Source organism: Vibrio intestinalis (assembly GCF_025195085.2).
Lineage (GTDB): Bacteria > Pseudomonadota > Gammaproteobacteria > Enterobacterales > Vibrionaceae > Vibrio > Vibrio intestinalis.
This window is the reverse complement of record NZ_JANAVY020000021.1, coordinates 1-57,671: the sequence shown is the minus strand read 5'-3', so window position 1 is coordinate 57,671 and position 57,671 is coordinate 1. Positions and strand designations below refer to the sequence as shown.

Below are 57,671 nucleotides of genomic sequence, written 5' to 3'. Positions count from 1 at the left end.
GTTTGGCAGCGCCGCAAGTGGGCAGCGATCAATCAGTCATTGTTATCGACATTTCGGAAAACCGAGATGAGCCATTGGTGCTGATTAACCCTGAAGTTGTTCGTGGCAGTGATAAAGCAATGGGACAAGAAGGGTGTTTATCTATTCCCGGTTACTATGCTGATGTTGAGCGCTTTACCTCGGTTACAGTTGAAGCTCTTGATAGAGACGGGAACAAAATTACCATCGAGAGTGATGAATTTTTAGCGATTGTAATGCAGCACGAAATCGATCATCTGCTTGGTAATTTATTTATCGACTATCTTTCACCACTAAAGCGTAAGATGGCGCTTAAGAAGGTCAAAAAAGCTAAGCGCAACTAACTAGCGCGACTAACATTCAGCAACAAAGGAGCCACTCGGCTCCTTTTGTATTTATGGTGAAGGCTATTGCTGTGCAAAGCGATAGGTGCGGAAACCACCAATTAGGTTGCGCGCCTTATAGCCACTATTAACCAGTTGTCGATAAGTAACGTTACCACGTAACCCAACTTGGCAATAAATCACGATTTCTTTGTCTTTAGGTAGCTCGTTCATTCGAGTACGTAACTCATCAACAGGAATATTGATATCACCGTGAATGAAATTGCCGTCACTTCGCTCGCTTGGGTTACGGACATCCAATAGAATTTGGTTATCAGTCAGATGTTCCATCTCATCAAAATGGATTGGCATTGCATCACCCTTAATGATGTTGTTAGCAACAAATGCGGCTTGGTTGATGACATCTTTGGCACTGCCAAACGGCGGAGCATAAGTCAGCTCCAAATGCTGCAACTGGTCAACGGTCATACTCGCACGCTGCGCGACGGCCATGACATCAATGCGTTTGTCTATGCCATCTTTGCCCACCGCTTGTGCGCCAAAGATTTTGCCTGAGATAGGGTCAAACAGCATTTTGAAAGAAACCGTTTCTGCGCCGGGATAATAGCTAGCATGGCTGGCGGTATGAACAAAAACTTTCTCGTATTGGATTCCATCACGCTTGAGCTGCTTTTCATTTTTACCCGTTGAAGCAACAGCAAGATCAAACACCTTACAAATGGCTGTGCCTTGCGTTCCTTGGTAAGTTTCATTGCGGCCAAGCATATTGTCTGCTGCCATGCGGCCTTGACGGTTGGCTGGGCCTGCTAATGGCACAAGGGTTTGCTCGCCGGAGACAAAGTCTTTTTCTTCAACAGCATCACCCACGGCATAGATTGAAGGATCACTGGTTTGCATGTGTTCATTAGTATAAATGCCACCGAGTGAGCCAATTTGAAGGCCAGCTTGTTGTGCCAAGGTGGTTTCAGGGCGAACACCAATCGCCATAATCAGAAGGTCGGTGTCTAGCTGTTGATCACTGCTTAGTGAAAGCGCTAGTTTGCCCACATCCAATTTATTCGCACCTTGCGAGGTGTTGTTTTCATGAGAGTGAGGAATATATTCAACCGCGGTTAATGCAGTGCCCAAGCGTAAATCAACGCCTTTCTCGCGAATTTCTGCGTGTACAAAGCCCGCCATTTCGCGGTCAACGGGCGTCATAACTTGATCAGCCATTTCAATCAATGTTGTTTCTACGCCTAGCTGGTGGAATGCCTCCATCATTTCAAGGCCAATAAATCCGCCGCCGACGACGGTCGCGTGTTTTACTTGATTACGCTCGATCGTCGAGATGATGCGATCCATATCAGGAATATTGCGCAGAGAATGAGTCAGTGGGTTATCAATCCCGGGAATAGGTGGAACAACGGGAGTCGCGCCTGGGCTAAGCAGTAAAAAGTCGTAGCTCTCTTGGTATTCCGTTCCATCAAGTTGGTTCTTAACGGTAACGGTTTTGTCTTGGCGGTTAATCGCAATAACTTCGCTCATCACCCGCACATCGACATTGAATCTGGCGAGAAAACTATCAGGGGTTTGCAGTAGTAATTTGCTGCGATCTTGAATGTCGCCACCGATATGGTAGGGCAAGCCACAATTAGCAAAGGAAACAAATTCACCTCTTTCAAACATGATGATTTGAGCATCTTCACTTAGGCGTCTTGCTCTTGCTGCTGCAGAAGCGCCACCAGCGACACCACCGATAATTACAATCTTAGTCATTGCTGTTCCTCAACCGAAATAGGACCAATATTTGAACACTGGGTATTACTATAAGTTTGTATTTTAGTATTGTCTAATGTTATTTCAGCTAAATATTTAATTACTAATTTAGTCTTGACTAATATTTAGGTGTGACGTTATTGTTTAAATAGCGTTCAACAAAATGGTAAGCACGAATGAACATTGAACAGTTTAAGAATGATGCGACGACAGCATCTGATTGGTTGAAGGTGATCGCTCATCCTGAGCGTTTAATGGTTCTGTGTCAGCTAACTCAAGGAGAGGTCGGTGTGGGCGAGTTGCAGGAAAACTCGACACTTACTCAATCTGCATTTTCCCAGCACCTTACGGTCTTGAGAAAGCATGGCATGATAAAACCGCGCAAAGTCTCGCAGCAAGTTTACTACTCCTTAGCGGATAAACGCGTCGAGCCGTTGATTGGCAGCTTAAATGCAATCTTTTGCAAGCAAGAGGAGCAAGTGTGATGAGCGAGTATTGGATGCCGTTAGCGGGTGGAATGTTGTTAGGTACCTCGGCGACCTTGCTGATGCTAGTGTCTGGCAAGGTCGCCGGTATTAGTGGAATATTGCGTGGTGCTTTGCTGCCAGTCAGAGGTGATGTGGCGTGGCGAGTTGTATTTCTCATCGCTATGGCAGTAGGCGGGGCAATCGCAAGTTGGGTTGTTGATTTTCACTTGCCCGATGAATTGTCGACCAATACGGGCGTGATTGTCATTGCCGGGCTATTGGTTGGCCTAGGTACATCGTTAGCTAATGGCTGCACAAGTGGACACGGTATTTGCGGTATTGGCCGATTGTCGCGCCGTTCTGTAGTCGCCACCGTTACATTTATGGCTGTCGCGATATTCACTGTTTGGCTAATTAAATAAGGTAAGGTGGCGTCAATGAAACAGACAAGTAAGGTTTTATGGTTCTATCTTGCTGCACTTTGCGCTGGCGGATTGTTTGGTGCGGGAATGGTGATCTCCGGTATGGCTAATCCTGAAAAAGTGATTGGCTTTTTAGACATTAGCGGTGATTGGGATGCAAGCTTAATGTTTGTTATGGGCGGAGCGCTTTTTGTATTTATGCCAAGCTACCATTGGCTAATTAAATCTAGGGCGCAAGCCGTTTCTGGCTGTGAGTTGAGTGTACCAACCCGAACTGACATCGACGCAAAACTACTCATAGGTGCCAGCCTATTTGGGGTAGGTTGGGGCATGTTAGGTGTTTGCCCCGGGCCGGCTGTAGCAAGTATCGCGCTAGGAAATAGCGATATATGGCTATTTATCGTGGCGATGTCGCTAGGCTTAACATTACCTCAATGGCCACTGTTTAAAGCGATTAAGGTAAAGTCAGCGTAGCGCTTATTGGGCAGTGGTCACTTAATTGATAGTTGAGCACATCGTCTGGGCGAAATGTCACTTGCTTTGGCACGCTTAGCTCAAGCGATTTGCTTACCACAATATGATCAATCAAAGACCTAAACTGATGCAGTTGGTTTGGGTCGTTTCGGCTTCTCACTTTACAGTTCGCTTTTGTATTTTGGGTTGCTAACCTTGCCGATGTGTTTTCCGCTAGAACTTCCCACATCCAATCGTTTGGATAGGCGAGGTTATGATTAAAGTCGCCGACAATCGCGTAGCTTTGATTACTTGCCTCTCGATCGCTTATCCAATCATTCATCGCCTTTGCTTGCTGGCGAAGGGTATTGCAGTTTCGATTGGTTCTAAATTTGCCGCTACACCCAGCTTTTAAGTGAACGTTCAGTAGATGAATAGGTTGCTCTGCTTCAATAATGATGTAAGACGCGAAACGAAGCTTTCTTTTTGAATTGCTTTGGGTAGAACTCAGTAGATTGATGTCCGTAGGATCAGACACAGGCAAAGATTTAGCGACGGCAAATCCGGTGTATTGATTGATATCTTCAAATTGAAGGTGGTCAAACTTCGCCAATGAGCGGTTTGACAAATAGATATGATATTGATCCCCCACGACTTTCGATATTGCCTCTTTACTTGATACCTCTTGGAAGGCAAGGATCATTGGAATCGGTGTCTCTAAATAGTGCGACATTTTGTAAAAATCATCACTATTGCGTAATGACGGTGCGAAACGTTCATTTCCATGTAAATCGAGCCATTCCATATTCCATGATGACAAATTGACCAATTGTTGCGCTTGTGTTGGTAGTGGACACAAAACCACTACATATAGGAAAATGAGACGTTTTATCACCGATTTCATACCTGTCACTCCTGTGAGACTACTCTATCCTTTATCTTACAAGCCTTCCCAAAAAATCAAGTTTAAAAGCCTAATTTTTTCAATTTTCATGGTTTTATTTGTATCTGAGATCCGTGCCGCCAAGATCGATTTGATCTTGTACTGTAGCTTAATTTTATTGATCGAAATCAATACTTTTGGGTGGTGGTTTGGAGTTTAATACGCCACAACATATAGTGTCAGCCAAACAATAATAAACCCTATATAGTGTATTTGTGGATAACTCTGTGAGTATTCTAGGGGTAAGGAGAAAAAGTGAAACCTATCGTAATCAAGCGTGACGGCTCTCGGGCTCCGTTCAGCAGGGATCGTATTCAAGCAGCAGTGGAAGCAGCATCAGAGCACGTAGATAAAGAAATCGCGATTTATGCCCTAAATGTGGCATTAGCGGTAGAGCTGAAGCTAAGTGATCACGATGAAGTTCACATCAATCAGATCCAAACCCTAGTAGAAGATGAGTTGATGCAAGGGCCATACAAAGAATTGGCTCGTAACTACATCGAATACCGTCATGACCGCGATATCGCGCGTGAGAAGCAAAGCACGCTGACACGTGAAATCGAAGGCCTTATCGAAGAGAGCAACGTTGACCTAATCAACGAAAATGCCAACAAAGACGGTAAAGTTATCCCGACTCAGCGTGACTTACTTGCGGGTATCGTGGCTAAACACTATGCGAAAACACACATCCTGCCACGTGATATCGTACAAGCTCATGAAGAGGGCGACCTACATTATCATGATCTAGATTACGCACCGTTCTTCCCAATGTTTAACTGTATGCTGATTGACTTAAAAGGCATGCTGACACACGGTTTTAAAATGGGTAACGCAGAAATTGATACACCAAAATCAATTTCTACTGCGACAGCGGTAACTGCGCAAATCATCGCTCAAGTGGCGAGCCACATTTACGGCGGTACAACGATTAACCGTATCGATGAGGTGTTAGCACCTTACGTATTAGCAAGCTTTGAGAAGCATCTTGAGATTGCTAAAGAGTGGGATATCCACAACCCTGAAGCGTTCGCAACAGCACGTACAGAGAAAGAGTGTTTTGATGCATTCCAATCCTTAGAGTACGAAGTAAATACGCTGCATACTGCAAACGGTCAAACGCCATTTGTTACTTTTGGTTTTGGTTTGGGTACCTCTTGGGCTTCACGCCTCATTCAGCAATCTATCTTGAAGAACCGTATTGCAGGTCTAGGTAAAAACCGTAAGACAGCGGTATTCCCTAAACTGGTATTTGCAATCCAAGATGGCTTGAACCACAAAGAGCAAGATCCAAACTACGACATCAAGAAGCTTGCACTAGAGTGTGCTTCTAAGCGTATGTACCCAGATATCCTTAACTACGACAAAGTGGTTGAAGTGACTGGCTCGTTTAAAACGCCAATGGGTTGTCGTAGCTTCTTAAATACTTACGAAGAGAACGGCGAACTTATTCACGAAGGCCGTAACAACCTTGGTGTAGTGAGTTTGAACCTTCCTCGTATCGCGATTCGTGCGAAAGGCGACGAGAAAGAGTTCTACAAACTGCTTGATGAAAAACTGCACATTGCCCGCCGTGCTCTTGAGACGCGTATTTCTCGTCTTGAAAACGTACGTGCTCGCGTTGCCCCAATCCTTTACATGGAAGGTGCATGTGGTGTTCGCCTGAAAGCAGACGATTCAATCGCTGAAATCTTTAAAAATGGCCGTGCGTCTATTTCACTGGGTTACATCGGTATCCATGAAACAATCAACGCATTGTTTAGCGGCGAAGAGCATGTTTACGACAGTGGCGAGCTGCGCGCGAAAGCGATCGCGATTGTTGAATACTTGAAGAAACAAGTAGAGCAGTGGACAGAAGAAACAGGCTACGGATTTAGCCTATACGGAACACCGAGTGAAAACTTGTGTAGCCGCTTCTGCCGCATCGATACTAAAGAGTTCGGTGTACTAGAAGGCGTTACAGACAAAGGTTACTACACCAACAGCTTCCACCTAGATGTTGAGAAAAAAGTTAACCCATACGATAAGATCGACTTCGAAATGCCTTACCCGCATGTATCGTCAGGTGGCTTTATCTGTTACGGCGAGTTCCCTAACATGCAGCGTAACATTGAAGCATTAGAGAACGTGTGGGATTACAGCTACACCCGCGTACCTTACTACGGTACTAACACCCCAATTGATGAGTGTTATGAGTGTGATTACACCGGTGAGTTTGAGTGTACAAGTAAAGGCTTTACCTGCCCAAGCTGTGGTAACCATGACTCAACCAAAGTTTCGGTAACCCGCCGTGTATGTGGCTACCTAGGCAGTCCTGATGCGCGTCCATTTAACTTCGGTAAACAAGAAGAAGTGAAACGCCGCGTTAAGCACCTTTAAGAGAATACACTCTTAATCGCGAACTCGATTTATCTTTAATATCATCACCAGCTCGGTTTCGGGCTGGTGTTTTGCACTCTAAGCTTATGAATTATCTTCAATACTATCCCGTTGATGTGGTTAACGGTCCAGGCACTCGCGTTACTTTGTTTGTCTCTGGTTGCGTGCATGCATGCCGTGGTTGCTACAACAAAACGACATGGAAACTTGATGCTGGGGATCTTTTTACCGAGCAAATGGAAGACCAATTGATTGCCGATTTAAATGACGACCGCATCAAGAAGAAAGGCTTGTCTCTGTCGGGGGGAGACCCACTGCACCCTGCAAACCTTGAAGGCATATTACGCATAGTAAAACGCGTAAAAGCAGAGTGTGAAGGTAAAGATATTTGGATGTGGACGGGCTATACATTAGCCGAGCTTACACCCGAGCAACGTGAAATTGTCGATTACATTGATGTGCTAGTTGACGGCAAGTTTGAGCAAGATAAGAAAGATCTTAATTTGGAGTGGCGGGGCAGCTCTAATCAGGTCATCTATCGCTTTAAGTAATCCCCATATCACATCAACGATTTGTCGCCTATATAGTGATAAATGTGAATATTTCGACACAAGCAGCCATACCTCTCACGAGATATGGCTGTGTTTATTGTCGAATAGCAAAACAAGCCTTCATTTAGCCTAAAAAACCAACCAAATTCTTATTTGGCAATAATTATTCAGTACGCATCGGTTTTTTATAGTCGAAATCCGCATAAACAAGTGGTACTTTGAATTTCAATCAATAGTGAATTTCAAAGGGCTGTGACTTTCATGTTTTCTCAATTACCAACACCGACGTTGGATCCTATCCTTTCTCTTTCTGTTGCATACCGAAATGATCCAAGGCCTGAAAAGGTTGACCTTGGTATTGGTGTGTATAAAAACAGCGCTGGTGAAACGCCTGTAATGCGTGCCGTATCTCAAGCGCAAGATGTCGTTGTCGCGACGCAAACAACCAAGTCGTATGTGGGTTTAGCGGGCTGTGAAGAGTTCAACCAATCCATGATTGATTTGCTGCTTTCAGGCACTTCAGCGATGGACCGAGTGGCAGCAATTCAAACGCCGGGCGCGAGTGGCGCACTGCGTATGTTGGGCGATCTAATGAAAATTGCGCAGCCAAACACCACGGTTTGGATCTCTAATCCGAGTTACGTAAATCACAAACCTGTAATGGAAGCAGCGGGCCTAAAAGTGAAGTACTACTCTTACTTTAGCGCTGATACCAAGCAAGTCGACCAAGAAAAGATGTTGTCTGATTTGTCGCACGCAGGCAAAGATGATGTGGTGTTGCTGCATGGCTGTTGTCATAACCCAACGGGCGCTGACATCAATTTTGACGCGTGGCAACAGATTACCTCGTTAGCACAAAAGAATGGTTTCACTCCGTTCGTTGATATCGCGTATCAAGGCTTTGGTGAAGGCCTAGAAGAGGATGCAAAAGGCTTGCGCTTTATGGCGAACAACGTTGAAGAGATACTGATCACCACATCGTGTTCAAAGAACTTTGGCTTATACCGCGAGCGTACCGGCGCAGCGATAGTTGTTGGTCAAAGCCAAGAGCATGTAAACAACGCGAAAGGCAAACTGCTTACGTTGGCACGCTCTACATATACTATGCCACCTGATCATGGCGCGGCTTTAGTCAAAACCATTTTGAAAGATCAACAGCTCACTCGTGTGTGGAAGCAAGAGTTAAGTGAAATGCAGCAGCGTTTGTTAAACCTGCGTAAGAGTTTGTGTGATGAGTTGAGAAATAGCCACAATACTTCACAATTCAACTTTATCGAAAGCCACAAAGGTATGTTCACGGTGCTAGGCTTTAGCCCAGAGCAGATGTCGAGACTTCGAGATGAATATGGTATCTACGGAGTCGGGGATGGCCGCATTAATATTGCGGGACTGACCGAAAAAGATATCCCTTATGTGGCCGATGCAATAGTCAAAGTGTCGTAGGCTCAGTAAGATAGAGGCTCAAAGGAGCCTCTTTTTATTGGGCAGAAACTGGATTAGGTGATTGAATGAATAAACCGTGGAAACTTGTCCTTCCGTTGCTAATTACTGGTGGCTTGACTGCCTGTGCTAATACTAACCCCTCTGCCGAACCAGCCTCTAGTGTTGCTCAAACGCCAGTAGAAGTTGCTAAACCCGTACCACCTGTCGCGCCAACGATAGAAGTTCAAGCGAAACATACCTCTGATGGTCGTTTAATTTTGGGCGAGCAAGAGTGGGTGTATATCCCAGGACTTCAAGAAAGCTTTAAAGCACGTATTGATACTGGCGCCACAACATCATCAATCAGTGCGACGGATATTGTTCCCTTTGAGCGCGATGGCAAAGATTGGGTTAAGTTCAAAATTGAACATGACAACATCAAGAGCAAAGAGATGGCTTTACCTGTGGATCGTTGGGTAAGGATTCGTCAATCAAGCGCTGAGGGCACGCAAAGACGCGCGGTAGTGCAGGCTTGGATTCAAATTGGCGACGTAAAAGAAAAGACGGCATTTACCCTGGCTGATCGCACCCATCTAACCTTTCCTGTGTTGCTCGGACGCAGCTTCTTTGACAATGTTGCATTAGTCGATGTATCGAGGAAGTATGTTCAAGATAAGCGAGAATAGTGGTTGCGCCTCATCGTTGTGATGGTTAAATCCAAGTATTCATAAACAAAAAGACCGCTTTTTACAGCGGTCTTTTAAGTTTTCGTCTATTCGATATTCAGATAACTATTTCACTTCCAATAGCTCAACATCGAAGATAAGCGTTGCCGCTGGTGGGATAGGGCCTGTACCGTTTTTGCCATACGCTAGAGGGCTTGGAATAAACAAGCGGAACTTGTCGCCTTCAGACATGTAAGTCAGGCCTTCTTGCCAGCCTTTAATTACTTGGCCTACGCCAAACTCTATTGGCTCGCCACGTTCTACTGAGCTATCAAATACAGTTCCGTCGATAAGCGTGCCGTGGTAGTGCACTTTTACTTTGCTACTAGCCGTTGGTTGAACAGTGCCTTCGCCTTTTGACAATACTTGGTATTGCAAGCCACTTTCAGTAGTAACGACACCTTCTTTTTGGCCATTTTCAGCTAAGAAAGCCTGACCAAGTTGAAAGTTTTCATCTGACGCTTTGTGTGTTGTCCAAGTTCGGTAGATGAAAAAGCCCGCCAAAACGAAGATAACAATAGGGAAAATAATCTTAGACATGAACTCTATCCGTTGAATTATTGTTGATTAATAAGGAAGTTGATTGTGTTGGCAATGCCATCAACATCTTGGTGACCTGATGTGATCACTTGATATTTGCCATTAACGATGAAGGTTGGCACTGCGTTAATTTCAGCTTTAGTCGAGATTTCATCCGCTAGGTGAATGGCCTTGAAAAGCTGAGTTTGCTGCTCTTCATCCAAATCATAAGGACTGATTAGGCCGCGGCTTTCGAACGCTTTATCAATCGCTTGTTTGCGCTCTGTATTGGTTGCGCCTTCGCCCATTTGAACCGCAGCAAACAGATCAGCCATCATTTCGTGATCTGGTTGTTTTGCTAATTGCATTTCCGCACTGTAGTAAATCATGGCACTGATTTGTGCTGACTCGTTGAAAGTCACATGCAGTTTGCCAATTTTCTGGCCCGTTAGCTGTTCAATTTTCTCTAGCTCACCTTCCATTTGACGACAGTGGCCGCAAGTGAGTGAGAACACTTCTGTTACTTGGGGTAAGCGGTAAGTGGATAGGTTAGCAGGTAGAGCTTGGTATTGCTTACCTTCAACCGGAGTCGAGTTGTCAGAACAACCAACAAGAACAATGCTCGCACCAAGCGCAAGAAGGGTTAGAAGCTTTTTCATAGTTTGTATTCTCTAATCACACATGTGAATCAAAAGTGACGGTGATTTTACCGTTAACTCAGGGGTTTATATAGAGAGATTAGCAAAATCTAACAACTTAGGGTCATAGAAATGTCGAGATCACATCTAGAATCGGTTTTTCGCAGATAAACCTAAAGAATTTATTCAAAAGCACGATATAGAAATTGCACGCTATACGACCCTACGGTGAAACCATGAGAATAATTGCACTTTCATTACTATTAACCCTAACTGGCTGTGGAACCGTTCCAACGGATATCCTCACCAGTGATATGCTCGATGTCGCTCCAATGAGTGACTACGACGTAAAACATCCAGATTGGGGTAAAGCGACGATCGTACAAAGCTCAGGGGTCGAAGGCCCGTATGGTGAAAAAATGCCAGATGACCGAAACTCACTGGAGAGTTTTCTGGCAAAGCACAACTTGAACTACCAAGTATTGCCGGGTAACCATATGATGGTAAAACTGACCGACACCATTAAATTCCGAACTGGCTCGTCTCAAGTGTCGAATGAATCCGCGTATTGGTTGGATATGATTGGTCGCTACATTGCCACTCAGCCAGAAATTGACGTAGTGATTGATGGCCATGCAGACAACACGGGCTCAAGCGGTTTTAATGACAACCTGTCTGAAAAGCGTGCCGACGCGGTGAAACGACAGTTAATGAACAATCGCGTTAGCCAGCAATCGATTTTTACTCGTGGGTATGGTGAATACGCACCCGCATGTTCAAATGCTACTCGAGATGGCAAAGCGTGTAATCGTCGTGTAGAAGTGCTGTTTATTGTCTCGACAGACTAATTAGATTTTTAAAAAAGCGAGAACCATCAACAGAGGTGGTTCTCGCTTTTTGCCGTCTATAACTTGCAATAAGGCATGTGATGGTGCGCTCTATTCCGCCGTGTCAGTAGATTGCTCGCACAGTTTCTCTGATTCCGCTGTTGCTTGTTGTTTGGATGGGTGTTCAGCGATTGTCTCATCGGTGTCTGTTTGATCGCCATCGCGTTGGTAGCGTTTTACCAAAAATGGAGTCAGCATGATGCTAGAAGGGAAGAAGTGTTTCATGGCGATAACCTTATTTACAACAAGTGGATATCAGGTCATAAGACCTTGGCTACAGGTATTTAGCCTAAGCTGTCGACGGTAATAAGGTTTGTTTTAAATCAGAAAATCTACCGATATTGAAACTGACTTGATATAAATGACTGGTTTTGTGATGGGTATATAGATAAAAGCCCTGAAATATTCAGGGCTTTTGAAAGGATTAAGCAGTGGTTTCTACTTTAGCTGTTTTTTTTTCTTGCTGCATTTTTGCTAGGAAGTAGACGTTAACACATGCGATGAAACCGTTAGTTAAAACAACTGGCCATGCATCAATCATCAAACCGTAAGCGGTGAACAGTGCACAACCGATAAAGTTAAGAACACGTAGTTTCACGATGTCTTTCATAGTTAGCGAGATAGCTACCATGATAGATGCTGCGTAACCTAGAATTTCAATCACATTCATTTCCATTATTTGACCCTCTAAAATTTATGCCGCTTGATTGCGGTACCAATCTTCTCTTCGTGAGATAGTTGAGGAAGCTCCGTGCCTCGAGTGGTCTTAATTATCTGCTGCAAAATATAGCAGTGTCGATTATGTGATTAAAGCCCCAAATTTGGGTAAAGTGAAGGTTAGCGATTACGCAAACGATTTGCGCAACAAATTATTATGCATTCAATTAACCAGGAAAATAAAAAAAGCCCACATTCATTCATGCAGGCTTACACATAGTAACAATCAAACAGTATCAGTTACCGGTTGATTACTTCTTTTTACCTTGAAGAACTTGCTTATCTTCTTCAGTCAGTTCGCGAATGCGGCGGCTGATGTCACGGCGTTCTTTAGAGATTTCCGCGCTCTTGATGATGTGGTCATCAACACGATCTTCGTAGTCAGCTTTCATGTTCTTGATGATACCAACGATTTCGTCAGTGCTCATGTCTGTTTCGATGTAGTCTAGTAGGTTTTCTAGTAGGTCTACACGTTTACGGTTATCACGAACTTTCTTCTCGTTATCAATAAGTTCACGTTTTAACTTATTCTTACGACGTGCCTGAGCTACGATTTCAAATACACCACTCATAGGTTCCTTTCCTAGTTTTAACGTTAACTGTCAGTGATTAAATCACAACAGCGCACACGTTTACAGTATTTAGATCAATCATTACGGTAACTTGACGCTTTTATCATCAGATCGTCTGCTAGGTGATTGAGCCTGAAGTAGGAACGATATATGATTTTGCTATCCAAAAGAGTAGCGAAGTGGAAATTATGCGCCTTTCAGACATCATCATTCCCAAATCGGAAGATAAAGTCAGCAATCCGCGAACTGAAAAACTTGTTAATGCTTATAAATTTGAGCGCACGCAACAAGAAATCACCGAAGTAGAGTTAAATCGAACTAAAATTGTCATGATCGATGAGAATGGCAACATGAAGCGTGTTCCGATACTTTCTGAGCATTAATCATAGTGCTTCGCTCTGCTGCTCAATCTAAAATGAAAACATAAGGATATTGCGATGAATATTGAGCTTAACCCCGTTGAAGCGCGAGTGATAGGTTGTCTAATCGAAAAAGAAGTGACAACGCCGGATTATTATCCACTGACACTCAATAGCTTGACCTCCGCCTGTAATCAGAAAAGCAATCGCGAACCTGTCTTATCGTTAGATGAAAGTGAAATTCAACAAGCGGTTGATTCACTTATCGCTCGTCGTCTTGTCAGCGATGAAAGTGGCTTTAATAGCCGCGCTAACAAATTCCAACACCGTTTCTGTAACACTGAGTTTGGTGATCTAAAATTGACCGAGCAGGAAAAGGGCATTGTTTGTTGCCTATTGCTGCGCGGTACACAAACTCCGGGTGAACTGCGTACTCGCACCAACCGTTTAGCTGCTTTTACCGATGTAAAAGAAGTGGAAGCTGTCCTTGAAAATATGGCTGCTCGTTCGGAAGGCGCGTTGGTCGTGAAATTGCCCCGTGAAGCGGGCAAGCGTGAATCGCGCTATCAACACCTATTCAGTGGCGAAGTGGATTTAGAGACGTTACAGTCAGCATCGGATGCTGCGCCTGTGGCAAACTCTTCTCGCATTGAACAGTTAGAAGAAGAACTTTCGGCATTAAAAGCTGAGGTTGCTGAGCTACGCGCTATCGTCGACCAGTTAAATGGCTAACTCGGATAGCCAATGGAGCGTGTACTATGTGCGTACGCGCTCTAATGCTCTTTACTGCGGCATTACAACGGATGTAAATCGTCGCTTTGAGCAACATTGCAACGGAACAGGCGCGAAAGCGTTAAAGGGGAAAGGGCCACTCAGCTTGGTTTGGTCTCATCCTGCGGGCGACTCGCGCAGTAGCGCGTCAAAAATCGAATATCAGCTAAAAAAAATATCGAAACAACAAAAAGAAGCGCTGATCATTGGTAAGATGAGCCTCGAAGCAGTGCTTGGGAAGTCACAACAACAATAAAACCGCAACGGAATTGCCAAAAATGTATTACCCTTTGGTGAAGGGTGGCGCAAATTAACTGCCAAACCAACAAGATATGGTGAGAAAGGCAGTTGCGCATGACTCAACGAATATAAAGGCGAACAAAGCTTCGTTACGCTAGGTAAAAAGAGAACGGTTATGTATAAAACGGCTTTTGTAACCTTATTGTCGTCGGTTGTATGCGCGTCGGCATCGGCTCAAACGACGCAAGTGCTAAATGGTTACTGGCAATACGATGAATACTTACAAGCAAACGTAGTTCAAAGGCAACTGACAGAGAAGTTGGCGGAATCCGTTCGGCAAGCTCCGGTACCACTAAAAGCAATTCAGCAAAGACCGATTAATATTTCTGTGGTCTATCCGGGTCAGCAAGTGTCAGATTATTGGGTAAGGAATATTAAAGCATTCGAAACCCGAATGGAGAAACTTGGTATTCAATACAGCTTGAACCAAGTGTTTACCCGCCCGAATGTGGATGCCCGTCAGCAGAGTTTATCTCTACTGGAAGCGGTACAAAATCGCGCTGATTACCTTATCTTTACCCTCGATACTACTCGTCACCGCAAATTTGTCGAGCATGTTCTGAGCTCGTCAGACACCAAATTGATTCTACAAAACATTACCACGCCGGTACGTGCTTGGAATGAGCAACAGCCCTTTATGTATGTTGGGTTTGATCACATGACTGGCGCGCGTGAACTGGCGAAATACTATCAAGAGTCGTTAGACAAAAAAGGCGACTACTCGGTACTCTTCTTCTCAGAAGGATACGTCAGCGACGCCCGAGGTGACACCTTCATCGAGGAAATGCATCAAAATAGCAACTTCAAACTCTCTTCGTCCTATTACACCAAGGCGACCCGTGAATCGGGCTATCAGTCGGCGCTGAATGCGGTGAAGCAAAACCCGAACATTTCATTTATCTATGCATGTTCAACCGATGTTGCTTTGGGCGCTGCGGATGCACTTGAAAGCATTGGCCGTGGCGACATTATGATTAATGGCTGGGGCGGCGGCACAGCCGAACTTACCGCGATTGAGCAGGGCAAGTTAGATGTCACTGTGATGCGTATGAACGATGATACGGGCATCGCGATGGCAGAAGCGATTAAGCGAGATATACAAGGTGAGTCTGTCCCTCAAGTGTACTCAGGCGATCTCGAATTAGTTTCAGGCCAAGATTCACAGCAAAAAGTGGAGCAACTTAAGCAGCGCGCATTTAGGTATTCAGATAATTGATGAAGCTATGGAGAAGGTCTAGCGGGAACTATCGATTAGCTAGACTGTTTACGCATTCGATATTTTTGACCATCAGTGTACTGACGGTGGTCGTGCTGCTGCAAAATTATCAAGTCAATCGCCAAGTAGTGACGCAGGAGGTTGCACGCTCTAAGCTGCAAACCTCAAGTTTGGTACAAGAAATTTTCAATTTCCGTTTAGAGTCGATTGAGATTCTGCAAGATAGCTATAGCCGTAGCATAATGCTCGCGCAAGCGATTCGAGAGCGTAAAACGCGAGAAGTTGATCATTTCTTTATGTCTGTGGATCAAATTGACCCAGAGATTTCGCCAGATTTTCGTTTTATCAGCCGTAGTGGTAATTTACTTTGGAGCGATGGCAATAACCAGTTTTACGGCATCAAAGATGACCAGCTAATGCACATCTCTACCGATATGGTTACGGGTAATGATTGGTATTTGTCTCAAACACCTTCGAGTATGGGCACGCGCTATCTGTTGATTCGCCGCACATCGCTTGTGGCAATGAATAACGGTGAAGTATTAGGGGATGTGTTTGCCGGCTTGGTGCTGAACGATAATTTTGCGCTTACGCGCGCATTGCTGCAAGGCAGTAACGTGGATGATATTGCGTTATCGGTCGGCTCTGAGGTGATCGCGACCAGCATTAAGGATCAAAAGCGGCATATCGAGTGGTTAGAGCAATACTCTCCGCAGCTGAATGCCAATAAATATATGGTGTCTCGCACCGATTTAACCATAAACGGCGTGGCGACATTTCTTTCGGTTTATACCATTCAAAACAACGCTCATATCGCGCTAATGATGCAAGGCCATTATGCGTGGGTTGCTGTGGCAGTAATTTCGATTTTGATCATCGCATTTTATAGTCGTTATTGGCTAGGTCAGCGTGTATCGAAAGAGCTACAAAAGCTAATGCTCTACACTGAGCAAAGCGTCGAGGCACAGCGTGTTGAACCTTTTGAAGGTTCAAGCATTGCAGAGTTCAACAAAATAGGTCAATCCTTTCAACGTTCATTTAAGCGTTTGAGTGAGCAAGAGAAGCAATTTGCTGATCTGTTTAACTTTTCTCTTTCTCCGATTACCTTGTGGGACACTTCAGGTAATTTATTGCGTATGAACCCGGCAGCGGAGCGCAGTTTCCGCAGTGATGACCCGCATCAAGATAATTATCAGTTCTTGCTTGATAAGCTTATGCCGCAGATCCGAATGTGTGCCCATGGTGCGGCACTGACGGGCATTAACCTGACGATCGGCGATAAAACTTATCGCTGGAACTTGTCACCTATCGTGATTGATAACATTACCCGCTACGTTATCGCCCAAGGGCAAGATGTCACAAGTTTTGTGGAAGCAGAGCAACAAAGCCAAATGGCGCGTGTTGAAGCGGAAGAATCGGCGCGCGCGCGTGCTGACTTCTTAGCTAAAATGAGCCATGAATTACGCACTCCGCTAAATGGCATATTAGGTGTGTCTCAATTGCTTAAAGGCAAGCTAAGCGACATTAATGATATTGAGCATGTCGAAGTGTTAGTTAACAGTGGCGAACACTTACTGGCGGTATTAAATGATATTCTCGACTTCTCGAAGATAGAGCAGGGCAAGTTCCACATTCAGCACTCCGAGTTTAGGCTGCAAGAGCTGCTGAGCGCAGTAGAGAAAATCTATCGTCCCCTGTGTCACGACAAGAATATTGAACTGGAAGTCTACAGTAATATTCCATCTAACCTTGTCGCGGCCAGTGACCAAGTCCGCTTAAACCAAGTGCTGTTTAATTTGGTCAGTAACGCGGTTAAGTTTACCCATCAAGGCCACGTGCGCGTTGAGCTAATACTTAATCGAGAGCAAGAAGTACCGCAGTTGGAAATTTCTATCGAAGACACGGGCATTGGTATCGACAAACAACGCTTGGCACATATCTTTGACCCGTTTGTTCAAGCAGAAGCGACGACCACACGTGAGTACGGTGGCAGCGGCTTAGGGCTTGCGATCGTTTATAACTTAGTTGAGCTACTTGATGGTTCTATCCAGGTTATGAGTGAGATTGGTAAGGGCTCGCGCTTTATCGTTATTTTGCCGTTAGAAGTCGTGGAAAACGCCACGGAATTGACCTCAGGCGAGTTACTAGAAAATCCTGAAACCATGTTTGAGCGAGATCTTAAGGTATTGTTGGTTGAAGATAACCACACTAACGCCTTTATCGCCCGAGCATTCTGCGAGAAATATGGTATGAAGGTAACATGGGTAACGGACGGATATAACGCCATTGAGCATCTTAAAGAAAACCCGAATGTCGATTTGATTCTAATGGATAACCAGTTGCCAAACTTGGGCGGTATTGAGACCACCAAAATCATTCGACACGATCTGGCGATGAATGTGCCCATTTATGCTTGTACTGCTGATGGTATGCAAGACACCAAGCGTTCGTTTTTAACTGTCGGCGCGGATTACGTTATCATCAAGCCGATCAAGGAACTCGCACTGAATCAAGCATTTATACACTATAAGCAAAACTTCTATTTGCCCGCTAAAGCGGAGTAGCAAGGAAGGCCTTTTCCAATAGGGCTTGTTTTAATTCGGTATTCATTTCAACTTCATGGCTGAACTTAATACCGAATTTATGCCCTGTACGCTGCTTTTCGATGCTGACTATCGTGAGCTGCATTTCTTTAGAGAAAAACGCATTAAACTCAGAGTCGATTTCAATCACGCTATCGCTTTCGAGCGCATTTTCACCGCCGATGAATATCGCACAACCATTAATCGAAAAGTCGAGCATGGTGGCATTGTACGACACCGTATTGGAGAGCACAGTAATAGGCATATCCACTGGGTAGCGTTCATGGTTTCGAATCGGTTTAGACGCGAAGTGCGAAGGTATGCGAAGCAGCATTAGGTTGGTTGGGTGATTGACTATCGAAAGCACTGAAGTTTTAAATGCGATGATATGCCCAAGTTTAGATTGGGTAATCGCTCTTACTACAATCGTCACATTCGAAACCTGACGCATCACCAAGGCTTCTTGAACCTTTTTAGGTAGATCGATCAGCAGAAAGCGGTCAACCTTACATCCCACATATTCTGAGTTAAATGCATAGGTGTCTTTCGGACCAAATTGAAGCGAAACTGACAATTTGAGTCCGGCGGAGAGCAATGGCAAAAGGTGCTCGACGTGTGAATTGGGCATAATCAAAATTAACTAATAATACAGAACGATAACTATACGATTAAACTCAATAAATTGAATGGTTTGCAATCAATGAAATCGATAATTGAGAGCTCAATTACAACAAATGTAGATGAGATCGCCCTCGGGGAGAAAGGATATGGATGTGCGATTACCGACTAGTCGATAGCTAGCGGGCATGTAAAGCGAAAGCTCCGCTCTGAATAGGGAGATTAACCACTGCGTTTACCGTTATCGTAATTATTTGTTGTTATACCGAGTACGGTAGATTTTAGTCGTCACTTAGTTGAACAGCTTATTGATAAATAGTGCTTCTTCGTCGGTAATACTGACGCTAACTTGATCATCAAGCTGAGTGTTGATCTCACCGCGCAGGTCCATTAATTGCTGTGGTGTTAGTTTGTGAAGCTGCGCTTTTAGTAGTTCAAACTGTTTAGTATTTTGCATTGTATGCTGACCCCTATGGTCACCGATGTGTTGTTTCATTTTTCACCCCCGAGAAATTCAGAATAAAACAAGCTGGTTGTTTTTTGTCCGAACTATGTCAGGTGGAATTTATAAAACAGTAAATAGATAACGGGTGAAGCAGATTTCGGCTTCACCCGTTTGATTTGAACAGCAATGAGAAGGCGAGAACGCTACTTGGTTACTCGCACTGCGAACTTACTCGCCAGAGAGTGAAACTCCGGCAGCATACGGTAGATCAAATAGAGCTGCTGAAGCACCATGCGGGCGGAGCTATCATCCTCTTCACGCCACTCTGATAAACGCTTTTCAAGTGCTGGGTTATCGATGTCGCTGGTGTCACATTCGTCACACTGCTGGTTAAGCTGAGCAAACAGCACATCGAGATGGCGATGAATCACGCGGTGCGCATCTAATACTAATTGGTGGATATCTTCATCGGCGATGCGTGTTCGGTGTGCACCTAGCGCAGAAACATAACTAAGCAGCGCGTGGTTTAACGTCAACAAACGGAAGCTTTCATCAACCGCAGCAAGGTAGCGCCCTGGCTCCACCAACATAGCGCTAATGGCTGAGGCAAGGTTGGCATCTTGGTTATGCGCAGCGCGGCGAGTAATGCGATAGGTCAGGTTATCTTTTTTACCAATTCGATATTGGCCAATGATTTGCCCTAAGTAATCACGGTTCGCGCCAATTGCATCGGCCATGACTTTGTGCAAACGGCGTGATTGCCAGTCTGGCAATATGATGGTTACTGCTGCAACCGCCAAGGCGCAACCAATCAGGGTATCGGCCAAACGAGGTAAGACAACTGCATAGCCTTCACCTAACTGGTTAAAGCAGAACAGCACCAATAGAGTGATAAAGCCTGTCGCATAGCCATAGTTTGCCAATCGAAATGCGAAAAAGGCCACGCCGGAAATAACAATAAAGACTAGTTGGCTTTCTTGTGACGGGAACACAGTCAACAGAGGAACACCAATCAGTAATCCGGCTAACGTACCCAGCACACGCGCGACGAGCTTTTGCCTTGTTGCGCTGTAGTTAGGCTGGCAGACGAATAGGGTAGTCAGCAATATCCAGTATCCGCGCTCAATATCAAACGCTTGAATGATGCCGTAGCCAAGGGTAAGCGCAATCGACATACGCAGCGCATGACGAAATAGCATCGAATCTTTATTTAGATTAGCGCTGATGCGTTGCCACATGGTTTTGATTGTGTGGGCTTCGGTGTCATCAAGAACGCCTTCTTCTAAACGATTGGCGTCTGGATTGTTAACGTTGCTGAGCTGTTTATCTACCGTCGCAAGGTTATTGAATAAGTAGCCCAATTGGCTAAGCAAAGAGCGCCATTGTGGATTTTGCTGTTGCTGCAAGTAAGTGAGTGAGTTTTGTAGTTCATCAAGCGCTAAAACTGACTCTGAGCCATATTGATACTCCTTACCTAGGCGCAGCGCAGTCGCTATCTCTCGGCATGCTTGTGCCTGCATTTGTAAAACGTGTTTAAAGCGGAACAAAATGTCGGAGCGGTCAAAATGCCCAGCAAGTTCTTGATAGCGATAGTGGCTTGAGCTTACGCGTTCGTGAATGTCTTGCGCCAAAAAGTAGATATTTAAAAAGCGGTCGCTGGCACCATCAATATGGCCACGTTTAGAGCGGTTCAACAATGTTGACTTACACAGGTTCAGCGCACTGACCGTCGCGGCGTTTAATGTAGCTTCTTTGATTCGGTGCGGCTGTGGCGTAAGGTTAGACACTGGATGGAACAGCTCACTTTTGGCATCCAGATAGTTGGCGAGCTGCAAAAACACATGGGACAAACTTTGTTGAACGGGCTGCATTGGCCATAGAGCATGCCAGATCATCGACATGAAATAGTACCAAGCGGCACCTGTCATCAGCATTAACGGCTGAAACCATACATTGGTACTTTGGTGCGCGCCAAGCATAGCGTAGATAGCGATCAGCAATGAGCCAAAAGCTATGCTGGCATAACGTGGCCCGATAGCACCCAGCATGATAAAGCCAAATGTAGAGATAAACAGGCCAAGGGCAAACAATGGCGGATGGTCAAACAACAGCTCGATGGAGAATGAAGCAATACCGAAACAGATGAAAGTTAGAGTTAACGCTTTAAGTCGTCCGGTGAAGCTGTCGTCACTTTCTGCTAGTGCCGCAGCAATAACCCCAAGAATCAAAGGAATGATCAAAGAGTTGAGTTGGTAGTACCAAGTGGGTATCACCACACCAAGCAGCGTCACTAAAATTAGGATGCTGTAATTAAAGGTCTTATTGGCCCAATAGAGGCGTAATTGACTGACAAATTGCACGAGACTTCAACTTTTGCTTTTAAGAATGACTTTTTGTTTATAAGGATATAATACTAGCAGAATACCCATGGTAAACTGCTGATGCAGATAAAGAAACTCGTTTATTTGCTTAAGTTACAAGCACCATTAGCTTGACAGACCTTATTATGACATTAATTTTTCAAATCAAATTCTGATTACGCTATGATGGCAACATCAATACCCATAGGCTATGTATAATGCAGCTAAACGCTAACAAGACTGCAAAGTTTTTTATTCAAAACGAATACCACCAAGTATCCCTCGAAGAGCATCATGTTGTGTTAAGTTCCGAAATGAGTGAGGAACGCATTCCATTTAATGTATGGGATGGCCGTGTAGAGGTAAAACGTGGCTTGTTTTGGGGCGCACTTCAGTTCTATGCACATCAAGCTGATGGTACGCAGCAAGCTTGGCTAGTACAGGGCCTACCATGGGAAAAATGTCGCAAGTTTGCCCGCCAAGCTATTGCGCAATATCAGCAATGGCATAGCCATCAATGTAAGCAGCTAAATCAGTATCTACCTAAATGGGAAGAGAGTGTTGACGCTTTTGCCCGTGCGCAATCTTTTGTTACCCACAGCCAAGTAGAACACTGGCTCGCTCAGCTCAATCAAGATTTTTCCGATATGGCGATGACCCTTGAAGATGCCGAGCTTCGCATGCCTAGTCGTATGGAGAAGTTACTACCTTGGATAGAAGCGCCAGATGAAGCGCTTGCCGAGCGAAATCAGCAGTGGATGGAGAATGAGTTAGAAAACTGGAAAGTACTCTTTTCTCAAATTGAATCTTCACCATTGAATCTAAGCCAACAAAAAGCGGTGCTGCTCAATGATAACAATAACCTAGTGTTGGCAGGTGCTGGCTCAGGTAAAACTAGCGTATTGACCGCTCGTGTTGCTTACCTTTTAGAAGGGCATTTGGCTCCTGCTTCGCAAATCCTCATGTTAGCGTTTGGCCGTGAAGCGGCAAAAGAGATGCAGCAGCGCCTTGCGAGTAAAGTTGGGCCAAGTACTAACGACGTGACCGTTAATACATTCCACCAGCTTGGTTTGCACATCTTACGTCAAGTTGAGCAAGATCCCGTGGTGATCTCTCAAATCGCTTTGGATGATAACCTGCGACATGCTTGGTGTATTGATTGGTTGAAAAAGCACTGGATGACACCAACGAACTTCAAACGCTGGCAAAAGCACTTATCTCAGTGGCCAATCGCATATTTAGCGGGTGATGATGAACTGGGTAGCCAAGTAGAAAACCCTAAACTCATTGCATGGCTTGATACTCAATTGCAGCAACTAGCGGCGATGGGATGTACGAAAAAACAGCTGCAAGAGAAGTTAGTCGAGAGCAGTGACTACACTCGTTTTAATAGCGAACTCGCTTTGGTGTGGCCTTGCTATCAAGCGTGGCAACAAATGCTAAAAGAGCAAGGCGAGATTGATTTTAACATCATGATCAGCCGAGCTACCCAATATGTACAAAAAGGTAAGTTTAACTCGCCTTGGAGGTACATCATGATTGATGAATACCAAGATATTTCTCCGCAGCGCTTAGCTTTGGTCGAAGCGCTCTGTAAGCAAAATGAACAGCAAGATTGTGTGTTGTTCGCAGTTGGGGATGATTGGCAGTCAATTTATCAGTTTGCCGGTGCGGATGTAGACCTAACAACAGGCTTTGCTGAGCGATTCCCGCATTCTACCTTGCACTATTTAGATACTACGTATCGTTTTAACAACCAACTTGGCAATGTCGCGAACCAATTTGTACAGCAAAACCCTCGTCAAATTGAAAAGGCGCTCAATAGCCATAAAGAACAGAAAGCCAAAGCGGTTGTGCTGACTGCAATGGCTAATGTCGAAAAGATCTTGGATCAACTGGATCGTAAGAGTAAAAAAGCGCAATCAGTATTGCTGCTTGGGCGTAACCACTACCATAAGCCAGAGCTATATGCAGAGTGGAAGAAGCAATTTAATCAACTCGATATAGAGTTTATGACTTGTCACTCGAGTAAAGGAAAAGAAGCGGATTTTGTGATTGTATTGAATGTGGATGAAGGTCAATTCCCAGCGCGGGTAAAAATGCCACACATTGATACCGCATTAACCCGTTCAGATGACGACTACCCATATGCAGAAGAGCGCCGTCTGTTTTACGTTGCGCTGACCCGTGCGAAGAAGAAAGTATGGGTTACTTATACTGGTAGTGGCTCAAGTTTTATCAAGGAGCTACTGCAAGGGGACTACCCAGTAGTAGAAGCCAAGTAGCCTTCAATTCAATATATCGAGAACCCAATAAAAAACCGAAGCATTTAGCTTCGGTTTTTTCTATCACCAATGCGATGAACATTGTAGGACAAGCTTAAGTTCGCTCGGCCAAGTATGCATCGTAGTCAGGGATTTCAATATCCACTTCTTGTTCAATGAGATCAGAAGAGAATAAGAACTTTGCTGTCGCTCGGTTAGTGGCAACAGGGATGTTCCATACACTCGCAATACGCAGCAATGCTTTTACGTCTGGGTCATGAGGTACTGCATTGAGCGGGTCCCAGAAGAAAACTAACACGTCGATTTTTCCTTCAGAAATCAACGCTCCCAATTGCTGGTCACCGCCCATTGGGCCGCTGATCATAGATTTTATTGCTAAGCCCGTTTCTTTACTGAGCATTGTACCTGTCGTGCCTGTAGCATAAAGGAAGTGACGTTGTAGTTTTTCTTTGTTTTCCTTCACCCAGCGAAGTAGCTCTGGCTTACAGTTATCATGAGCAACGAGAGCAACATGTTTATGGGCTGGCATAGTGCGCGTGGTTTTTTGCATTAATACGTCCTAGTTTGTATAGAAAGTTGGGCGATACTCTGAAGGTGAAAGCGAGTCAGCCACAACGGTAGGGTTGAGGTTATTGGGTGTCAAAGCTTCAATAATCGGCGCTTCGATCTTTTTAAAAGGTGTGCCGTTAAGGTAATCATTGGCCTGTCTCATTGACAATCGGCCTTGTAGAACCATTTTATCTGTTGGCGCGAATTCCACACGTTTACGCAATAGGCCACGATAAACGCCGTGACTTAAATAAGTCGAAACCAAGCCAATTTGGTCAGATTTGTTCGCTGCTCGAAGCTCACTGATCGCCGCTTCAGTGGCTACTGCGCTACCAACGATATAATCCACATCGTAGTTATCGATGGTTTGCTGAACTAAATTACGTTGCAGCTCTTTGTCGTTATCAGCCCAGAAGGTATCAAGAATATTGATATCACTGTCTTTAAGCGCGGCAATTAGGCCAACCATGACGGGTTTCGTTCCACCGCTCGATTTAGGCCCAGGTAGAATCACGATATTTGTTTTGCCCGATCCTTTCGGGTGCTTATCTTTAAGGTATTTGCCCGTGTAGTACCCCATCCAATACCAATCTACGCCCACTTCACCTTTAAGCACTTGGCGATTTGTGTCGTCGACCAATAGCTTGTTGACCGTAGCAAATACTGGTGTATTACCTACATACTGCTTAAGTGAGCTGAAATAGAGCTCAGGCGCAACGGTGCCCAAAATAATCGCATCAGCGCCCCAGCGGGTACATAAGGATAATTGTTGCTGCTGTTTATCGTGATGCGGGTAGCCGCCTGCTTCCAGTACGCGTAGATCTACGCCAAGCTTGCGCGCTTCGTCAACCATGCCATAGTTAACTGAAAGCCAATATGAATCTTTAAGGTGCGGATATATTGCGCACACTTTGTGCGGTTCTTGCGCAAAGAGATTGGCAGAGCAGCTAAGTCCGGCGAAAAGTAGGGTAAAAGCGCGCAATGTTTTGCGGGTAACAGATGATGGCATGTGGTTTTCGTTGGATAAAATAGTCTAAACATTGCAGAATATAGCGCATATTCTGAGAGTTAAGAAGTGATGAATTTGGATGTTACTCGCTAAAGCCAGTATTGGGCGTAAGCTGTTATTTGCGTTTCTCGCAATGGCATTGTTGGTGTTGTTGTCATCGGTGATCGGTGTTTTTGGTTTTTCATCGGTAGCGAAAACAGAGCGTAACGTCGTTAACTCGGCAATTCCTTCGATGATTGAAGCCCGTCAAGTGGCCGAACTCAGCTCTCGTATCATCGCTTCGGTACAAACGCTATCAAACGCGAAAAATGAAGCGCAGCGTAAAGAATCCGGCCAAGTGCTATTCTCTCAGTTGGAAGCATTACTTACTCACATTAAACAGTTGGGGTCAGACTCGTTTGACTCGCAACTGCTCTCTACACTTGAAAACGACGTGCAAAAAGTCATCGACACTCTAAGCCAACTAGGTGTCGTGGTTGAAAAGAAACTCTTCTTGGATCAAGACGTAGCATTACGCACCAAAGAAATGCGTACATTAGCTAAAGAGCTAGAGCAACTCACTCGAACTCAAGTGGCCAACACCAGCACTATCGCGGTTGCCAACGTTACTCATATTTATGATCTCTTAGCTAAAGAGCAAACCGGTAAAGCGTACCAAGCGTTGGACGCTCTAGTAGAAGTCGACCTCGATTTGGCAGAGCGCTTACATGAGCTGCATTTGATGGCGTTTCAAATGCTCAACCACATTGAAGAGGTGAGAACGATCTCTGACCTTGAGCGCTTATACACCATTCGTAATCAGTTTAAAGATAACCTCTCTATTATGCAGCGCAGGGTAAAAGCAGTAGAAGACCCAACGCGCTCTGTGCAAATGTCTGACTTGCTCGACAAGCTAGAGAAACGCGAAGTTGTATTTGATGTTCTGTTACAACGTCACGATAATGAGCGAATCTCCCAACAGTTAATGCAAGATACATTGACTCAGTTTTCGACCTTGAATGCCACAGTAAACAGGCTGGTGGACGATTCTAACTCGACAACTACCGCCGCGGTCGAAGAGCTTAAAACAACGCTAGATTATGCCCAGCTATCTCTAACTATCATCACGGTGCTAGGTATGGTGATCGTAGTAGTGATCGTTTGGAAGGTGGTTTATGTATCGGTACTCAAGCGTCTAGCTGAGTATTCATCTGCACTGCTATCCATCGCGCAAGGCCAATTGAAAGTTGATATTACTGTGAAAGGCAATGATGAACTCGCGCATATGGGGCAAGCGATCATTACCGCGCGAAACACCGCGCAGGCGCTGAAAGTCGTAGCTGAGAGTGAGATCAAAGCTAAACGCGAGCTCGAAGAACACAAAGGCCAACTTGAACAGCTCATCACAGAGCGTACGCAGCAACTTCAGCAAGCCAACACACGCTTGAACCAAGAAGTGCTCAACCACGCTAATGCGCGTCAAGAAGCCGAACAAGCCAGCCGCGCTAAATCTGCCTTCTTGGCGACGATGAGCCATGAAATTCGCACGCCGATGAATGGCGTGCTAGGTACTGCGCGCCTACTAAAAGATGAGGGGTTGAGTAATAAGCAATCCTATTATGTCGACATTATAAATCGCAGTGGTAAAAACTTAATGGCCATTCTTAATGACGTGCTTGATTACTCGAAAATTGAAGCCGGGCATTTAGAGGTTCGCCCAATCGATTTTAACTTGCACCATATGGTGGATGATGTTCATCAGTTGATGATGGGGCGCGCACAAGAAAAGCAACTCGATCTAAGTTGTGTGATTGAAAGTGATGTCACGACCTTCTGGTATGGCGATGTGACACGTATTAGCCAAGTGCTAACCAACTTGGTTGGTAATGCGATTAAATTTACCGAGCAAGGCCATGTCGATATATATGTCTCGTTAGACGATGAACCCAATCATGTGATGTTCGAAGTATCAGACAGTGGAATAGGTATCTCAGAGCAAGAGACAACAACACTGTTTGATGCCTTTACGCAAGCATCAGGGGGCTTGAGTAGTAAAGGCGGTACTGGGCTTGGCCTTGCCATCAGTAAACGTATTGTTGAAGCCATGGGTGGCTCGCTTGAGGTTGAATCCAATGTGGGGCAAGGTAGCCGATTCTGGTTCAGTGTTCCGCTTGCTATTGGTCAAGAAGTCGAGAAGAAAGAGCCAGCAAGCACTTGTGTGACGGCAGCTAAAGTGCTGCTAGTGGAAGATAACCCAGTCAACCAAGTGGTGGCGGAAGGTTTCTTACACAAACTTGGCCATCAAGTGGTGATTGCCGAAGATGGCGCTCAAGCAAAAGCTTTGTTTGACGACCAAAGCTTCGATATTGCGTTGCTCGATATTAATTTGCCAGATTGCGATGGCATGGAGCTACTTGGTGAGTTACGTCAGCGCGAGCAGGTTAAGCAAGAAGGGACCATTCCGTTTATTGCCATTTCAGCACACGTCTATAATGAAGAAGTTGAGTGTTACTTGGCGGCAGGCTTTGATGGCTATTTGCCTAAGCCACTCGATAAAGACGCCCTTTGCCAGCTTATTCAAAGTCACTTAGAGGGTAAAACTTTACTCACTGAGGCTATGCCTTGTGAACCAGAGCCGGAAACCGCGATGACAGAACAACTACTAAATGAACGCATCATCCAAGACGATTTAGCCGTTCTGGGTAAAGCGAAAATGCAACAAATTATCACGTTATTTGTCGATGGCAGCGATGAAATGCTCCACCAGTTATCACAAGCTGAAGAGAGTGGTAATTCAACGCAAATAAAGCAGATTGCTCATAAACTGAAAGGCTCGGCTGGCAGCTTAGGTTTAAGCGCCCTACATGACATTTGTATGCAAATTGAGAAGGGTACAACGCCACTAGAAGCCTACCAGCAAAGAAAAGATGCGCTAGTGGATGTGGTGCAGCAATCCAAATTGGCGTTATTAGCCGCAGTGAGTTAATCAATACTCCTTAGAACAAAGCAAAAGAGCCAGCATAGTTGCTGGCTCTTTGTTTATCTTCTAGTGAGATTCGTTTTGTTTAAACAATCGCTTGTTGAAGAATTTGGCGAGATTGTTCTAGGTTGATGGCTTGTTTTTCACCTAGCGCCACCATGCCATGTTTCTCTAGTTGATTGATTACCGCATCAACTGCGCCTTGCTTGTCATTTTCATAGCCATTGAAAGTCGTATCGACGCCTAAGCTGTGATAGAAAGCTTCGATTTGTTCGATGGTTTTCAGCGCTAAATCGTCACTAGCAGGCAAATCAAACACGTTTCTGCCTAACTGTTCTAATTTGGCTTTCTTACTCTCCAGCTGATTACGCAATAAATGCGGCTGTACAATGGCAAGCGAACGTGCGTGGTCGACATGCCATAGAGCGGTGAACTCATGGCCAATCATGTGCGTTGCCCAGTCATGAGGAACGCCAGAGCCAATAAGGCCATTTAACGCTTGGTTTGCTGTCCACATAAGGTTTGCACGCCATTGATCACTATCGCGCTCGGCAAACTCTGCACCTAAGTGTTTTAGGTTACGCAGTAAGGCTTCGGCATAGCCATCTTGAACCATCGCGCCATGGTCAAAGGTTAAGTACTGTTCACACACGTGTACCCAAGCATCTACTAAACCATTTAGCAATTGACGCTCTGGTAGTGTTTTCATTACATCTGGGTCCATCACCGCGAACACAGGTTGAACATGTGAAGACATAAACGGAAGTTTGTCATGAGTCTCTGCTTTGGTGATTACAGCGCCAGAGTTTGATTCAGAACCCGTAGCTGGAAGCGTTAAGATTGCGCCAAGTGGGGTTGCACTTGTCACGGCATGTTTGCCAATCATGATATCCCAGCCATCGCCGTCATATTGCGCAGCCGCCGCGACATATTTACTGCCATCAATGACTGAGCCACCACCAACAGCGAGAATAAAGTCGATATCGTGCTCTTTGACCATAGCAACAGCCTTATCGAGCGTTTCTTTAGTAGGGTTCGGCTCAACACCAGAAAACTCAAACCATTGATGGTTTGATAGCGCCTGTGTTACTTGGTCATATACGCCGTTTTTCTTAATCGAGCCACCACCGTAGATGACTAACACTTTGGATGAGCTATCGATAGCCGAAGAAATCGAGTTAATTTGGCCTTGACCAAAATAGATGTGTGTAGGGTTGGAGTAGGAGAATTGCATGACCATTACCTCTTAGAGTGTAATTTCGACTTTCAACTGGGGTAGATTTCGTAGTAAATGACGAATCCACCTAGATTATAGAGTCGTGTTGTTGGTTTTGTTATGAGTAGTCTAGACATTTAGGCTTTTACGATATTGCAAATGAATTGATCAGCAAGCTAATTTGATTCGCCAGAATACAGTGGCCTAAACATAAAGCTAAGATTGGGTCTGCATTGCATGAATACAAGTGATAAGTCAAAACTAAATAGGGAAAAAACAGTTTACAAAATTGCTGTTTTTAAATGAGTTATTTTTGTCCATACTGAACTCTCCCTATAGGAGATCTAGTCAATCTTCTGCGACACCCTCTAACCGATGTTAGAGGGTGTTTTTGTTAGAACTGGTAACTCTCCGGTACAACGACTATGCCGTTTTCAGAAATATGAAAACGCTTAGCGTCTTCGATTCGATTTAATCCAATTTGAGTTCTTGGTGGGATACGAACATGTTTATCGACAATACAGTTGATCAGTTGGCACCCTTCACCCACCTCGACATCATCAAATAGAATACTGTCTACCACAGTGGCACCATCATTAATTCGCACATTGGCTGACACTACAGAGTGTTGCACCGAGCCTCCAGAGTTGATCACACCATTGGCGATAATCGAGTTGATAAAGATTCCTTCGTTACCCGTTTCAGACGACACTGTGCGTGCAGGAGGGTACTGGCGCTCATAAGTTCTAATGGCCCAATCTTTTTGATATAAGTTCATTGGTGGGATAGGTTCGAGTAAATCCATGTTTGCTGCGTAAAAAGAGTCGATGGTGCCGACGTCACGCCAATAACAGTCAACCGCCACACGGCCTAAATCATTGCAAAATTGATGAGCGAAAACTTGTTGAGAGTCGATAAGTTTAGGGATGATATCTTTGCCGAAGTCGTGGCTAGAGGCATCAATTGTCGCATCCGTTTCTAATACTTCACGCAACACCTCAACATCAAATACATAGATACCCATTGAAACCATACTGCGGTTAGAATTGCTAGCTAGCGTTGGCGGGTTGTCTGGCTTTTCGATGAAATCAGTCACCACACAACTCTCTGTCGTGTTAATCACGCCAAACTGTTTGGCATCTTCTTTGTCTACATCCATACAGGCTATTGTGAGCTTAGCGTTATTACGCTTGTGCTCTTCAATCATGGCCGCGTAGTCCATTCGGTAGATATGGTCGCCAGAAAGTACAACCACGTATTTGGCTTCACTTCGGTCAAGCAGCCACAAGTTGTGGTAAATGGCGTCAGCTGTACCTTCATACCATTTCCCGCCGCCACGCATTTGAGGAGGAACAACGGTAACGAACTCACCTAGCTCGGGGTTAAAAATGGACCAACCGTCACGTAAGTGTTTTTGAAGCGAATGAGATTTATATTGGGTAAGAACCAAAATTCGACGTAAACCCGAGTGCAAACAGTTGGTTAGCGTGAAATCAATAATGCGATATTTGCCTCCAAATGGCACGGCAGGTTTGGCACGATCATCGGTGAGAGGGCTGAGCCTTGAGCCTACGCCTCCGGCGAGTACAACGGTTAGCACGTCTTGCATGGTATCTCCCTATATGACGGATTGTTCTAACCAGAGTAGTACAAGAAATAGACCAGATTGGAAGTGACTGGTTTTTATGAATATTTGGAGTGGCGAATAGCAAGCGTTGTCTCAAACTTGTGCAATAAAAATGTCTGTTGCACCAAAATGATGTGGAAGGTCAGTTCCATTTTTGTGCAAAAAAACAACGAAAATTAAAAGAAACGCTGTTCTTTATAATTTTGGTTTGATATATTGAATGGCATACCAAATAAATAGGGTTTAAAAATGAAGAAATTAGCATTAGTTGTTTTAGGTCTGTCATTTTCTTTTTCAGCAATGGCTAACGTTGATGTAGTCATCGAGAAGAAGCGCGTATTCTGTCACTCTCAAAGTGCAATGAACACGTTCATGAAGCGTAAAGACCGTACTAAACTGGCTAACCTACCTGATGGTTGTAAAGTGACTGATCGCAAACGTCGCGGTGAGCTAGTGAAAAAATTCCCTAAACTTGGCTACGTTGAAGTTGAGTTGAAAACAGGCAATAACGTTTACGTTGACCGTCAAGCTATTCGCATTGATAACTAATCGAAGCGTTTGAAGAATCAAAAAAGCACCTCATTTGAGGTGCTTTTTTATTATTGGTTACTTCTAAACAGTGATGAGCTTAGCTGCAAGCGTTTATTTTGCTGCACGCTGCTTTAGGAAGGCGTAGCTTAGACCCGTTACCGCAGTACCCGCTGCAATGGCTACCAAGTACATGAATACCGGCGTGATTGCATTTGGAATCAACAATACGAATAAACCGCCATGTGGCGCCATCAACTTAGCGCCTACAAGCATTGAAAGTGCGCCAGTTAAAGCACCGCCAGCCATACATGCAGGGATAACGCGCATAGGATCTTTTGCTGCGAATGGAATCGCACCTTCAGAGATAAAGCATAGACCTAGTACAAATGATGCTTTACCCGCTTCTTGCTCACCTTTTTCAAATTTGTCTTTAGCAAGGAAAGTGGCTAAACCCATACCTAGTGCAGGTACCATACCCGCAGCCATAATTGCAGCCATTGGCGCATAAGTTTGAGAAGCTAATAGACCAACACCGAATGTGTAAGCAGCTTTGTTGATAGGGCCACCTAAATCGAAGCACATCATTGCGCCAAGTACTACACCCAGTAATACCGCGTTCGCCGAGCCCATGTTATTCAGGAACTCAGTCATTGACGCCATAATGCCAGCAACAGGGCCACCGACAATGTAGATCATTACCAAGCCCGTGAATAAACTCGCGATAAACGGAATGATCAAAATCGGCTTAAGGGCTTCCATCGATTGTGGCAATTGCACTTTATCCGCGATGAACTTAGCGCTGTAACCCGCGATGAAACCAGCGGCAATACCACCTAAAAAGCCTGCGCCAGTAGAGCTAGCTAACATACCGCCAATTAAACCAGGTGCAAGACCTGGGCGGTCAGCGATAGAGAAAGCAATGAAACCCGCAAGAACCGGAATCATCAAAGCAAAAGCAGAGCCACCGCCGATAGTCATTAATGCAGCGGCTAAGGTGCCTTCTTGTTCGAACGCTTTAATACCGAATACAAAAGACAGCGCGATGATCAAACCACCGGCAACCACCACTGGTAGCATGTGAGAAACACCTGTCATGAGGTGCTTATACACGCCTTTTTTCTCTTCTGTTGCCGGTTGAGAGTCGGAAGAGCCTGCGCTAAATACGCTTGCTTGTTCAAAGGCGAGCGAAATCTCTTGCTGAGTTTTCTTTAGGGCTAATCCTGTACTGGTTTTGTATAAGCGTTTGCCATTAAAGCGCTCCAAAGGTACTTCAATATCAGCAGCGATGATGACAAGATCTGCTTGCTCAATATCTTGAGCGGTAAGCTGATTTTTTGCGCCAACTGAGCCGCGTGTTTCAACCTTGATTTGGTGGCCCATTGACGCTGCGTGTTCTTCTAATGCTTCTGCCGCCATGAAAGTGTGCGCAACACCAGTCGGGCAAGCGGTAATTGCAACAATGCGTTTTGCGCCTGACGTAGAGTTGACCGCAATTTCAGCAGGTGCAGAGCTTTGCGTCAGTGTTTCAGCTTCATTGTTGGCTTTTTCAATCACACTGTCCGCATCAGCAAGAACTTGGCTGATTTGAGCGCGGTAAACTTTTTTACCCAGGAAGCGCGTATCATCAACATCTGTACTAGCAGCGATAATTACTACATCAGATTGTTCAATTTGTTCAGAGTTAAGTGGCGTATGAGGGATGACACTCGATTGCGCTTCTACAAAAGCGGTATAGCCATTTTTGATGGCTGATTTTTCAAGTAATCCAGCAGCAATGGTGCTGTTGGCAACACCACTTGGACAAGCGGTAATAATCGCGATTTTCATAATGACGACCTTTTATTATTCGTTTAACGACGAAATTGGATTGGTATGTACTTGTTGTTGTAATGATTTCACTTGCTCTAAACTTTCGATTCCAACGCCGACTTGACTGACGGCTAGGGCAGAAAGCGCAGTAGCAAAGCTGATGAGCTGTTCTTTAGGCATTTGCTTCATGTGGCCATAACAAAGGCCAGCAACCAAGGTATCGCCAGCACCAACTGTGCTTACGACTGACATTTTTGGTGGTTGGGCGTGCAGCCATTCACCTTGATTAAGCCAAAGCACACCTTCAGCGCCCATAGAGACAACGATGTTCTCGATACCCGTTTCGACTAATGACTCCGCAGCAGATTGGCATGCTTGTTGAGACTCTAATGGCTGATTAACCAACTGAGCGAGTTCTTCGTCGTTGGGCTTAATTAACCAAGGTTTCGCTTTGATTCCGGTTTGAAGTGCTGCGCGGCTAGAGTCAAATAGGACTTTCTTGCCACGTTGTTGTAGCCGTGATACCCATGTTGCTGCGAGCTCAGGAGTGACTCCGTTTGGCAAGCTGCCAGCAAACACGAAGTATTCATGCTGGTCGCAAAGTACATCCAGCGTGGATTCAAACTTCTCGATATCGGATTGAGTAACGGTTACACCAGGGAAGTTGATATCGTTCACTGCGCCGCTTTTTTCCACTAACTTAACGTTAATGCGCGTTGAACCGACCACTCTGACAAATTGATCGTTCGCACCCATTTGGTTAAAGAGTTGGCAGAACATCTCTTGGTTGTCCTGACCTAGGAAACCAGTAACAGTGACCTCTGCGCCCAAATCGGACAATACCTTCGCTACGTTCACGCCTTTGCCTGCCGCATGAAGATCACTTTGCTCAACAAGGCTTACGCTGCCGAGGTTTAGTTGGTCAAGATGGCCAGTTAGATCCAGAGCAGGGTTTAATGTAATGGTGACAACTTTGTTGGTCATAGTTATTTCCTTACCCTTCACCAAGGCCAGATTGAATCGCTTGGCCAATCGCCTCTAATGCCGCCTGTGCATCGTGGCCATCGGCTGAAAATTCAAGTTTGTGGCCATGTTTTACGCCAAGTGCGATGACTTTCATTAAGCTCTTCGCATTTACTTGTTGGCTGTCAGTGTCAAGGTTTCGTACTGCAATGGCTGCATCAAACTTCTTCGCGCAAGCGACTAACATGGCACCTGGACGAGCGTGTAAACCATGCGCGTTCTTGATGGTAAAGGTTTGGCTGTTGCTGCTATCCGTTGGTTGACTTTCATCGGGGGTTGAATCGCCAAACATCGATAGTAATTGCAATACATTAAGGGTGTTCAATTTGCCAATTTCTCCATTACCGAGCATTTCTGTAATGGTTTTTAGCTGAGAGTGGTGAGCGCTATTACAAGCAGCAAAGCCAATCAGTGTGCGTACATCTTGTTGTTCATAGCGACATTGGTTGGCCGTAGTGACAAATGACATACCACTTTGTGAAACGCCTTTACTTGAACAAGCAAGCCATACGCCTTCGCCCAGATGAGTAGGGGATTGCGATACGAAATCAGCAACTAGTTCGCTGCTTGCACAACCGCTGTTTTTTAGAAGGCCAGCGGCCACGGCTGTCATTTGCACCATATCACTGGCAGGGAAGTCTAACTGAATTTGTGAGGCATCAAAGTTAATGCTGAGCTGAGTATTGCCTTCAAGTAGAGCGATGATTTCTTGTTCGTTCTTGGCATTTTTCAGAGCTTGTTCAACCCCATCAGCGGAAAGTACTTTGGTCAGTTGTTTTAGTATGCCCAAGTGCTCATCACTTTTCGCCGCGATACCAATAGCGAGGTAGACACGATTACCTTCACCCCAGTCAATACCGTTAGGGAAGTGGGCGATGGCAACGCCAGTCTTTTCAACTAAGTGGCGAGTGTCGGTCGTACCGTGAGGAATTGCGATACCGTTGCCAAGATATGTGGAGTTTTGCGCCTCACGGTTTTTCATACCTTGCACGTAATCTGCTTTTACTAAGCCGCGCTGAGTAAGTTGTTGTGCGAGAAAATCAATCGCTGACAACTTATCTGTGTGAGTTTGAGCAAGTGAAATATCTGTCGTGGTTAATGTAAGCATATTAGCCTCGAATTATTTGATTATTACGTTTAGCTGAATCGATTCAGCTAAAGTTTAAAAAAATTCAGCAAACCGATGCAGTGGTCTAAATTAGACAAAACTGTGATGTTGCTGATGTTTGCTGAATCCTTTCAGCTTTAATGCTGAATCGGTTCAGTCTATAATGCAAACATTCCAATGATCATAGTTCATAAACTTTGATCGAATGCACAGAAAGCACGAGCAGATATGACACTAGATGAAATAGCAAAATTGGCTGGAGTATCGAAAACAACCGCCAGTTATGTAATCAATGGCAAAGCGCAAAAGTACCGCATTAGTGAAAAAACGCAGAAGAAAGTGATGGTGGTAGTAGAGCAACACAATTACCGCCCAGATTTAGCCGCCAGCTCTCTACGCGTGGGGTCTAGCCGTTCATTTGGCTTGGTCATTCCAGATTTAGAAAACACCAGTTATGCGCGTTTGGCTAAATTGCTAGAGCAAAATTCCCGCAAAGCGGGCTATCAGATACTGATTGCTTGCTCAGATGATAATCCAGAAACCGAACAAGCTGTTGTTTCAGCTTTGGTTAGCCGCAAGATAGATGCGCTATTTGTCGCCAGTTGTCTCACCGATGCCAACGAGTTCTATTTTACCCTTCAGCAGAAGGGCACGCCTGTCGTAGCGATAGACCGTGCATTAGACGACGAGCTATTTTGCTGTGTAATCAGTGAGGACTTTAGTGGTGCTTACGAGTTAGCGGATTCTGTTTGTGGTGACAGTGTCACTAGGGTTGGGGTGATTGGAGCTTTGCCAGAGCTAAACGTATCAAAAGAGCGAGAGCTGGGCGTGAAGTCGGTGGCGACGCAGAAGCAAATAGAGATGATCGCAAGATATGGTGAGCATTTTAATCGAGAAGAAGGCCGTCGTCTGTTTAGCCAATGGGTTAATGAGGGCGACTTGCCGCAAGCCATCATTACGACGTCGTATACCTTGCTTGAAGGCGTACTGGATGTACTGTTAGAGCAGCCACATTTAATGGCAAAAATTAAATTAGCCACTTTTGGTGACAACCGACTGCTGGATTTTTTACCAATTAAGATCAATTCGATGCAGCAGCAGTTTGAGCTGATTGCAGACAGTGCATTAGCGCTGGCACTGAATGGCGCGGCGAAACGATATGAAGCAGGCATCGAGCTTGTGCCGCGTAAGATTGTGGTTCGTTAATTGGCACGTTAACTTGTGCTGGAATAGAAATGAAACAGCGCTGACAGTGAGTTGTCAGCGCTGTTTGAACTTAACGAATTGTTAGTGTTTAAACATTTGCACTTGTTTATGCAATCGCTTAGCGATTCCGCGTAAATCCTCAGATAGCGCGCGAGAGCTGTCAGCTTGATCAGATAGGCGGTTAGACACATCATTCGCTTGCTGGATGTTCATGCTCACTTCTTCCGTTACTGTGCGTTGTTCACTGGCCGCATTAGAAATCTGTGATGCCATATCTGAAATTTGCTGAATCGAAACGGCAATTTGTTCCAGAGCCGCGGTTGCATCGTTCGCGTCATCGACACTTGAAGCCGCTAATTGTTGGCTTTGCTGCATAGACTCAACTGCTTCTACGCTGTTTTTCTGCAAGCTTTCAATCATTTGGCGAATTTCTTCCGTAGAGCTGTGGGTGCGCTGTGAAAGTACGCGAACTTCATCTGCAACTACGGCAAAACCACGGCCTTGTTCGCCTGCGCGAGCTGCTTCAATAGCCGCATTAAGCGCTAGTAGGTTGGTTTGCTCAGCAATGTCGCTGATGGTAGAAAGAATGGTGTTGATATCAAGCGCGTTGCGCTCTAACTCGCCAATCACTTTGGCTGCGTTTTCTACTTGAACGGCAAGGTTAGTGATTGATTCTTGGTTGCGTACAATCACCTGTTTGCCTTTGTCACAATGATCGGTCGATTCAACTGCAGATTCTGCTGTCGCTTTCGCATTGTTCGCTACTTCTTCAGCAGTGGCCGACATTTCATGTACCGCCGTGGCAATTTGCGATACTTCATTGAGTTGAACTTGCAGCTCATCACTGATTTTTCGAGCCACTTTAGTGCTGACTTTCGATTGCTCATCAAGGCTATGGGACGAGTGAGAAATATCGCCAACCATCTCTTGCAGTTTCGCGATGAAGGCATTGACGTGAGTTGCCAAAATACCAATCTCGTCTTGAGATTTCACCTCGATTCGCTTGGTGAGGTCGCCATTTCCTGCCGATAGATCGGCAATCGAGTCAGATAAAGTGCCGAGTGGACTCAAGGCCTTTTTGATAATGAACAACGAGATTAAGGCAATCATTACCACTTGCAGTACACTCATGATGGTAGAGTCTTTGACAAGTTGACGGTGAGCTTGAAACGCATGTTCTTTATCAATCACAAGCGCTAAGTACCAATCAGTGTTCGGCACTGAGCGCGTAGTAATAAGTGAAGTAACGCCAGAAATTGAGGTCTCTTCTAACTCGGCCTTGTTGGATAGGCGCTCGATTAGAGTCATATTCAGGTCATTTGAAATCGCGCTAAGGTTCTTAAGCGTTAGGGACGAATCTTTATGAGCGACGATCTTACCTTTGCTGTTTACAAGGAAAGAGAATACTCCTTGTTCATCGAGGCTAACCACATCTGATACTAAAGCATCAATCACCACATCTGCGCCGAGTACGCCAGATTGTCCTTGAGTGTTAAATGGCTGAGCGATGGTAACCACCAGTTTACCAGTGCCCGCATCGAAGTAGGGCTCAGTAATGGCGACTCGGTTAGTTGTTTCCGCTTGTTGATACCAACTGCGAGTGCGTGGGTCAAAACCCTCAGGTACAGGAAGATCGACGCCTTGGACGAATCGGCCATCTGACAAACCAGCATATACAATTTGAAACTCACCTGCAGATGAGCTTTGCGCAAGGTAAGTGCGCGGATTATTGGAGTGGGTGAATGAGTTCGTCGCCGCAGACAGAATCGACACTTTTGATTCAATCCACTTATCCATTGCGGCAATATGCCCATCGACCAACGTCGTTCCATATTGAGTAATAGATCGCTTGGTTTCGCTAAGCATTTGGCGACCAGTAATGAATGTTTGGGCAGCCGTCATGACGAGGATTGCCAAAACAAAAGCCAAAGTAAGTTTATTTTTAATTGATAACACTGACATATACAACTGTTCCCCTATGTCTATTTGAGCGCGCGGAGAATAGCAGTGGTTTAGTGTTTTGACTTGTTACATTTTGCAATAATTAGATCTAGATTCATAATTTTTTTACTTTATAAAATAAAGCATATCTAATTATAACTATAGCGAATTAGGCGAGGTAAAAACTGCCAAAAAAGTTATTGGCAGTTTATCATGCTACAGGGGTTAGTACTGAAAACGTACCGACATAGAAATCTGTGGGCCGTATAAACCGTAGTTGCGAGTTTCTGCAGAAAGAGAAAGTTGTTCAGTAGAGTGGAAACGAAGACCCGCATGGAAAATTGAACGTTCATCAAGGCGACCAACTCGAGTCGTCGCCTCAATTTGATCCGCCAACCATAAGCGCAAACCGATGTTAATTTCAGCGGCGTTTTGACGATCGCGGTTCATTTCATCAGGAAAGGTTGTGCTGTGAAACAGAGCTTGACCAAATACATCCGCAAACTGGTTAAGAGGTCCGTTAAAGCCAACACCTGCTGCTAGGTCAACATCGCCAGAAAATTGGCTGTCAGCACGTGCGACAAAGTGAACGTTCTCCATTAGTAAGCCACTAAATTCAACGCCAGTAAACGTAGGGTCAACTGCCGTGCGGAACTCTAAGTAGTTGTAATTAAAATTATTACCAAACGCTTGAGGTACTAAAGCAAGTGTACTCAGTGCGCCTGCTAGGATTCGCTTTTTCAAAATGGATCTCCGGCCAACATCTATAACTAAAATGGCCTGCAATAAGCAAGCCATAATAGTTTACTGTTAAACCCAAGAGATTTACAGCACTTGAAGGTTATCCACATCAATTTCGGGGGTAGAGCCGCCTTCGTATTCACCGTATAGACGTAAACGCGTTGTCGCATTAATCGCTTGGTTTAGGCGGATGTCATCGTCAAGCTCAACTCGGATTTCTGCGTTACCATCGCTAAACACATAAGCTTCTTGGTTAATTTGCTTAACAAGGAAGCCTTCAACTACCACATTTTTCTCAGTAAACATGCTGGTGTCTTGTAGTAACGTTGCCACAGAAGTGATGTCTACAGGGCCTTGGTATTGAATTGGCTGTTGTTTATCACCGTGGCCGTTTGCCATTGCAATAGCAGGCGCTAGAGTAAGTACAGTTGCAAGCATCAATTTGTTCATAATGATTCCTTTATCATTGTTCTGGTTGATGATGCTATTAAACAACACTGCTTGTGAACCCTTGCTGAGCAAAGCGTTCATATTTGGTTCATTATCAACACTATTATCAGGGGCGTGCATGGCGTTAGATAACTAAACACGCTATCATCGCTTGAATATCAAGGATTCTCAGAAAGTTAGTCGAAATTATGCAATCCGCATTTAAAGCATTAATGGTTCAAGGCACGACTTCAGATGCCGGAAAAAGTGTTCTCGTGGCAGGTTTATGCCGTGTGCTTGCGCGTAAGGGTGTTTGTGTAGCGCCTTTTAAACCGCAAAACATGGCTCTTAACAGCTCTGTGACTCGTGATGGTGGCGAAATAGGGCGAGCGCAAGCTGTACAAGCGGCCGCGTGCAATATTGAGCCGTCAGTCCACATGAACCCAGTGCTGCTTAAGCCTAACTCGGATACTGGCGCACAGGTTATTTTGCAAGGCCGTGCGGTGACCAACATGGAAGCCACCAGCTATCATGACTACAAGCTTGTTGCCATGAACACGGTAATGGACTCGTTTTCAAAACTACAAAATGAATACGACTCAGTAATGATTGAAGGGGCAGGTAGCCCTGCGGAAATCAACCTACGTAAAAACGATATCGCCAATATGGGTTTTGCTGAAAAAGCAGACGTGCCGGTGATCATTGTGGCTGATATTGATCGTGGTGGTGTATTTGCTCACCTGTATGGCACATTAGCTTTGTTATCTGAATCTGAACAAAACCGTATTGCGGGCTTTGTAATTAATCGATTCAGAGGTGATATTGCCTTGCTGCAATCGGGGTTAGATTGGCTTGAAGAGAAAACAGGTAAGTCGGTTATTGGTGTATTGCCGTACTTGCATGGCTTCGATCTTGAAGCGGAAGATGCGATTAACAGTGAGCAAACTCAGCAAGGCGATGCCAAACTGGTAGTGGCCGTGCCTGTTCTAACGCGAATTAGCAACCACACCGATTTTGATGCACTACGCCAAAACCCTGATATTGATTTGCGCTACGTCGGCAAAGGCGAATCACTACAAGGCGCCGATGTGATTCTATTACCGGGGTCAAAATCTGTACGTGCTGATCTTGATTATTTACGCAGTCAAGGTTGGGATAAAGACATTGCTCGTCACCTTCGCTTTGGTGGTAAGTTAATGGGGATTTGTGGCGGTTATCAAATGTTAGGTAAGCGTATTGATGATCCTTTAGGTGTCGAGGGTAAACCAGGCAGCAGTGAAGGTTTGGGTTATCTTGACGTGACTACGCAGCTGACTGAGCACAAAGCACTGAACAATGTAAAAGGCACACTTAACCTTAATGGCTATTCATGCGCTGTTACTGGTTATGAAATTCACGTTGGTGTTAGTGACGTGCATCATTCGCAGCCTATCGAACTAGACACTGGTGCGCTTGACGGTGCTATTAGTGAGTGTGGGCAAATTTTCGGTACTTACTTACACGGCATTTTTGATACGCCTAAAGCACTAAGTTCACTGTGTGAATGGATGGGGCAACAGGGTATTGCCATGGTTGATCATCACGCTAATCAAGAAAAAGCAATCAATCGAATAGCTGATGCGATAGAACAGCATTTAAAACTCGACCTGCTTTGGCCTGAACTTAAGTAATACAAAGCGCAAGACAAAATAAAGATAATCAAACAGTGCTAATAATAGAGTACTTAATATGAAAATGACTCGCCTTATCTGTGCGGCTGCTTGCTTGTTGATAGCCTCACCTTCATATGCGCAGCAGACTGTTCGCGTTTATGCTGCGTCATCATTAACCAATGTGGTTAATGATCTTATTGATCATTACGAGCAGGGTGACACTAAAGTGATTCCCGTTTTTGGAGGGTCATCTTCATTGGCTCGCCAAATCGAACGTGGCGCGCCCGCCGATATCTACCTATCAGCCAATACCCGCTGGGTTGAACACCTAATCAAGCAGGGAGTTGCCCAACCATCTGATAGCCAGATAATTGCGCGAAATGAGTTAGTGTTAGCCAGTAACGTCCATAATCCAATTTCTATTGATGTTAAAAATTCACAAGCTTGGCTGAATGCCCTTAAAGATCATCGTTTAGCCTTAGGCCAAACTAATGCTGTTCCGGCAGGAATATACGCTAAGCAAGCGTTGCAATCTTTGGGTGTATGGCAAGCGGTAGAGCCGCATACCGCGCCGACGAATAATGTCCGTGTAGCACTTACCCTTTTAGAAAGGCAAGAAGTACCATTAGCCATTGTTTACGCGACCGATGCGAAGCAGTCCGACGATGTAAAGGTGGTACATACCTTTGCACAACAAAGCCATCAAGCCATTGAATACCCATTGGTGACTATTAAATACAGTAAAGCAGCTGACAAGTTTGTCGCCTATCTTTTAAGTGATGATGCTCAGCAAGTCTTTGCTGAATATGGATTTAAATAGGGACGGTTCATTGCTTTCTGAATACGAAATTCAAGCGCTATTGCTTAGTTTAAAAGTCTCTTTCTACGCCATTATTTGGCTGCTACCAATTGGGATTGCACTGGCATGGTTACTGGCTAGGAAGAACTTCCCCGGTAAATCGTTTCTCGATAGCGTGATTCATTTGCCTTTGGTTCTACCGCCAGTGGTGATTGGTTATTTGCTACTGATCATGATGGGTAGACAAGGATTTTTAGGCGCATGGCTTTATGAGCATTTTGACATTGTGTTTGCCTTTAATTGGAAGGGCGCCGTATTGGCCTGTATTGTCGTCGCGCTGCCATTGATGGTTAGGGCTATTCGTTTAAGCCTTGAGAATGTTGATCAAAAACTTGAGCAAGCCGCTGCGACACTTGGCGCTTCTCCGCTGCGCATTTTCATCACTATTACTTTGCCACTAACGATCCCTGGGATCATTAGTGGCATTATGCTCGCATTTGCGCGCAGCCTTGGTGAGTTTGGCGCAACAATTAGTTTTGTTTCTAACATTCCGGGTGAAACCCAAACCATACCGTTAGCCATGTACAGTTTTATTGAAACTCCGGGTTCAGAACTCGAAGCGGCGAGGCTTTGTGTTGTTTCAATCGTCATCGCTCTGAGCTCCTTGCTGGCATCTGAATGGATGGCGCGCCGCGTGACTCGTCGATTAGGGGCACGTCAATGAGTCAAATCCACATTCAGTATCAACAAACTCTAGGCGATAGCTCATTTAACATTGATGTGAGTGTTCCAGCTACGGGAATTACCGCAATCTTTGGCCGTTCCGGTGCAGGAAAAACCTCATTAATCAACGTAGTCGCTGGTTTAACGACACCGAAAAGCGGTTTAGTGAGTATTAATGAGCACGTTCTATATTGTTCAAACCAAGAAATCAATCTACCGACGCGCCAGCGTAAGGTGGGGTATGTATTTCAAGAAGCTCGATTGTTTCCTCACTATAAAGTGAAGGGCAACTTGTTGTATGGCGTGGTAGAGCAAGATGACCACTATTTTAAGCAAGTCACTGAATTACTTGCCCTAGAACCTTTGTTAGAACGTTACCCTACTGAGCTATCCGGCGGTGAAAAGCAAAGAGTGGCGATTGGCCGCGCTTTACTCTCTAAACCCGATGTACTCTTGATGGATGAACCTCTTGCATCACTTGATCTACCGCGCAAGCGTGAAGTGCTACCGTTTTTAGAGCATTTAGCGAATACAGTAAATATTCCTATTTTGTACGTGACCCACAGCTTGAATGAAATTGTTCGATTGGCGCAGCACCTTGTAGTGATTGAACAAGGCGAAGTGAAAGTGAGTGGCTCGATTGAAGAGGTATGGGCCTCAAACGCAATGCGTCCTTGGCAGTCATTCTCAGATCAAAGCTCTTTGTTTGAGGCAACCTTAGTTGAACAAATTGAAGAATACGCGTTATCAGGCTTATCTCTCGCAAAAGGAGTGATGCTTTGGGTACAAAAAGTGGAAGCGCCAGTTGGTAGCAAAGTTCGTCTTCAAGTGCGCTCGAATGATGTCTCTTTAACGCTTGAAAAGCCTAAGCGCACCTCTATCCGTAACGTGTTACCCGCAACTATCGTTGAGATGGAGACATTTCACTTTGGTCACAATAGGCAAAGTGTGTCGGTCAAACTTCTGTTAGCTGATGATTGCTACCTGTGGGCGACCATTACCGCGTGGGCGAGAGATGACCTCGAACTGCAAACTGGTATGAATATATACGCGCAAATCAAAGGCGTGAGTGTGACGCAGCGAGATATTGCTTTATCTCATTAATGTCATTGCTTTCAATACAAAAAATGCCGCTAGAAAGCGGCATTTTTCATTCAGTAAGCGTAGATTACTTTGTGAATACTTCAGTAAAATCACGCTTAAGAATTGGGTCGCGGCGAGCTTTTTTAAGCTGCTTAACCATGTCTTTCACACAGTTGTGTAGTACTTGGTCTAGTAGTTCTGCACGGTACTGCTCTTTTTGCTCGTCAGTCATATCTTGTGGGAGGTTTAATGTAGGGAATTCTTCCATTACATTAATGCCAGCGAAAGATTGGCTTACTGAAACAAGCGCGTGGAATTGCTCAAAGCTATCAAGAACGTTTTGCGCACTTTTAGGAAGCTCATCCCATGCTTCGCGAACTGCTTCTTCTGACACTTCATGGATTGACGTTACCATTTCGTACATTGCTTCAGGCACGCCATCAAATTCGATAACTTGGCGAAGTTCTGCAGAAACTGTTGCTAAATCAATTGGTTGTTTTTCTGTTTGAGTTTGGTCAGACATTGTCTCGATCTCTTTACTTGTTGTAAGCGCGATATCCTAATTTTTCTACGTAAAATGTCAACCTCAGTGGAGGAATTGCATAACCTAGAGTATGCTTATTAAACGGCTGATTTATAAGCGTATAAAGGACTAATTTTGCAAACTACGGGCACTCCAATGAAAATAATGCTGGTTGACGATGTACAGATGGAACGCATGCAGTTAGCTGTAAGGCTTAAGCAGCTCGGCCATAACGTTGAGATGGCGGCTTCAGGGCATGAAGCGCTTGAACGTTATAACGAGTTTGCTCCCGATCTGGTATTACTCGATATCACCATGCCAGATATGAATGGCTTTGAGGTTTCCAAAGAAATTCGCCGTCAATTTCCTGAGTGGATTCCCATCATTTTCTTGAGCTCTCACGATGCTCCCACAATGATAGCAGAAGCGATAGAGGCGGGTGGTGACGACTACCTCATTAAACCGGTGGATAAAATCGTCTTGCAAGCCAAATTGGTCGCGATGCAGCGTATCGCTTTTATGCGTCGTCAGCTTAATCAGAAAACCGCGGATCTAGCTCGGGTTAACCAAGAGCTTGAAAAGCTCGCGAGCGAGGATGGCTTAACCAAAGTGCGTAACCGTCGAGACACGGATAAGAAACTCCAAGAGATGATTTCCGTTCATGGTAGACATGAAATGCCTTTGAGCGTGATACTTATGGATGTAGACTACTTCAAATTGTTCAACGACAACTACGGCCATACTGAAGGTGATAAGTGCCTGATAGAAGTGGCTGGCGCGCTCAAAGAATTGTTTAGCCGTAATGGCGAGGTTGTAGGGCGTTACGGCGGCGAAGAGTTTGTGGTTTTGCTTGGTCATACTGATGAGGAACAAGCGAAGGAACACGCTGCACGTATCCAAACAACCATTGCTCAACTGGCTATCCGACATGAGCATAGCCAAGTTGCGGGTTGTGTGACGGTGTCACAAGGTGTAATTTGTTTGTATCCTTCTGGTCATGAAACACCTGAGTCCATGTACCAAAAAGCGGATACCGCGTTATACCAAGCTAAAAACCAAGGAAGAAATCGTTTTTTAATTTATCAGCCATCTATGGATTAAATGACTGATGCTGCATTAAGCAATGCTAATCCATGAATAGACAGACCAATCTGATCGCCGTGTTTGCTGCCTTACTCCCTTTGTCAGCAAACGCGCAAGGTTACAAAGAAGTACAAACCTATTTAGAACAAGCTTTCTCGGCTGCAATCGTAATGACCAATAGTGACGTTGTCACTCTTGGTGTGCATGATTTTGACCCTAATGAGTGGTTTAACCTTTCAAATGAAAACATTGGCTCACAAGAGTCGATTGAACTTCGCCAACAGTTCGCTGTTTCTGCCTTGCCGTATACCATCGATCTTAGTGATGAAGACGCAGTCCATAAATCGCAAATCTTCATGCGTTTATCAGCATTAATCTCGCGCCAAGATGTGGAAATATACGATGGCATTGAAGACGACTACCAACGCGAAACTGTCGCCGGTGGTTATCTTGCCTATCGATATCAATATAAAGCGAATGACAATTGGACCATTACGCCCGGATTGGGCCTACATCTGCAATATTTTCGCAACGACCACGATTATCGTAGCGATGTGACGAAACAGTATTTCCAACCGTTTCTCGATGGTTTGATGTTTAACACTAGCGCTTGGGCAGCAAGTGTAGAGCCTCATATCGAGTTCAAATATAACGAAGAGACAGAATGGGGCAGTTGGAATGCCTCTAGCTCATCACATTACTTTTATGGCCATGGGTGGGGAGACGCTAACTATGGTCAGGTTGGCAACCCAGAAGGTTGGTACATCGCGAACGGTGTTGAGGCTTTTTACAATGTGACCCGTTGGGGGAAGAGCGTTCAATCAATCTACTCGAGTCTACGTCGTATTGATTTAGGTGGGGATAGCGAGAACCCATTCGGTACTCACTATTACTATGAAACGTCAGTAGGTTGGCTAATGACGCCACCTTTTAAGTCAGATTGGATAGATAACATCGGTATCGGGCTTAACATCAACTACGGCAGTAAGTTGAAAGGCGGCAGTATCGTATTGTTCTTTAATCAGGATTAGGCGGCAACCACTCGGTTACGACCGCCTTTCTTCGCTTTGTAGAGCGCTTCATCCGCCGCTTTAATGATGTTTTCGACTTTGCGGTCTTCGCTGCTGTCACAAGCGCCGATGCTCACGGTTAATGAAACCGTCTTCGTTGCTTTGTTCTTACCGCGTTGTTTGCTGCCCGCTTTATCATCTTTAGGGCGAGAGGCGTTATTACGTACAACCATTTCATAAGAGGCGATGGACTCGCGTAACTCTTCAAGATATTCAAGCGCGTCATCCACGTACTTACCTTTGAATAGCACTGTGAATTCCTCACCACCATAACGGTAAACAGACGCTTTACCGCCCGTCTCAGTTAGCTTACTCGCCACCAGTTTTAATACGTCATCACCAGTGTCATGGCCATAGGTATCATTGAACGACTTAAAGTGGTCGATATCGAGCATAGCAATCGTAAACTTACGGCCTAGGTGTTTAAGATCGGATTCAAGCGCAAGGCGGCCAGGAATGTTGGTTAGACGGTCATTGAATGCAAGTTCGTAACTGGCTGACATCAAATACACCAACAGTAGAATACCGGAAACACTGAACAGGGTACTTGAGATGTATGCGACATCGAAAAAGATAAAGGTTGCTGATGCAGTCAACATCGCAGAGTAGATAATCGCATCAAGGATTAGATTGGCTTTTAATACACGAATTGCCGCGACAAGCGTTAATGAGCTTAGATAAAGTACAAGCAGGAAAGGCAAAAGCGAAATCTCTGTTACCGCTTGCAAGTAACTATCATTGACAGCGGAGAAGCCACCTTCGGCAAAGTGGGTCAGGATCAACTTGCTCCACAATCCCATGAGTGACAGCGTCACTACAAAAATAAGATAACCGCGGCTACGTAAGCTGTTGTCATTAAAGCAATAGACGATAAAACAACAGATAGGAAGCAAAATGCCAAGTAGGGAGAGCTCAAGTAGGGTTGTCCCTGTTGATAAAGGGCTTTGGAGGCGATGCTGCACCACCCAGTAAGCAACGAGCATAACGGTAGCGATCATCCCGCAGCGGCTTTGCTTAAATACATGGCTAAGCAAAATAACCGATGCAAAAAGTACGTAAGGCAAATTGGTGCTTACGCCGCTGTTGGCTTCAATCAGTGAAGTAACGTTATTAACCCCAAGGGCTATCATCAGTAACAACAACAGAGGGAACGTTAAACGAAACCAGCTCGTAGTTACTAAAGAGAATGACATGTACTAGGCCTTGACTACAGGAGAAAGTAAAAATTAAACCAGCTTGTAAGCATACTGTTATTTGATGATTTTCCAAGTCTTTTGCCGTGTTTGTGACTGAAAAGTGCGTTGTCACGTAAACAATTGATAATATTTGAGCGTCACGGATGATTCTTAACTAGGATTTCTTTAATCTAAGACGGTTGTTTTGGTATACACTTGAATAGTAACTGACTGAATTATTGTATATTTATAAATTATTGCTGGAGTGCAATGTATGCAGATTAGTGTCGATGTACATAACTATATGGAAACGTTAGTAGGGCAAGTTCTTGGTACTCCCGAATACACAGAGCATTTCGATCATGATCAGTTAGCTGATTTGGCTTGTCTTGCGCTGATTCAATTAAAGCCTGTCTACATAAGACACGATATCGACTTTCTTTCAACGCTCTCGGAAGAAAGGCTCGTGATGCTCAAGCAATATGCTGAAACCGCGGTAGAGGCAGCGAAAAGCATGATCATTGACGATCGACGCAAGAACCGACAAGATGAATTCCCTGTGATATTTAATAAGCCACGTTTTGATGAAGACGCTGAGCTTGAATGGTTTGAAAAGCCAATTTTGAAGAAAACAAATTAAAGGAGCTAGGGTGGGTTTATTCTCTCGCTTGTTTGGCGGCAACAAAGAAAAGCCGCAGCCTGTTGTTGAACCAGTCGAATACAAAGGCTTCTTGATCTATCAAGAAGCGATCAATGAATCCGGTCAATATCGCATTGCTGGCCGTATTGAAAAAGAAATCGATGGTGAGGTGAAAACACACCGTTTTATTCGTTCAGACGTATTATCTAGTCAATCCGATGCCGATGAATTTATGCTCAAAAAAGCGCAAATGTTCATCGATCAAATGGATGAGAAAATTTTCGATTAGATTCACCACAGCTTGACAGATGTCATAAATTTGAGAACCGTTAGCAGTTATGCTGATGGTTCTTTTTGTTTATGACAAACTGTAATTTACTGTTTTTTCTTCTATTTTTGCGATCTGGTTTGACCTCTGTTCACATCTAATACTGTTGTTTCATTTCAGTCAAAATTGCAAAATACACCATCACTTTCGGTTATATGTAATGAAATTTTGTGTTTTTATTACAAAATGCTTGTATTTCATACATCCGTTAGATAAAAACTGAATAATCATTGTGCCAATAGTCAAGGAATAGCTATGCAAATTGGTGTGCCAAAAGAAATACTCGCAGGTGAAACGCGAGTAGCTGCCTCTCCGAAATCGGTTGAGCAGCTAATTAAACTGGGCTTCGACGTGGTTGTCGAAACTCATGCAGGGGAGTTGGCAAGTTTTGACGACGCCTCTTTTGAAGCCGCAGGGGCGAAAGTTGTTTCTACTGAAGAGGTCTGGCAATCAGATATCATCTTCAAAGTAAACGCGCCTGTTATTGACGCTGAACAAGGCTCTGATGAGCTTGCTCTTATCAAAGAGGGAGCAACACTCGTTAGCTTTATTTGGCCAGCTCAGAATCCAGAGCTTATGGAGAAGCTTTCAAGCAAGAACATTAACGTACTTGCGATGGATGCTGTGCCGCGTATTTCACGTGCTCAAGCGCTTGATGCACTATCTTCGATGGCGAACATTGCCGGTTATCGCGCAGTGGTTGAAGCCGCACACGAATTTGGACGTTTCTTTACTGGTCAAATTACTGCTGCAGGTAAAGTACCACCTGCGAAAGTACTTATTGCTGGTGCTGGTGTTGCAGGTCTTGCCGCTATCGGCGCTGCGGGTAGCCTTGGCGCAATCGTTCGTGCGTTTGACGTTCGTCCTGAAGTAAAAGAACAAGTTCAGTCGATGGGCGCTGAATTCCTTGAAGTTGATTTCGAGGAGGATACAGGCGCTGGCGACGGCTATGCAAAAGAAATGTCAGATGAATTCAACAAAAAGGCAGAAGAGCTTTATGCAGCTCAAGCAAAAGATGTTGATATCATCGTAACAACGGCACTGATTCCTGGTCGTCCTGCACCTAAGCTAATTACCAAAGAAATGGTAGATAGCATGAAAGCGGGCAGTGTGATTGTTGACCTTGCAGCCGCAAACGGCGGTAACTGTGAATACACAGTCGCTGATCAAGTTGTGACGACTGCAAACGGCGTTAAAGTTGTCGGTTACACAGATATGGTTGGTCGTTTACCGACGCAATCTTCTCAGCTGTACGCAACTAACCTAGTTAACCTAATGAAACTGCTAAGCAAAGAGAAAGATGGCAACATCGATATCGATTTTGAAGATGTAGTTTTACGTGGTGTGACAGTAGTCAAAGAAGGCGAAGTCACTTGGCCTGCGCCACCGATTCAAGTTTCCGCTCAGCCTGAGCAAAAACCTGCCGAGACAGCAGCTCCAGCACCTAAAGTTGAAGAGCCAACTTCTCCAGTTAAAAAATACATCGGTATTGCAGCAGGTGTTGCCGCATTCGGTTGGGTTGCATCAGTTGCGCCAGCCGCATTCTTAGCGCACTTCACTGTATTCGTACTTGCTTGTGTTGTGGGTTACTACGTAGTTTGGAACGTAACACACGCGCTGCATACTCCGCTAATGTCGGTAACTAATGCGATTTCAGGCATCATCGTTGTCGGTGCTTTGCTTCAGATCGGCCAAGGAAATGGCGTCGTGACTTTCCTTGCGTTTATCGCGGTACTGATAGCGAGTATCAATATTTTCGGTGGTTTCACCGTCACCAAGCGTATGCTTGAAATGTTCCGTAAAGATAAATAGGAGTAACAAGGAATGTCTGCAGGACTAGTACAAGCAGCTTACATTGTTGCTGCTGTTTTCTTTATTCTCAGCCTAGCGGGTCTATCGAAGCAAGAATCTGCGCGAGCAGGTAACTACTACGGTATCATCGGTATGGCGATCGCGTTGATCGCGACGATCTTTAGCCCATCAGCGGAAGGTTTTGCTTGGGTTATCATTGCGATGGTTATCGGTGGTGGTATTGGTATCCACTACGCGAAGAAAGTTGAAATGACTGAAATGCCAGAGCTTGTTGCGATTCTGCACAGCTTCGTTGGTATGGCAGCCGTTTTGGTTGGCTTTAACAGCTACCTTGCGCCACCTGCGCCAGTATCTGTTGATCCAGCTGGTATCCACGCTGAACACGTGATCCACTTAATCGAAGTGTTCCTCGGTGTATTCATCGGTGCGGTAACCTTTACTGGTTCTATCGTAGCGTTTGGTAAGCTGCGCGGTATTATCAGCTCTTCTCCGCTGAATCTACCTCACAAGCATAAGATGAACCTAGCGGCGATCGTTATCTCAACTCTGCTTATGATCCATTTCGTTAAAGCAGACGGCAGCATGTTCGCATTGATCGTAATGACGCTGATTGCTTTCGCATTTGGTTACCATCTGGTTGCTTCAATCGGTGGTGCGGATATGCCAGTTGTCGTGTCAATGCTGAACTCATACTCAGGTTGGGCAGCAGCAGCAGCAGGTTTCATGCTAGCAAACGATCTATTGATCGTAACTGGTGCATTGGTTGGTTCGTCAGGTGCAATTCTGTCTTACATCATGTGTAAGGCGATGAACCGCTCATTTATCAGTGTAATCGCTGGTGGCTTCGGTCAAGAAGTAGTGGTATCTGGTGACGTTGAATACGGCGAGCACCGCGAAACTAACGCTGAAGACGTAGCCGATATGCTGAAGAATTCGAAGTCAGTAATCATCACACCGGGATACGGCATGGCGGTAGCTCAAGCGCAGTACCCAGTACATGAAATTACTGAGAAACTTCGCGCACAAGGTGTTGAAGTTCGCTTCGGTATTCACCCAGTAGCGGGTCGTCTACCTGGCCACATGAACGTTTTACTTGCTGAAGCTAAAGTCCCTTACGATATCGTGCTAGAAATGGACGAAATCAATGATGACCTTAGTGAAACAGATACGGTTCTTGTAATCGGTGCGAACGATACTGTTAACCCAGCCGCTCTTGAAGATCCAAACAGCCCAATCGCGGGTATGCCGGTGCTTGAAGTGTGGAATGCGAAAGACGTTATCGTATTCAAACGTTCAATGAACACAGGTTACGCGGGTGTACAAAACCCACTGTTCTTTAAAGAGAATACACAAATGTTGTTCGGTGATGCGAAAGATAGCGTAGACGCAATCGCGAAAGCTCTATAATTCAAACCGACCATTTAAAACTATTGAAGCCAGCAATGATTGCTGGCTTCTTTTGTTTGGCGCGTAACATAATTGACACTAACCTTACATTAATCGTGTCTATTTTTGCCATAATCAGGCAGTATTCTGGTAAATAATTGAACTGCTAAGACTTTGTTTTGATTCGACACTTCCTAAAACCGCTGCTGATTATCGTTGCTATGAGCCCTCTCAGCGCCAGTGCGGACTCATTACCAGAACGTATAGATAAATTCGTCAACCTATTCAAAATGGCTCAAGCCGATGTCACCTATGACATTCGAGTGTTGCAATCTGATTACCCAACTCGATTGCTTACGCCTGAGTCAATGCTGCCACAAACCTCAAATTACCCACTGAAAGACATTCAAAGACTCTACCGTCTCTCGGTATCTTGCACCGGAAAACTGCCTTTAAGTCCTTTAGTTACAGAGCCTTTGGTGTTCACCCGGGCAATGTGTAAAGGCAGTAAGCTAAGCCCGAAATGGTTTGCCAGAAGTAGCCTAGTTCATCCGGGTGGGGGAACTTACGCGAGCCGTTACATAGCAAGTCATCCTGATCAAGTCGGTGCGCTTGAGCAATACATGCACATCAAAGAACGTCCTTTGGAGTCGGAACAAACCTTACTTGGCCGTTTGCAACGCATGGATGAAGAGACCATCCTAGCGTTGATTTCCGGTGCAAGCATGTTCATTGAAAACGATGAGCTTTGGCTACGCAAAAACGATAACTACTATATTTACCCTGAAGATATTTGGGCAAAAAATGTAACAAAAGCCGGTTTAAGCTTAACCTTGGGCAGCAAGTCAAATACCTGCTTTGTTCAACGCGGTAATATTTGCTGGGATATTGAAGATCACGCTAATCTTTTAAGGATTGGTATGGTTGGTCTGGTTATCGCCAATATCTTACTGGTCATTGGTTGGTCTATTTACCGTTGGAATACCAAGCGTCAAGAAATGAAGAGTCGCATGTTGGTATTACAGATTTTAACCCATGAGCTTCGCACACCGATTGCGAGTCTCTCTTTAACTGTTGAAGGCTTTCGCCGAGAATTTGAACAACTTCCGGAAACGGTTTACGACGAATTTCGCCGATTGTGCGAAGATTCAAGGCGATTACGCCAATTAGCTGAAGCCAGTAAAGATTATTTGCAGTCTGATAACAAACCGCTAGCCACAGAATGGGTACCATCTATTGCAGAGTGGCTTGAGTTTAAGATCGAGGAAGAGTTTTGTAACCAACTGGAGTTGCACATAGATAATGATGTCGCAGCAAAACTGAATGTATACTGGCTTGGTACTTGTATCGACAATTTAATTCGTAACGCGGTGAAATACGGAATTAAGCCGATTAAACTAGATGTGAAGACATCTAAAAACAAAATTACGCTCAATGTTATTGACCAAGGGACTCTTACTCATAAAGATTGGAAACAACTAAGAAAACCTTTCGTGAGTAAAAGTGGTTTAGGTTTGGGCTTAACTATCGTTGATTCTATGGTCGGGAGAATGGGTGGCAAAATGACACTGATTGGTCCGCCGACAACGTTCATATTGGAGATACCTTGTGAAACAGACACTGCTTCTCGTTGAAGACGACAAAAATTTAGCTGACGGTCTACTTGTCAGCCTTGAACAAGCAGGTTACGAGTGCTTCCATTCAGAAACGATTGCTGATGTTGAGCAATACTGGGCTAAGGCTGATCTAGTTATCCTTGATCGCCAGCTGCCTGATGGTGACTCAGTAACACATCTGAGCCAATGGAAAGCGATCAAGGATGTTCCGGTGATTCTTCTCACCGCATTAATTACGGTTAAAGATAAAGTTGCAGGGTTAGACTCTGGCGCGAACGATTATCTTACCAAACCTTTTGCTGAAGCTGAGCTATTTGCTCGTATTCGTGCTCAACTGCGCTCACCAGAGCAGCAAGAGCAAGACGACAGCAAAGTAAAAACAGATAACTTATTGATTGATAAAAACACGCGTGAAGTTTTCTTCAACGAACAACTAGTCACCTTAACGCGCACAGAGTTTGATTTATTGTTGTTCTTGGCGAGCAACTTAGGACGCGTATTTACTCGTGACGAGTTACTCGATCACGTATGGGGCTACAACCATTTCCCAACCACGCGAACTGTTGATACCCACGTTCTGCAGCTGCGCCAAAAACTACCAGGCTTAGAGATTGAAACTTTGCGTGGTGTTGGCTATAAGATGAAGGCATGATCAAAAAAACATTAATACTTGCAGGTGCACTTTGTAGTGCGCCTGCTTTTTCTGATGGCGTTCCTTGGTTTAACAGCAATTCACCGTTAACCCAAACTCATAAGCACCTACTCAATGACGATTTGAATGCAATGTTCACATCGTTAGTGGAAGTGTGGCAACTAGAAGAAAATGTCACACTAAAGCCTCACCTCAATAACTTGTTGTTGCAATCGCTTGAAGTCGATTGCGGACGCGGTCTAGACAACAAGAGCTTTCCTGAATGGCTAAAATCGGTTGTCGTTAAGCGCACCGAAATTGAAAGCCCTGGCCGTGACGCTTATCGTGCGGTTGTCGAAATTCAATCAGCAAAAGATGTGGTAGATATTCGTCTTACTCGCTGGGTAGAGCGCGATATATCAAACGATACTGCTCTGAGTAAACTGAGTGAAAACGACGACACCGGTATCGGCACTTATATCAAGCGTTACAACATTAATAATCGTCTGCAAATGGGGCTATATCGAATCGACGTCGTCACCAAAGATGAAGAGTCTTGGAGTTCATGGCTTGTTTTAGGTGAACCTCAAGCAAACATGACGATCCGTTGGCAGTCAAAAGATCAATGGCTAGTTGAGCAAAACAGTTTACTCAACTCAAATTGCCCATTACCTAAGTTAACCGCATCTTTGTATGACTATGTTGATGGCACGTATAATAACGTGTGGAACGAGTCTTACGAGTCCGATTATCCAGACTCACTGCTGACTACGGATATAGAATCAGGCCGATATGTATTGGCAGTAAGTATGGTTCACCGACGCTGGCAGGGTAAGATTATCGTTGAGCAAGCCCAAATTATCAGTAAAACCTATGATGTTTCACTAGAGGAATAATTAAAGATAGGGGACAATAGGCCGATATAAGTTTTACCGGACACAAGACACGATATCGCTATGAAAACCGTTCTAAGATTATTACCACTCTCTATTGCCTTTGCAGCCACGCATGCTTCTGCAGCAAATTACGCGGTCGAAGCGCGCGGTGATGCTATGGGTGGCGTAGGTGTTGTCTCTGCTAACTTTCTAACTGCACCATTTTATAACCCTGCGCTGACGGCCATTTATCGTCGAAATGATGATATCGGCATGATTACGCCAAGCATTGGTTTTGAATATACAGACAGCGGCAGCTTTATCGATGGCCTCGATAGCACTAAAAACTTCATTAATAATCCGGGTAATGATGCTGAGTTAGCAAAAGCGCTTGATGCGCTAGATGCCGGCAGCCTTAACTTCGAACTTGGTGGTGTCGTTGCGTTTGCGATTCCCAACCAATATATAGCTGTCAATGCTTTCGGTAAGGCCTACACAGAATCATTCGCGACAGCAAATATCGACTCGACTACTGGTGATGCTTATCTAGATGCGGCGAATAGTACAGTAGAAGCGGTTTCGATTGGTGTAACCGAAGTCGGTATCTCTCTAGCGAAATACCAAACATTTCTTGGCCAACATATTTCTTTCGGTGTCAGCCCTAAACTGCAACGTGTTTACACATACCTCTATGAAGCCAGCCTTACCAATTACGATCTTAAAGATTTAAGAGATAATGGCACTGGCGAAACCATGTTTAACGTTGATGCTGGTTTCCTTTGGTTTCATGGCCCGTTCCGTATAGGCCTATCAGGCACTAACTTGATCGAACGTGATATCGAAACCAAAACCATCTACTCGACAGTGGATAATTCCGCGATTTCATACTCTTATAAGATGTCACCACAATACACCGTGGGTGCCGGTATTGTGGCGGATTACTTTACGCTAAGTGCTGATTACGATCTGAAGGAAGAAGAACGTTACAATGAGTTCGCGGACAACCGCCAAATGGTTCGAGTTGGTGCTGAACTTGATATTATGCGCCAGTTAAAACTCAGAGCAGGTTGGAACAAAAACTTAGCGTATGAAAATCTAGACGATACCGTAACAGTAGGTTTGGGTCTTTCACCGCTTAACTTATTCCAACTGGATGTAGGCGCGAGTTACACCAATGAAAACTCTATGGGCGCGTACATTAACTTCTTAACCAGTTACTAGAATTTTCGCAAGAATCGTAATATAGTCGGCTCCTAAATTTAGGAGCCTTTTTTATGTTTGATGATTTAAGCCTTAGCCATGACGAGCAACAAAAAGCCGTAGAACAAATTCAAAAGTTAATGGCGCAAGGGGTAAGTACTGCTGAAGCAATTAAAATTGTCGCGAGTCAAATCCGAGAGCAAGCGAACCAGCAAGACGACAAGTAATTCGTCACATTTCACAGCTAAATAGAGAAGGGCACATAGTGCTCTTTTTTTATGCCCCTCTAATGCACCATAACAGTCTCTATGCCTCTCATATACTGGCAAGCTCCTTTAAAACAAAAGTGACACTAGACAAAATTACAAAAGCATTTAATTAAAATCAAGTCCTTACAAGTATGCGTCAATTGGTATTTTATATTTATTTTCAATATCTTATCGCGATACATAATTCTGAGTGGTCAATATAGCTAATAGCGTTTGTAATTAAATTACAGGGCTGAAAGTTGTCGCATTAGACTCTGATTTTTGCTAGTGAATATCACTACCATGTTAGCCTGTCACATTTTTAGCGCCTAAACCGGTAATCGTCGAGTTGCATTTAACCACTCAAGGTGACAATGTCACTTACGTGGTGGTTATTTGTGGGCGTATTAACGGCGCTTAGATTGCCTGAGCAATTGTGGAGTCTATTCGCGTTAAGAAACATAGCTCGCGTCACACATAAGTAAGTTCTGGCTTATATGGTTAGTGTTGTTACAGTTAGTTTGCTAGCTCGACAAACTAACGCTTGAGAATTCATTGGGATTGGATATTTGACGTGCTTGAATTCGGTGTTCGAAACAATCGCTCAAAAACGAACGACACAAGTTAGGCTTAAAAGGAAAACACCGGAACAACGTGGGTTTAACTGCGATTAACGAGTTTTACTAATTGAAACCTACAGTAAAGATTTTCGCGCACAGCAAGCTTGGAAAACGATAGCAAAAAGTTTAATGGGTTCGGAATATCAATGGCTTGCGGTGGCAATTCAAGCCCCATCAGAGCCACTAGTTCAGTGCGTATTATCTGCAATGGATTATGTTGAGGGTTTGCCTCTGGCCTGAGTGCCACAAAGGGTGGGCGAATGAGTTGCTCATTCTCGGTGCTTGCACCGTAGATGCTAGGAAAGAGAATC

56 protein-coding genes (1 of these 56 running past the window's edge) are annotated in these 57,671 nt (G+C 44.7%); 33 read left to right on the top strand and 23 right to left on the bottom strand.

The features are described 5' to 3' along the window. A protein-coding gene (def, locus tag MU515_RS18710) for a peptide deformylase (RefSeq protein WP_260261918.1) crosses the window boundary here: on the top strand, window positions 1-362 show its 3' portion. It extends 136 nt beyond the left edge of the window; 362 of the gene's 498 nt are visible here — the last part of the coding sequence; its start codon lies off the left edge, out of view; its stop codon occupies window positions 360-362. A gap of 63 nt (window positions 363-425) precedes the next feature. On the opposite strand, the gene MU515_RS18705 is transcribed toward def, so the two are convergent. After that, complete coding sequence (locus MU515_RS18705; RefSeq protein WP_260261917.1) at window positions 426-2,120, bottom strand: FAD-dependent oxidoreductase; 1,695 nt, start codon at window positions 2,118-2,120, stop codon at window positions 426-428. A 176-nt stretch (window positions 2,121-2,296) separates the two neighbouring features. Here MU515_RS18705 and MU515_RS18700 point away from each other — a divergent pair, with 176 nt between their 5' ends. Genes MU515_RS18700 through MU515_RS18690 form a run of 3 tightly spaced genes read left to right on the top strand, consistent with a single transcriptional unit; the run spans window position 2,297 to window position 3,483 of the window. Then, window positions 2,297-2,605, top strand: coding sequence for an ArsR/SmtB family transcription factor (locus tag MU515_RS18700; RefSeq protein WP_260261916.1), 309 nt, complete (start codon window positions 2,297-2,299; stop codon window positions 2,603-2,605). Further along, entirely contained in the window at window positions 2,605-3,009 is a 405-nt protein-coding gene (locus MU515_RS18695; protein ID WP_260261915.1) for a YeeE/YedE family protein, read from the top strand. Before MU515_RS18700 ends, MU515_RS18695 begins: the two co-directional genes overlap by 1 nt. 15 nt (window positions 3,010-3,024) lie before the next feature. After that, window positions 3,025-3,483 carry a YeeE/YedE family protein gene (locus MU515_RS18690; protein WP_260261914.1) on the top strand — a complete coding sequence of 153 codons (459 nt, stop codon included), beginning with the start codon at window positions 3,025-3,027 and terminating at the stop codon, window positions 3,481-3,483. Here MU515_RS18690 and MU515_RS18685 read toward each other — a convergent pair. Beyond that, on the bottom strand, window positions 3,464-4,366 hold the full coding sequence (locus tag MU515_RS18685) for an endonuclease/exonuclease/phosphatase family protein (protein WP_260261913.1): 903 nt from the start codon (window positions 4,364-4,366) through the stop codon (window positions 3,464-3,466). The genes MU515_RS18690 and MU515_RS18685 overlap by 20 nt on opposite strands. 294 nt (window positions 4,367-4,660) lie before the next feature. Here MU515_RS18685 and nrdD point away from each other — a divergent pair, with 294 nt between their 5' ends. From nrdD to MU515_RS18665, 4 genes are all read left to right on the top strand, one after another. Next, complete coding sequence (nrdD, locus tag MU515_RS18680) at window positions 4,661-6,781, top strand: anaerobic ribonucleoside-triphosphate reductase (protein WP_260261912.1); 2,121 nt, start codon at window positions 4,661-4,663, stop codon at window positions 6,779-6,781. A gap of 86 nt (window positions 6,782-6,867) precedes the next feature. Then, window positions 6,868-7,332, top strand: coding sequence for an anaerobic ribonucleoside-triphosphate reductase-activating protein (gene nrdG / locus MU515_RS18675; protein ID WP_260261911.1), 465 nt, complete (start codon window positions 6,868-6,870; stop codon window positions 7,330-7,332). 261 nt (window positions 7,333-7,593) lie between these two features. Then, entirely contained in the window at window positions 7,594-8,775 is a 1,182-nt protein-coding gene (locus tag MU515_RS18670) for an amino acid aminotransferase (protein WP_260261910.1), read from the top strand. Between the two features lie 65 nt (window positions 8,776-8,840). Continuing rightward, complete coding sequence (locus MU515_RS18665) at window positions 8,841-9,440, top strand: ATP-dependent zinc protease family protein (protein WP_260261909.1); 600 nt, start codon at window positions 8,841-8,843, stop codon at window positions 9,438-9,440. Between the two features lie 105 nt (window positions 9,441-9,545). Here the strand turns inward: MU515_RS18665 and bamJ are convergent, their stop codons facing one another. Both bamJ and MU515_RS18655 read right to left on the bottom strand, forming a co-directional pair. Continuing rightward, on the bottom strand, window positions 9,546-10,019 hold the full coding sequence (bamJ, locus tag MU515_RS18660; protein WP_260261908.1) for a BamJ family beta-barrel-assembly machinery protein: 474 nt from the start codon (window positions 10,017-10,019) through the stop codon (window positions 9,546-9,548). A 17-nt stretch (window positions 10,020-10,036) separates the two neighbouring features. Further along, window positions 10,037-10,657 (bottom strand): thiol:disulfide interchange protein DsbA/DsbL, encoded by a 621-nt coding sequence (locus MU515_RS18655; protein WP_260261907.1) that lies wholly within the window; start codon window positions 10,655-10,657, stop codon window positions 10,037-10,039. Between the two features lie 215 nt (window positions 10,658-10,872). On the opposite strand from MU515_RS18655, the gene MU515_RS18650 reads away from it, so the two are divergent. Beyond that, window positions 10,873-11,484 carry an OmpA family protein gene (locus MU515_RS18650; protein WP_260261906.1) on the top strand — a complete coding sequence of 204 codons (612 nt, stop codon included), beginning with the start codon at window positions 10,873-10,875 and terminating at the stop codon, window positions 11,482-11,484. 90 nt (window positions 11,485-11,574) lie between these two features. On the opposite strand, the gene MU515_RS18645 is transcribed toward MU515_RS18650, so the two are convergent. The 3 genes from MU515_RS18645 to MU515_RS18635 all read right to left on the bottom strand — a co-directional run bounded on the left by MU515_RS18645 (window position 11,575) and on the right by MU515_RS18635 (window position 12,812). Then, window positions 11,575-11,748: a hypothetical protein gene (locus MU515_RS18645; RefSeq protein WP_260261905.1), complete on the bottom strand. Its 174-nt coding sequence runs from the start codon at window positions 11,746-11,748 to the stop codon at window positions 11,575-11,577. Between the two features lie 199 nt (window positions 11,749-11,947). Then, a complete protein-coding gene (locus tag MU515_RS18640; protein WP_260261904.1) occupies window positions 11,948-12,199 on the bottom strand; it encodes a YgjV family protein in 252 nt (83 codons plus the stop codon). 292 nt (window positions 12,200-12,491) lie between these two features. Next, entirely contained in the window at window positions 12,492-12,812 is a 321-nt protein-coding gene (locus tag MU515_RS18635; protein ID WP_260261903.1) for a DUF496 family protein, read from the bottom strand. Between the two features lie 188 nt (window positions 12,813-13,000). Here MU515_RS18635 and MU515_RS18630 point away from each other — a divergent pair, with 188 nt between their 5' ends. The 5 genes from MU515_RS18630 to luxQ all read left to right on the top strand — a co-directional run bounded on the left by MU515_RS18630 (window position 13,001) and on the right by luxQ (window position 18,022). Further along, window positions 13,001-13,195, top strand: coding sequence for a hypothetical protein (locus MU515_RS18630; protein ID WP_260261923.1), 195 nt, complete (start codon window positions 13,001-13,003; stop codon window positions 13,193-13,195). Between the two features lie 54 nt (window positions 13,196-13,249). After that, window positions 13,250-13,903: a YceH family protein gene (locus MU515_RS18625; RefSeq protein ID WP_260261902.1), complete on the top strand. Its 654-nt coding sequence runs from the start codon at window positions 13,250-13,252 to the stop codon at window positions 13,901-13,903. Next, complete coding sequence (locus tag MU515_RS18620) at window positions 13,896-14,198, top strand: GIY-YIG nuclease family protein (RefSeq protein ID WP_260261901.1); 303 nt, start codon at window positions 13,896-13,898, stop codon at window positions 14,196-14,198. Before MU515_RS18625 ends, MU515_RS18620 begins: the two co-directional genes overlap by 8 nt. A 159-nt stretch (window positions 14,199-14,357) precedes the next feature. Continuing rightward, a complete protein-coding gene (locus MU515_RS18615; RefSeq protein WP_260261900.1) occupies window positions 14,358-15,458 on the top strand; it encodes an autoinducer 2-binding periplasmic protein LuxP in 1,101 nt (366 codons plus the stop codon). Continuing rightward, window positions 15,458-18,022 carry a quorum-sensing autoinducer 2 sensor kinase/phosphatase LuxQ gene (gene luxQ / locus MU515_RS18610; RefSeq protein ID WP_260261899.1) on the top strand — a complete coding sequence of 855 codons (2,565 nt, stop codon included), beginning with the start codon at window positions 15,458-15,460 and terminating at the stop codon, window positions 18,020-18,022. Before MU515_RS18615 ends, luxQ begins: the two co-directional genes overlap by 1 nt. On the opposite strand, the gene MU515_RS18605 is transcribed toward luxQ, so the two are convergent. The 3 genes from MU515_RS18605 to yccS form a co-directional block, all read right to left on the bottom strand. Next, window positions 18,009-18,614, bottom strand: coding sequence for a PilZ domain-containing protein (locus tag MU515_RS18605; RefSeq protein ID WP_260261898.1), 606 nt, complete (start codon window positions 18,612-18,614; stop codon window positions 18,009-18,011). The two genes, luxQ and MU515_RS18605, sit on opposite strands and share 14 nt — an antisense overlap. Window positions 18,615-18,950: 336 nt before the next feature. After that, window positions 18,951-19,115 (bottom strand): hypothetical protein, encoded by a 165-nt coding sequence (locus tag MU515_RS18600; protein ID WP_260261897.1) that lies wholly within the window; start codon window positions 19,113-19,115, stop codon window positions 18,951-18,953. 191 nt (window positions 19,116-19,306) lie between these two features. Beyond that, window positions 19,307-21,463 (bottom strand): YccS family putative transporter, encoded by a 2,157-nt coding sequence (gene yccS / locus MU515_RS18595; protein WP_260261896.1) that lies wholly within the window; start codon window positions 21,461-21,463, stop codon window positions 19,307-19,309. Between the two features lie 218 nt (window positions 21,464-21,681). On the opposite strand from yccS, the gene helD reads away from it, so the two are divergent. Next, complete coding sequence (gene helD, locus MU515_RS18590) at window positions 21,682-23,748, top strand: DNA helicase IV (RefSeq protein ID WP_260261895.1); 2,067 nt, start codon at window positions 21,682-21,684, stop codon at window positions 23,746-23,748. A gap of 94 nt (window positions 23,749-23,842) precedes the next feature. On the opposite strand, the gene MU515_RS18585 is transcribed toward helD, so the two are convergent. Continuing rightward, window positions 23,843-24,298, bottom strand: coding sequence for a methylglyoxal synthase (locus tag MU515_RS18585; RefSeq protein ID WP_260261894.1), 456 nt, complete (start codon window positions 24,296-24,298; stop codon window positions 23,843-23,845). A gap of 9 nt (window positions 24,299-24,307) precedes the next feature. Then, window positions 24,308-25,306 (bottom strand): TMAO reductase system periplasmic protein TorT, encoded by a 999-nt coding sequence (gene torT / locus MU515_RS18580; RefSeq protein ID WP_260261893.1) that lies wholly within the window; start codon window positions 25,304-25,306, stop codon window positions 24,308-24,310. A gap of 79 nt (window positions 25,307-25,385) precedes the next feature. Between torT and torS the strand changes: the two genes are divergently transcribed. Continuing rightward, window positions 25,386-28,271 carry a TMAO reductase system sensor histidine kinase/response regulator TorS gene (torS, locus tag MU515_RS18575; protein ID WP_260261892.1) on the top strand — a complete coding sequence of 962 codons (2,886 nt, stop codon included), beginning with the start codon at window positions 25,386-25,388 and terminating at the stop codon, window positions 28,269-28,271. 79 nt (window positions 28,272-28,350) lie between these two features. On the opposite strand, the gene MU515_RS18570 is transcribed toward torS, so the two are convergent. Together MU515_RS18570 and glgC are read right to left on the bottom strand one after the other, a co-directional pair. Then, window positions 28,351-29,499, bottom strand: a complete 1,149-nt coding sequence (locus MU515_RS18570) for an iron-containing alcohol dehydrogenase (RefSeq protein WP_260261891.1) — start codon at window positions 29,497-29,499, stop codon at window positions 28,351-28,353. A gap of 376 nt (window positions 29,500-29,875) precedes the next feature. After that, on the bottom strand, window positions 29,876-31,090 hold the full coding sequence (glgC, locus tag MU515_RS18565; protein WP_260261890.1) for a glucose-1-phosphate adenylyltransferase: 1,215 nt from the start codon (window positions 31,088-31,090) through the stop codon (window positions 29,876-29,878). Between the two features lie 267 nt (window positions 31,091-31,357). Here glgC and MU515_RS18560 point away from each other — a divergent pair, with 267 nt between their 5' ends. Next, window positions 31,358-31,657, top strand: a complete 300-nt coding sequence (locus MU515_RS18560; protein ID WP_260261889.1) for a hypothetical protein — start codon at window positions 31,358-31,360, stop codon at window positions 31,655-31,657. A 93-nt stretch (window positions 31,658-31,750) separates the two neighbouring features. Here the strand turns inward: MU515_RS18560 and fruA are convergent, their stop codons facing one another. Genes fruA through fruB form a run of 3 tightly spaced genes read right to left on the bottom strand, consistent with a single transcriptional unit; the run spans window position 31,751 to window position 35,579 of the window. Continuing rightward, window positions 31,751-33,466 carry a PTS fructose transporter subunit IIBC gene (fruA, locus tag MU515_RS18555; protein WP_260261888.1) on the bottom strand — a complete coding sequence of 572 codons (1,716 nt, stop codon included), beginning with the start codon at window positions 33,464-33,466 and terminating at the stop codon, window positions 31,751-31,753. A gap of 15 nt (window positions 33,467-33,481) precedes the next feature. Continuing rightward, entirely contained in the window at window positions 33,482-34,432 is a 951-nt protein-coding gene (pfkB, locus tag MU515_RS18550) for a 1-phosphofructokinase (protein ID WP_260261887.1), read from the bottom strand. A gap of 10 nt (window positions 34,433-34,442) precedes the next feature. Then, complete coding sequence (gene fruB, locus MU515_RS18545) at window positions 34,443-35,579, bottom strand: fused PTS fructose transporter subunit IIA/HPr protein (protein ID WP_260261886.1); 1,137 nt, start codon at window positions 35,577-35,579, stop codon at window positions 34,443-34,445. Window positions 35,580-35,807: 228 nt separating this feature from the next. Here fruB and cra point away from each other — a divergent pair, with 228 nt between their 5' ends. After that, window positions 35,808-36,785, top strand: a complete 978-nt coding sequence (gene cra / locus MU515_RS18540) for a catabolite repressor/activator (protein WP_260261885.1) — start codon at window positions 35,808-35,810, stop codon at window positions 36,783-36,785. Between the two features lie 81 nt (window positions 36,786-36,866). Here cra and MU515_RS18535 read toward each other — a convergent pair whose 3' ends face one another. The 3 genes from MU515_RS18535 to MU515_RS18525 all read right to left on the bottom strand — a co-directional run bounded on the left by MU515_RS18535 (window position 36,867) and on the right by MU515_RS18525 (window position 39,917). After that, window positions 36,867-38,687, bottom strand: coding sequence for a methyl-accepting chemotaxis protein (locus MU515_RS18535; protein ID WP_260261884.1), 1,821 nt, complete (start codon window positions 38,685-38,687; stop codon window positions 36,867-36,869). Window positions 38,688-38,951: 264 nt separating this feature from the next. Continuing rightward, window positions 38,952-39,473 carry a hypothetical protein gene (locus MU515_RS18530; protein ID WP_432816161.1) on the bottom strand — a complete coding sequence of 174 codons (522 nt, stop codon included), beginning with the start codon at window positions 39,471-39,473 and terminating at the stop codon, window positions 38,952-38,954. A gap of 78 nt (window positions 39,474-39,551) precedes the next feature. After that, complete coding sequence (locus tag MU515_RS18525; protein ID WP_260261882.1) at window positions 39,552-39,917, bottom strand: YgiW/YdeI family stress tolerance OB fold protein; 366 nt, start codon at window positions 39,915-39,917, stop codon at window positions 39,552-39,554. A 188-nt stretch (window positions 39,918-40,105) separates the two neighbouring features. Between MU515_RS18525 and MU515_RS18520 the strand changes: the two genes are divergently transcribed. From MU515_RS18520 to modC, 4 genes are read left to right on the top strand one after another with little or no spacing between them, the layout of a single operon-like run. Continuing rightward, window positions 40,106-41,566 (top strand): cobyric acid synthase, encoded by a 1,461-nt coding sequence (locus MU515_RS18520; RefSeq protein WP_260261881.1) that lies wholly within the window; start codon window positions 40,106-40,108, stop codon window positions 41,564-41,566. A 58-nt stretch (window positions 41,567-41,624) separates the two neighbouring features. Then, a complete protein-coding gene (modA, locus tag MU515_RS18515) occupies window positions 41,625-42,368 on the top strand; it encodes a molybdate ABC transporter substrate-binding protein (RefSeq protein ID WP_260261880.1) in 744 nt (247 codons plus the stop codon). Then, window positions 42,355-43,071 (top strand): molybdate ABC transporter permease subunit, encoded by a 717-nt coding sequence (gene modB, locus MU515_RS18510; RefSeq protein ID WP_260261879.1) that lies wholly within the window; start codon window positions 42,355-42,357, stop codon window positions 43,069-43,071. Before modA ends, modB begins: the two co-directional genes overlap by 14 nt. Beyond that, window positions 43,068-44,174, top strand: a complete 1,107-nt coding sequence (modC, locus tag MU515_RS18505; protein ID WP_260261878.1) for a molybdenum ABC transporter ATP-binding protein ModC — start codon at window positions 43,068-43,070, stop codon at window positions 44,172-44,174. The genes modB and modC overlap by 4 nt, the downstream gene beginning before the upstream one ends. A 64-nt stretch (window positions 44,175-44,238) precedes the next feature. Here the strand turns inward: modC and MU515_RS18500 are convergent, their stop codons facing one another. Further along, a complete protein-coding gene (locus tag MU515_RS18500) occupies window positions 44,239-44,676 on the bottom strand; it encodes a DUF3069 domain-containing protein (protein WP_260261877.1) in 438 nt (145 codons plus the stop codon). 156 nt (window positions 44,677-44,832) lie between these two features. Here MU515_RS18500 and MU515_RS18495 point away from each other — a divergent pair, with 156 nt between their 5' ends. Together MU515_RS18495 and MU515_RS18490 are read left to right on the top strand one after the other, a co-directional pair. Then, window positions 44,833-45,777 carry a GGDEF domain-containing response regulator gene (locus MU515_RS18495; RefSeq protein WP_260261876.1) on the top strand — a complete coding sequence of 315 codons (945 nt, stop codon included), beginning with the start codon at window positions 44,833-44,835 and terminating at the stop codon, window positions 45,775-45,777. A 32-nt stretch (window positions 45,778-45,809) separates the two neighbouring features. After that, a complete protein-coding gene (locus tag MU515_RS18490; protein ID WP_260261875.1) occupies window positions 45,810-46,790 on the top strand; it encodes a Solitary outer membrane autotransporter beta-barrel domain in 981 nt (326 codons plus the stop codon). On the opposite strand, the gene MU515_RS18485 is transcribed toward MU515_RS18490, so the two are convergent. Beyond that, the gene (locus MU515_RS18485; RefSeq protein WP_260261874.1) at window positions 46,787-48,022 is read right to left on the bottom strand and encodes a GGDEF domain-containing protein; all 1,236 of its coding nucleotides are present in this window, start codon (window positions 48,020-48,022) and stop codon (window positions 46,787-46,789) included. The two genes, MU515_RS18490 and MU515_RS18485, sit on opposite strands and share 4 nt — an antisense overlap. A 256-nt stretch (window positions 48,023-48,278) precedes the next feature. Between MU515_RS18485 and MU515_RS18480 the strand changes: the two genes are divergently transcribed. From MU515_RS18480 to MU515_RS18440, 9 genes are all read left to right on the top strand, one after another. After that, window positions 48,279-48,644: a late competence development ComFB family protein gene (locus MU515_RS18480; RefSeq protein WP_260261873.1), complete on the top strand. Its 366-nt coding sequence runs from the start codon at window positions 48,279-48,281 to the stop codon at window positions 48,642-48,644. A gap of 10 nt (window positions 48,645-48,654) precedes the next feature. Further along, entirely contained in the window at window positions 48,655-48,933 is a 279-nt protein-coding gene (locus MU515_RS18475) for an HlyU family transcriptional regulator (protein WP_260261872.1), read from the top strand. Window positions 48,934-49,227: 294 nt separating this feature from the next. Further along, entirely contained in the window at window positions 49,228-50,784 is a 1,557-nt protein-coding gene (locus tag MU515_RS18470; protein ID WP_260261871.1) for a Re/Si-specific NAD(P)(+) transhydrogenase subunit alpha, read from the top strand. Between the two features lie 12 nt (window positions 50,785-50,796). After that, window positions 50,797-52,191: a Re/Si-specific NAD(P)(+) transhydrogenase subunit beta gene (pntB, locus tag MU515_RS18465; RefSeq protein ID WP_260261870.1), complete on the top strand. Its 1,395-nt coding sequence runs from the start codon at window positions 50,797-50,799 to the stop codon at window positions 52,189-52,191. 200 nt (window positions 52,192-52,391) lie between these two features. Beyond that, complete coding sequence (gene vxrA, locus MU515_RS18460; RefSeq protein ID WP_260261922.1) at window positions 52,392-53,804, top strand: sensor histidine kinase VxrA; 1,413 nt, start codon at window positions 52,392-52,394, stop codon at window positions 53,802-53,804. After that, window positions 53,779-54,438, top strand: a complete 660-nt coding sequence (vxrB, locus tag MU515_RS18455; RefSeq protein ID WP_260261869.1) for a response regulator transcription factor VxrB — start codon at window positions 53,779-53,781, stop codon at window positions 54,436-54,438. The genes vxrA and vxrB overlap by 26 nt, the downstream gene beginning before the upstream one ends. Next, a complete protein-coding gene (locus MU515_RS18450) occupies window positions 54,435-55,313 on the top strand; it encodes a DUF2861 family protein (protein WP_260261868.1) in 879 nt (292 codons plus the stop codon). Before vxrB ends, MU515_RS18450 begins: the two co-directional genes overlap by 4 nt. Before the next feature lie 60 nt (window positions 55,314-55,373). Next, a complete protein-coding gene (locus MU515_RS18445; RefSeq protein WP_260261867.1) occupies window positions 55,374-56,513 on the top strand; it encodes a conjugal transfer protein TraF in 1,140 nt (379 codons plus the stop codon). Window positions 56,514-56,566: 53 nt separating this feature from the next. Beyond that, window positions 56,567-56,719: a YoaH family protein gene (locus MU515_RS18440; RefSeq protein WP_260261866.1), complete on the top strand. Its 153-nt coding sequence runs from the start codon at window positions 56,567-56,569 to the stop codon at window positions 56,717-56,719. A 681-nt stretch (window positions 56,720-57,400) separates the two neighbouring features. Here MU515_RS18440 and MU515_RS18435 read toward each other — a convergent pair. Further along, window positions 57,401-57,671, bottom strand: a 271-nt coding sequence (locus MU515_RS18435; RefSeq protein WP_260261865.1) for a hypothetical protein, incomplete at its 5' end; no start/stop codon positions are given.

Bases quoted from the DNA above. Each gene is read 5' to 3' on its own strand.
- MU515_RS18705 (WP_260261917.1), bottom strand. From the start codon at position 2,120: ATGACTAAGATTGTAATTATCGGTGGTGTCGCTGGTGGCGCTTCTGCA.
- MU515_RS18700 (WP_260261916.1), top strand. From the start codon at position 2,297: ATGAACATTGAACAGTTTAAGAATGATGCGACGACAGCATCTGATTGG.
- MU515_RS18695 (WP_260261915.1), top strand. From the start codon at position 2,605: ATGAGCGAGTATTGGATGCCGTTAGCGGGTGGAATGTTGTTAGGTACC.
- MU515_RS18690 (WP_260261914.1), top strand. From the start codon at position 3,025: ATGAAACAGACAAGTAAGGTTTTATGGTTCTATCTTGCTGCACTTTGC.
- MU515_RS18685 (WP_260261913.1), bottom strand. From the start codon at position 4,366: ATGAAATCGGTGATAAAACGTCTCATTTTCCTATATGTAGTGGTTTTG.
- nrdG (WP_260261911.1), top strand. From the start codon at position 6,868: ATGAATTATCTTCAATACTATCCCGTTGATGTGGTTAACGGTCCAGGC.
- MU515_RS18670 (WP_260261910.1), top strand. From the start codon at position 7,594: ATGTTTTCTCAATTACCAACACCGACGTTGGATCCTATCCTTTCTCTT.
- MU515_RS18665 (WP_260261909.1), top strand. From the start codon at position 8,841: ATGAATAAACCGTGGAAACTTGTCCTTCCGTTGCTAATTACTGGTGGC.
- bamJ (WP_260261908.1), bottom strand. From the start codon at position 10,019: ATGTCTAAGATTATTTTCCCTATTGTTATCTTCGTTTTGGCGGGCTTT.
- MU515_RS18655 (WP_260261907.1), bottom strand. From the start codon at position 10,657: ATGAAAAAGCTTCTAACCCTTCTTGCGCTTGGTGCGAGCATTGTTCTT.
- MU515_RS18650 (WP_260261906.1), top strand. From the start codon at position 10,873: ATGAGAATAATTGCACTTTCATTACTATTAACCCTAACTGGCTGTGGA.
- MU515_RS18645 (WP_260261905.1), bottom strand. From the start codon at position 11,748: ATGAAACACTTCTTCCCTTCTAGCATCATGCTGACTCCATTTTTGGTA.
- MU515_RS18640 (WP_260261904.1), bottom strand. From the start codon at position 12,199: ATGGAAATGAATGTGATTGAAATTCTAGGTTACGCAGCATCTATCATG.
- MU515_RS18635 (WP_260261903.1), bottom strand. From the start codon at position 12,812: ATGAGTGGTGTATTTGAAATCGTAGCTCAGGCACGTCGTAAGAATAAG.
- MU515_RS18630 (WP_260261923.1), top strand. From the start codon at position 13,001: ATGCGCCTTTCAGACATCATCATTCCCAAATCGGAAGATAAAGTCAGC.
- MU515_RS18625 (WP_260261902.1), top strand. From the start codon at position 13,250: ATGAATATTGAGCTTAACCCCGTTGAAGCGCGAGTGATAGGTTGTCTA.
- MU515_RS18620 (WP_260261901.1), top strand. From the start codon at position 13,896: ATGGCTAACTCGGATAGCCAATGGAGCGTGTACTATGTGCGTACGCGC.
- MU515_RS18615 (WP_260261900.1), top strand. From the start codon at position 14,358: ATGTATAAAACGGCTTTTGTAACCTTATTGTCGTCGGTTGTATGCGCG.
- luxQ (WP_260261899.1), top strand. From the start codon at position 15,458: ATGAAGCTATGGAGAAGGTCTAGCGGGAACTATCGATTAGCTAGACTG.
- MU515_RS18600 (WP_260261897.1), bottom strand. From the start codon at position 19,115: ATGCAAAATACTAAACAGTTTGAACTACTAAAAGCGCAGCTTCACAAA.
- helD (WP_260261895.1), top strand. From the start codon at position 21,682: ATGCAGCTAAACGCTAACAAGACTGCAAAGTTTTTTATTCAAAACGAA.
- MU515_RS18585 (WP_260261894.1), bottom strand. From the start codon at position 24,298: ATGCAAAAAACCACGCGCACTATGCCAGCCCATAAACATGTTGCTCTC.
- torT (WP_260261893.1), bottom strand. From the start codon at position 25,306: ATGCCATCATCTGTTACCCGCAAAACATTGCGCGCTTTTACCCTACTT.
- torS (WP_260261892.1), top strand. From the start codon at position 25,386: ATGTTACTCGCTAAAGCCAGTATTGGGCGTAAGCTGTTATTTGCGTTT.
- MU515_RS18570 (WP_260261891.1), bottom strand. From the start codon at position 29,499: ATGCAATTCTCCTACTCCAACCCTACACACATCTATTTTGGTCAAGGC.
- glgC (WP_260261890.1), bottom strand. From the start codon at position 31,090: ATGCAAGACGTGCTAACCGTTGTACTCGCCGGAGGCGTAGGCTCAAGG.
- MU515_RS18560 (WP_260261889.1), top strand. From the start codon at position 31,358: ATGAAGAAATTAGCATTAGTTGTTTTAGGTCTGTCATTTTCTTTTTCA.
- fruA (WP_260261888.1), bottom strand. From the start codon at position 33,466: ATGAAAATCGCGATTATTACCGCTTGTCCAAGTGGTGTTGCCAACAGC.
- pfkB (WP_260261887.1), bottom strand. From the start codon at position 34,432: ATGACCAACAAAGTTGTCACCATTACATTAAACCCTGCTCTGGATCTA.
- fruB (WP_260261886.1), bottom strand. From the start codon at position 35,579: ATGCTTACATTAACCACGACAGATATTTCACTTGCTCAAACTCACACA.
- cra (WP_260261885.1), top strand. From the start codon at position 35,808: ATGACACTAGATGAAATAGCAAAATTGGCTGGAGTATCGAAAACAACC.
- MU515_RS18535 (WP_260261884.1), bottom strand. From the start codon at position 38,687: ATGACGGCTGCCCAAACATTCATTACTGGTCGCCAAATGCTTAGCGAA.
- MU515_RS18525 (WP_260261882.1), bottom strand. From the start codon at position 39,917: ATGAACAAATTGATGCTTGCAACTGTACTTACTCTAGCGCCTGCTATT.
- MU515_RS18520 (WP_260261881.1), top strand. From the start codon at position 40,106: ATGCAATCCGCATTTAAAGCATTAATGGTTCAAGGCACGACTTCAGAT.
- modA (WP_260261880.1), top strand. From the start codon at position 41,625: ATGAAAATGACTCGCCTTATCTGTGCGGCTGCTTGCTTGTTGATAGCC.
- modB (WP_260261879.1), top strand. From the start codon at position 42,355: ATGGATTTAAATAGGGACGGTTCATTGCTTTCTGAATACGAAATTCAA.
- modC (WP_260261878.1), top strand. From the start codon at position 43,068: ATGAGTCAAATCCACATTCAGTATCAACAAACTCTAGGCGATAGCTCA.
- MU515_RS18500 (WP_260261877.1), bottom strand. From the start codon at position 44,676: ATGTCTGACCAAACTCAAACAGAAAAACAACCAATTGATTTAGCAACA.
- MU515_RS18495 (WP_260261876.1), top strand. From the start codon at position 44,833: ATGAAAATAATGCTGGTTGACGATGTACAGATGGAACGCATGCAGTTA.
- MU515_RS18490 (WP_260261875.1), top strand. From the start codon at position 45,810: ATGAATAGACAGACCAATCTGATCGCCGTGTTTGCTGCCTTACTCCCT.
- MU515_RS18485 (WP_260261874.1), bottom strand. From the start codon at position 48,022: ATGTCATTCTCTTTAGTAACTACGAGCTGGTTTCGTTTAACGTTCCCT.
- MU515_RS18480 (WP_260261873.1), top strand. From the start codon at position 48,279: ATGCAGATTAGTGTCGATGTACATAACTATATGGAAACGTTAGTAGGG.
- MU515_RS18470 (WP_260261871.1), top strand. From the start codon at position 49,228: ATGCAAATTGGTGTGCCAAAAGAAATACTCGCAGGTGAAACGCGAGTA.
- pntB (WP_260261870.1), top strand. From the start codon at position 50,797: ATGTCTGCAGGACTAGTACAAGCAGCTTACATTGTTGCTGCTGTTTTC.
- vxrA (WP_260261922.1), top strand. From the start codon at position 52,392: ATGAGCCCTCTCAGCGCCAGTGCGGACTCATTACCAGAACGTATAGAT.
- MU515_RS18450 (WP_260261868.1), top strand. From the start codon at position 54,435: ATGATCAAAAAAACATTAATACTTGCAGGTGCACTTTGTAGTGCGCCT.
- MU515_RS18445 (WP_260261867.1), top strand. From the start codon at position 55,374: ATGAAAACCGTTCTAAGATTATTACCACTCTCTATTGCCTTTGCAGCC.
- MU515_RS18440 (WP_260261866.1), top strand. From the start codon at position 56,567: ATGTTTGATGATTTAAGCCTTAGCCATGACGAGCAACAAAAAGCCGTA.